Genomic DNA, 57,671 nt, shown 5'->3' with positions numbered 1-57,671 from the left:
GGATAGAACTCCATTTCCATGTCGCTGCGTGTTTCTAGCCACCCAATAGATAGCTTCTCGCCAGATACCACACGGTTTTTGTAGGCTTTCGGTAACGCCGACAAAAACAGGGCTTTTTCAGTAGAGGTCATGCCGTCGGCGAGGGCAAAAGCGTCTGAAGTATTGATGGCAATCTTGCTAGGGTTTCGCTGCTTGATAATGTTGGCGAGTGCTTTGAATTGATTGGGTTGCTCTTCTTTATCCCACGCTTTTTCAAAACTATTAGCAACCGCATAGCGTGCTACGGCTAATCGCTCTAAGGGTTTCCCCTCACCCTGGTCATAGATGACTAACATGGTGTGTCTTCTGGCCGACAGCCAAGTGGACGGGAGCATTGTTTTTAACACCGGATCTTCGTTGTATTCTCGAGACATAATAACCCACATGTCAATATTTTCTCGTCGCATGATGTGAGGTAAAACAGTATCAAAACGTTGAGCGATGATGTTATCAATGACAACGCTTCGCTGCTTCATGGACAATACGTCTTGAGACCACGCGAGGGGCGCTGAAAATAGTAACGATAGAAACACAAACAATAATGGTGAATGTGACAAAAAACTCCTTAATAACGCTCTCATAAATTTCCTTTCATGTGCTAACATTGCTAACGTTTGCAAAAACAAATGTGTATACCAAATTAGCATATTAGTCTTAACAAAGGATTGTAAATGAAACAAATTTGTTGGTTTTTTCTTTTGCTGGTAATTATATCCAGTGACAGCAGAGCAACAACGGACGGTTCAGCTTCTGAGTTATCGCTGCAAGAAGTCAAATGGGGCACAGACGTATGGCCAAATTTTACCGACTCAGATGGGTCTGGTTTTTATCACGAGTTAATAGCTAAGATATTTGCTAAGCCACAATTCTCGTTAAGTGTAGAGTATTTTCCGTGGAAACGAACACTTAAGAACTTAGCAACAGGTGAAATTGATTTTACGGGAGCGCTGCCAAAGACAAGGTCTTTCTATCAGTCTGAATTGCCAGTACTCAGTGAAGATATTAACGCTATTTCACTTCAGATTAATCAGGTTGATTTTCGAGATTTGGCCTCGCAAATAGGCGCTTACAGAGCAGGGTACGAGAGTGATATTTTTTACGCAGCGTTACCCAAAGAGGCGAAAGGAGTATCGGTAGCCAGCGCCGAACAGGCACTTATACTTTTACAGCAAGGCAAGATAGATTATTTTGTCGATTTGCACAGCATTATCGCTCCTATGTTGCTCAAGGAAAACGCTGACGAAAAATTGCCAGTGAAAGTGGAAACAATTGGGCGTTATAAGCTCTATTGGTCCTTTGTCTTTAACGAACGTGGAAAGCAGTTGAAAAGTCACTTCGATGAGCACATTGATAGGCTACGAGCTAATGGTCATCTTCTGGCATTGTATAAGAAGTACAATCTAGACATGCCCGATACAAAGTAGAGAACGCTTAACGTTAAACGTAAGGTATAAAAGCAATACAATGCATCCTCGCAGTTACCACATCGATGGATACCCTATGGCCGCACTTTGCGCCTCATTTTCTCCATTAAAACCCTACATTATCCTCGCTAAAAGTGGCCAGAAGAGTATTGATTTTGCCAATCCTGAGGCTGTTGTTGCATTAAACGCAGCATTGCTGGCGCACTATTACACTGTTAGTCAGTGGCACTTGCCAAAAGGTTACCTTTGTCCACCTATACCCGGGCGCGCAGACTATATTCATGGCATAGCCGATCTTCTCGTTGATTGTTTCGCGGGGCCAGAACCATTGAAAAAACATGCGGGCCACAATCAACCGAATGCAAGTGCATCAAAAAGCGTGAATAACGTAAAAGCGCTGCTTGGCAATAAGGTACGAGGGCTTGATGTAGGGGTAGGTGCTAACGCTATCTATCCCATTATTGGATCGCAAGTTTATGATTGGTCGTTTGTAGGAAGCGATATTGATGAAGTCGCTTTTGATAATGCATCGGCAATAGTGAGAAATAATAGCCCGCTGCAGTCGCGTATTGAGATAAAAAGACAGCTGCACTCTGATAACATATTCGCGGGAATAATTGATGACGATGACCACTTTACGTTTACCATGTGCAACCCTCCGTTTCATAAATCTGCACAGGATGCGCTTACCGGTAGTGCGCGTAAAAATAAAAATTTAGCCGCGAACAGAACAAAGCGCTCGGGCAAAAATACCCGTGCCGAGGCTGGAAAAAAATCACATGCAAAGACGAGTTTGAACTTTGCAGGTCAGGCTAACGAGCTGTGGTGCGAGGGCGGAGAATTAGCGTTCATTCAACGAATGATAAAAGAGAGTGTTGAATTTAAGCGAAACGTCACCTGGTTTACGTGTTTAGTGTCTAAGTCTGAGCATATAAAGCCTATCGAAAAAAGCCTAGGGTATTACCGTGCCACCCAAGTAAGAGTAGTGAACATGGGGCAGGGTAATAAACAAAGTCGGTTTGTTGCCTGGCGCTTTGCATAGCCGCTATTTAATAGCTACTGGTTTGAAACATTGCCGTTTGAAACATTGCCGTTTGAAGCATTGCCGTTTGAAACATTGCCGTTTGAAGCATTGTCATTTGAAAATTAAGATGTCAGTGCAAGTGGACAATTAATTATACCACTTACTGCGTTTACAATTGACATCCTGAAGCTGGTGAACAATTATTCGCCCGTTAACACGCAGTTTATACGGCATACAATATTGAGTTAGAAAATGTTGCATAACTCTTTTTTATTGATTTAGCGTTTACGATAGTTAGCCTACAGTGGGGCCAGATGTTCTCTCGTTTAAATGGGTCTTTACGCTCAAGACACCTACATAGTGTTACTTGTTTATTGCTGATAGTGATTCTGCTTTGTATAAAGTCGATTAATGCGATAGCGTCGGAAGGTTATCGCAGTGAGCGCTGGCAAGTATCAAATGCACAAGCATTGGATAAAGGGCAGCGCATTGTCACTAAAGGTCTCCCCCAAATATCAGTTCATGCTATTGCCCAAGATACCGATGGTTTTTTTTGGTTAGGCACTGAAAATGGATTGGCTCGGTTTGATGGCAGAAAATTTGAAATTTTAAATACCATTAATGAGCCCTCGCTTCCCTCAAATTGGGTTGAGTATCTCTTCGTAGATAATGTAGGAAAGGTATGGATAGCGACCGCCAGCGGCGTAGTGAGTTATTTTAAGGGCACGTTTGATGCAGTTGAATTTGAGCAGTTTCAAGACCGGATAACCTACATTGATCAGTCTGCCGATGGGCAATTATGGTTTTTCGGGACGTCACTGTGGTCACTAGAGAATAATCAGCTAGTCACATCAAGTGCTTTAGAACACGGGAAGCACCCAGAGCAAAACGAGCTGCACTCAAAACAACAGCATCCAAAACAACAGCATCCAGAACAGCTAAACGGGGGGCCACAAGAACAAGCCAAATTCAGCGCTGCAAGCATAGACGGTAACGGCATATGGCTTTTAAACGCAGATAAGACACTCGTTTATTTTGATGCTGCGACGAACGCTACCTGTGAATATCCTCTAACACGTGAGCGAGAATACGCTCAGCTTAAGTCAGCAAATCAACGTGTTTATATCCTTGAAAACAAACGGCTTCGCTCGTTTATACACTCAGCAGACAATTGCTCTCTCACCGAGACTCCCCAGGTTACGTCGTATGAAATACGAAAGCTAATGTTAAACAACAGCGGTCATCCACTTCTTCTTACAATGGACGGCAAGGCATATAACGTAAGCCCAGTAAAAGGCACGCTTGAGGAGTCTTGGGATCAGGTAGTGACGCCGTCTTTGGTGAACGACGTGCTTACGCTGCATCAAAGTGATGAACTCACATTGCTTGGTACGAAGGCTAACGGCCTCGTGCTGCTTTGGCCCTCGGCTATCACTCGACAAGCGGCGGGGCAGTCATTTGCAAAGGCAAGGGTATGGTCATTTTTTGTTGACGATAGTGTGTACGCGGCTTCAAATATGGGAGTGTATAAGCGCATTGATGATGAGCAGTGGCAGGTGGTTATTCCCTCAAGCGCGTTAAACGGAAATGATGCATACAGTTTACTGATTGATAATGGGACAATGTGGGTAGGCACACGCAACGGCTTGTACCGTGTAAATACTGAAAAATCAGCGGTTATGGCGGTAAACGGTTTTGAAGGTTATCAAATAAATACCCTATACAAAGACGCGAATACCCTTTGGTTAGGTACGAATAACGGGCTGTTTAAACAGCAGGGGGAAAACGTTATTGAGGTTACTTATTTTGACTCTCAGTCTGTTCGCAGTATCCATCGCGCTAAAACCGGTTCACTGTGGGTAGGCACAGAGTCAGGACTATACAGCACCGATGTTGATAGTAGTACCGATACTGATAGTAGTACCAATGTTAATAGTAATAGCAGCCCTCAATGGCAACGAGTTAGTATGGCTGGCGTGAGCAGTGCCTTTGTATCGAATATCGCTGAGTCGTCTAATGGACACCTCTTCTTTGCTACTTATGGTGATGGCCTGTTCCAGAAGGATAAGAAAGGCAAATGGACCCAATACACCATTAAAAATGGGCTGCCATTTCAAAATCTGTTCAATATCAATATTGCTGCAAATCAACTTTGGGTTTCAGGCGCAAGCGGTATATTTTCTGTCGACTTATCGGGTCTTTATAAACAGCAAGTACAACGGCATATCGTACTAAGAGACGACGGTACTTTTACATCGAGAAAAGACATTCGGTGTTGTAATGGCGCTGGAAATAATCGAGGCGTCGTTTTTAACAACGAACTCTATTATCCAACATTAGCAGGTGTGCTGTCGGTTGATACTACCAAACGCCAACCAATGCTCTCGCCAGTCGTTATCTCCGGCGTGTATCAAAATGGCGAACGCTTCACCTTTGCCTCTTCAACTATCAAAATCACCAACGAACGTAATTTAGAAGTGGCGTACACCAAGCCAATATTTGCTGGGGAAGAGGTACCGCAATATCGATATAGGCTTACCAAGGGCGACAGTAGCTGGGTGTATGCAGGACAACGAGAGCTGGCTTATTTTACCAACCTACCGTCGGGTGAATTCGTTTTTGAGGTATCTGCGAAAATAGGCAGTGATGAGTGGCTGCCGCCTGCCACGCTTTCGATAAACGTTGCGCCTTACTGGTGGGAAACCTGGTGGGCGCGAGGCGTCGCGGTAATTGTCATTCTCTTTGTTGGATGGCTGTTGTTTTCGGTGCGTACGCGCGCACTAATGAAAAGAAACAATATGCTAGAAAAAATGGTTGAAGAACGCACCCTAGCTTACGAGAGAGTGAATAAAGAGCTAGAGCAAAAAAATGATGCGCTTAGACAGGCGGCCAACACCGACCCACTAACCGGGCTTAGCAACAGAAGAGCGATAAAAGAGTATCTTCCCAAGCTCTTCGACGCTATTAATGTGCGACAAATTGATTATGAAAACGCTGATGGCAAGCATGCAGGTAAAGAAGTATCTGAAGATATTTGCGCATTATTTCTTATAGATTTAGATAACTTTAAACGCATCAATGATGAGTTTGGCCACGACAAAGGCGACAGCGTGCTGACTTACGTCGCAGATGCGATAGAAAGTGTCAGTCGACCGGAGGATTGTCTGTTGCGATGGGGCGGAGAAGAATTCTTACTCATTGTTCCTACCATTAAAAAGCAAAGCTTTAAGGCGCTTAACGACAGGCTTCATGCTGCGCTCACCAACTTGCATTATAAGCTCGGCTTGCATTCGCCGTTAACCATGTCCATGGGCGCCATTTGGCTTCCGTGGGAAAAATCTCAAACCGACTTACATCAGTGGGAGCACTCCATGCTGTTAACCGATTTGGCGCTGTATAGAGTAAAAGAAACCGGTCGTAATGGCACCGCTTTTGTTCACACAACAACAGGGCTAGGTGATTGGCTTAATTGGTCAAAAGAAGGCATTGAAAAAGCAGAGAAACAGGCAGTGATAACGATAGAACGCATTTAGCGTTACCACTGCTTAACGTTTGAGTTAGCCTTGCATTTTGGCAATGGTGTCTTTTCTAAGCTGTATTTTTGATTCGGCAAAAGCAGCGCGAGGAAGCATTTTGAGCTTTTCAGCATAACCAAGTGCAGTGCGAAGCACTTGATCTTGAGGTACAGCCGCGTCTAAAAAGCCCGCCTTTACCGCGTCTTTACCCTCAAATATACGAGAAAATAGTAACGCTTCGGTTTGTGATGTGAGTGCCAACCTTGCTTTGGCGAGCTCCATACCAAATGCGGGCAGCACCATGCCAATGGCCGTTTCGTTTAGCCCATATTTTGTGCCGCCATCTTTGCCTATACGCAAATCTGCTGCCATTAGCATGATAGCGCCTAATGCAATACTATGGCCCTCTGCTGCAACAATCACCGGCAGTGGAAAACCGTACAAGCGTACTATAAGGTCTGCACCAGCTTGAACAAGCCTATGCTGCTCCGCTTTATCATCGCCTTTCATCACAGAAAGGTCGAAACCGCCACAGAATTTTCCCTCGCCGCCATGAAATACAACAGCGTTTGCATTGTTTTCTGCTTCATCAAGTGCAGTATTAAATTTCTCTATTAAATCAAAGCCCACCGCATTTACTTTGCCGTCGTCAAAGGTGATTACTGCAATGTCGTTCTCAATGTTAAAATCGAAAGCCATAAGTGTTATGCCCTTTACATATTACGTAAACTGGTATTACCAGAACCTGCATTGAGCATACGTTGCATCGAGTTGCTAATCAAATGCTTCATTTTCATAAATGTCTTGTACCAAAGACGTAATCACTTTTTTTTTTGTATCGACGCTGTCTTCGTCGTGCCTTTGCACCATTGGCTCTCCACTGAGCACGCTTATCGACTACCACGTCTTCCAAATCTTCTGCTCGATGAATTCTTGATGCATCTTTTGGTGATGTTCTTTGCGGCATAGTTTCCCTTAGTCAAATACAAATTCAGAGCTTAAAAATCGAACTTAGCTTGCTTGTTTCTCCAAGCCTTCGATTGATTATTTAAGGTGGTTAGGCACACTTGGTTATTTGCTATCTTTTCGCACAGTGCTTTTGCTGCTAGCGCTTGTTCTAAAGACAGGTTTTTATAAGCAGGAGATGGAATAACGTCATACCATGGTGCTTGGCAAATAGTGTCTAGCACCACCCTTTGAAAGCAATGGTCGTTATGTATGGGCCATGTGACAAGTCGATTTGCCGACTTAATTGATAGGCGATTTAATGACTTGGCCATCGTTGGCAATATAGTTTTGGTGTATTGCAAATACGATTCTATTGCCACAGAGCGCTCAGAATTTTCTGTGTTTTCGCTATTTGTGGTCGCTGGCGAGTCATTGTTGCGGTTTATAGCAGTCATAGTAGGTATTAGCTTTCCGGCTTTTTACAGGTTACTTGGAACAAATAGTCACAATCCGTTTCAACGATATTTTCACGATTTCTTATGACACCTCTTTCGCGCTATAACTAAAAATTTGTGCTTGGTTTGGTAAGAATACAAAAAAACAGCCTCTTACAGTGTTACATCTGTTTAAGACAGAGGTGGAATGAGTTAGTCACATAGCAAAGACATTTCAAGGGGGTAAGAAATCGGCAAATTTAAAAGTGCCCCCATTCTCACCTTGAGTTTTTACCCATATAACTTAAACTTGCGCCCACAAGCGGCGCACCTATTCTAGATGGTGTGACAATTTTAGACTCTGGAGCATACGTTAATGAAGCTAAGCGATGTGAAAAAGCTACACCAAAAAAAGTATCGAACTCAGTTCGGTTATTATTTGGTGGAAGGTGAACATCTGTTCTTAGAGTTATTGAAGTCGGCGCCTAAAAGCGCGGTGGCGGTATACGTTACTCCAGAATATGAAGCCTGGATTGACTCTGCAAAGGCAGAATATGCGCCATTGCTTAGCGATGATGTCATCCAGGTTCAAACAGTCACCTCAGTGCAAATGCAGCAAATAAGCGATACAAAATCACCTCAGGGGATTATCGCGAGGGTGCCGCTTCCTTCGATGCTTAATGAAGAGGAGCAGCGGCACACGGCATCAGCTGAAGAGCAGATGCAAAAGTCGGCAAGTAGCGCCACTTCAAAGCGCTGTATTTATCTTTATGAGGTACAAGACCCCGGCAACCTTGGTACAATACTGAGGACGCTTGCATGGTTTGGTGAGTTTAAGTTGTTGCTAAGCCCTAACAGTGTCGACCCGTTTAATTCTAAAGTGGTGAGGTCGAGCATGGGAGCAATCTTTCACGCTGATATGGAGCTTAATGTTCCACTTGAAAGCTTAACATCACGATTTTCTCAGTTCGCTTATTTGGACATGCACGGGCAAGAGGTAAAATCAGACAGCTTTGCTCACTTCGAATGTTACCTTTTTGGCAATGAAGCACGTGGCGTACCTACTGAGGATGTAAAGCGTCTAAACGCTACTGCATTTACAATACCGGGCAGTGGTAAAATAGACTCGTTGAACCTTGCTAGTGCGGTGAATATTTGTGCTTACGAGCTATCATGTTAACTAAACGTCATAGCACGACCACGATTTTCGATTAATTTTGTTTGCATTCATTGTTACTTATATTTTTTCAGCCCTCAATAAACACATAGGAATAACGCATGGCTCTTCAGTGGTTTCCCGGTCATATGCACAAAGCGCTCAAAGAAATAAAAGAGTCGCTCAGCCAGGTAGACATACTTATCGAAGTGCTTGATGCACGCATTCCTTTTTCCAGTGAAAACCCTGAAATTGCAAAAATACGCGGCGATAAACCCTGTATTAAAATCTTGAATAAGTATGACTTAGCCGACCCAGAAATTACGGCCCGTTGGCAAGAAAGCTTAGAAAAAGAGCGCGGCGTTAAAACCATTACTACATCAAGCGATAATCCGGGTAACAGCAAACAGCTTATGCAGCTTATCCGCAGCATATGCTCGCATAAAGATGGCCAGGCTAAAGTGATTAAAGCGATGATCACTGGTATTCCAAACGTTGGAAAATCTACGCTTATTAACATTCTTGCCGATCGAATTATCGCAAAAACAGGTAACGAGCCTGCCGTCACAAAAAGTCAGCAGCGTATAAATTTAGGAAGCGGTATTATTTTGTTCGATACCCCGGGGGTGCTGTGGCCGAAACTTGAAAACCCACACTCCATCTATCGTTTAGCCTCCTCTGGTGCGGTAAAAAACACGGCCATGGAATACGATGACGTTGGTTTTTTTGCCGCCGACTACTTAATAAAGGCTTACCCTGACGTTTTAAAAGAGCGATATAAGCTTGATGAACTGCCAGATACAGAGATTGAGTTTCTAGAAGCGGCGGCAAAAAGTCGTGGTGCCATCATGGCCGGTGGGCGCGTAAATCTGCATAAAATTTGTGAAATACTGTTAAAAGAACTTCAATCTGGCAAGTTAGGTCGCATAACTCTTGAAACGCCTGAAATGCTTGTGGCAGAACAAATGGAGATAGAAGAAGCGGCTAAGAAAAAAGCCGAGGCAAAGGCCAAGCGTAAACAGAAATTCAAAACGGGCTCTTTAACGCCTGACAAAAAAGACCGAAAAGAAAAGCGTGAAGAGAAGCGTGAGGAGCAAAGTCGCCGCATGAAAAAGTCTAAATAAACAAACCTGTTTTTACGCGTTTTTAAAAACTTTCATTTTTTTGCATCCAATCTGAAACGCAAGTCGTTTGGTTTACATGTTGTTAACAAGTCGGGTGGGTTTCGCCGTTGTTCGACAGCATGTAAACTTAAACAACAGGATGCCAAAAATGAAAACACGCCCATCACTTGTACCCGCATTAACACTGCTCTCTTTAAGTATTACCTCCCACTTTGCACTAGCCGATCGCAATAAAGGAAAGGTGCCCATTGTCACCCCCGAATGTGTGAACGAACAAATATGTAAACAAAAAGGACTATTTACCAATCCATTTGAAGAGCCGCTAGTGACTGGTGAGTTTGCCGATCAAAACAATACCAATATTAAAAACCCCCTTAATAACTACCCTGACAATGGAAAGTGCGAAGAGAATGATGAAGGGGTATTAAAGTGTAAACCTGCAGCGGGAAGTTTGGCACTTCTCAATGATGGCCGTATTTTGTATTTCAATGCCCTTGAGGGTACAGAAAACATTGAATACAACGCGCTTCTAGAAATTGGTTCAGCAATTGTAAACGATCAAACACGCGTGCTGACTATGAAAAACGGCAGCGCGAGTTGGATTGCCCCGTCGCCTGTTGATGCGGGGGCCAATCCTGATGGCAACGACTCAGAAACCCTTATCGGTGACATTTCAGGTTTTCTCGGCAATCCTATTGATATCGATTTAGGCACGGATGACGATAGAACTAACAACGATGGCGCGCTCTTTTGTGCAGATTTAGTAGGGTTGCCAAACGGCGAACTGATGGCGGTTGGCGGCACCGATTATTACCATGAACCTGGAGTGAACACCGAGCTTTTAGGTCAGCCGATTAACTTTGGCTTGTCTGAGTTAGAAGGCCTTAAAAATAGCCGAATTTTTAATCCTGACGATAATAGCTGGCGTAAAACCGGTGATATGAATTTTGGTCGCTGGTACCCAAGCACGGTGTCACTGGCAAACGGTAACGTATTTGTAGCCAGTGGCGTTACTAAGCTCGTAAAGCCAGTGTATTTAACGCGCCCTGAGACATCAGGTAGAAACGTAACGGTAACCGAAACCTACGATACCTCATGCGGAGAGTGGACAGACAATGGGGCTTTAGCTGAGCGCTCGTTGCCTCTATACCCACGCCTACACCTTTTGCCCAATGGGCATGTTTTCTACAACGGTGGCGGACAAGCATTTAACCCCTTCGGGCAAGGCTACGACCAAGCGTTGTGGAATATTGTTGCAGCTTACGATCCTAAGTCGCAAACTTGGGCCGATTTAGGGTTTGCTGGCTTACCGTTGCATTTAAGCGAAGCGGGCTTGGGCGACTTAACCAGCTTACTCAATATTACCAACACTGAAGCTGATAAATCACTCAGCGGGCTGCTTAGCGGCTTAACTGAAGAGTTTATTGCCAATCCTTTTGACGCTCTAGCACCTATTATTGACGACCCATCCAAGCTAGCAGACGTGCAGTCTGTATTAGGCGCAGGTTTCAGAGGCTCCACATTTTCTATGATGATGCCACTTAAGCCCGATGAAAATGGCAAGTACAGCAAGGCAGAGTTTTTAACTGCTGGTGGCGTACTATCTGGCGTTGCAGCCACTAGCCCTGGGCTTTACTTGGGCACAAACCTAGCGCGAATCGACTCTGTAACCATCGAGGGAGAAACCATGCTGTATGACTCTCGCTCGACAGGGAGTTTGTCACAAGGTCGCTGGTATGGCACAGGTGTGTTACTGCCGACTGGTGAAGTGCTAGTGGTATCAGGTGCTGACAGAGACGAGGTGGTACTTCCTGGTACTGGAGTGCCGATTTTACAGGCTGAAATATTCGACCCTGAAACCGAAACCTTTAGAAAGGTTGCAAAACAAAACCGCCCACGAACTTATCATAACTCAGCAGCGTTACTGCCTGATGGAAGTGTATTAATTGGTGGTCATGCCCCCATTAATACTGCTTATGCGTACAGCGTAACGTTGCCGGGCTTCTCACCTAATGACGGACGTGACCCTTCCTTTGAAATCTACAAGCCGCCCTACATGTTTGGCGATCGCCCTTCAATTGGAAAAAGAAGGAAGTCTGTGCACGTAGGTGAGCGATTAAAAATTAGACTTAAAAACAGTGACAAAGCAACGAAAGCGATGAACAAGCGAATTGAATCGGTTGTGCTAGTGCGACTCACTAATATTACACACCTTATCGACGGTGACCAACGAAGCGTAGAGTTACCTATTGTGCGTCATAGAAGCGGCAGAATTGTAGTGCAAATGCCTAAAGAGCAGGCCGTCGTGCCGCCTGGCGATTATATGCTGTTTGTCAACGCACGAGATGATGAAGGTAACTTGGTTCCTTCTGAATCAAAGCCCATTAGCGTTACCGGTGCACTATCTAACGTATGTCGATAGGGGGGATTATGAAACTACGTCTAATAAGCTTATTGCTCATTGTGTTTTCTCAGGCTATCTATGCGCACGGCAGCAGCAAGGTGGATGGAGAATGGCAACCAGTGCTAAACGCTAGCAAAAATAGTCATGTTGTAACGCAAATACAAAGCTCACCATTGGGCAACGAAATTCTTATTGCTTACTCGGGTGAAGGAAGGTTGGAGGTTCTTGCACAGGACAATACTCCGTTTATTCGTATCACTAAGCAAGGAGTGTTTGCAAATTGGGATCACCCGATGTGGTTTAAGGTTCAAACTGCGGGCCCAAGACCTCTACCTGAGTGGGTGAAAGATGGGAATATAGAGGCAAAATGGACTCAAGTTAGTAAAAATAACTATTATGGTTGGTACGATCAACGGCTGGTTAAAAGTGATGAACATGCCGATGAGTGGCAAATAGGCATTGCAGTAGATGGCGAGCGTGAGATGATTGATGGCTATTTCAAATCGCTAAACCCACCAGAAACACGCACGTTGGTAACACTAGATAACAGTGCTACGCCTATTGCCAACCTCAGCGCCATGATCATACCTGGCGTCGATAGTGCGATTAGAGTGAGTTATACCGGGGACCACCATATGGTGGTTCTCGATGAGCAAGATGAGCCAATGCTTCGATTTGGCCCAAAAGGTGTTGAAGCTAATACCTCAAGTACAGGTTGGAAAGCGTTGGGAAGGAAGCCTTATGGTGCAGCGGTTACTGATATTGAGTCTAAAAATACAGAGGCTTCTGATACTAAAAATAGCTGGGTTTTACTGTCATCCCACGCGGCGTACACGTGGCCAGACAGCCGAATTCAGTCTGACGAAACGGGCGATAGCTGGGCAATTCCCGTTTTTTGTCATTCAGATAAAGTCGTAAAAAATATTGAAGGTGGCTGGTTAGAAGTGGCACAACGGTAGCATTAATAAATGCACTCGATGGCCTAAAAAAAGTCATGAGATTACGTATAGAAAGTTAAACGTAAATCATACGTAAAGCTAATAGTGTGTTTACGCGTTTTGTTTTACCCTATCGGCAATATCAATTATTAGGGAAAAATTATGAAACGTGTATACGCGCTTGCTTTAGCTTCCATGCTAGTTGTTGCACCACAGGTACAGGCAGAAGGTTGGCTAGATTCAGTCAAAGATTTTTTAGGACTGGCCGCAGAAGGCGAAGAAGTGACGGGCCCAACAATTGAAGGAATGATGACGTCAGTTGAAGATGCAACGGGTATGACTTCTGAGCAAGTTAAGGGAAGTTTAGCTGCGCTATTTAGCTATGCTGAAAAAAATATCTCGGCAGAGCAAATCAACACGCTTAAATCAAAGCTGCCTAATTTAGACAGCCTACTTGCTGCGGCACCTGATGTGAGTGAGGTGAGCAGTAAAGGCTCTCTTGGTGGCTTGCTTGATAAGGCGGCTGGATACAGCGAATCTTTTTCAAATATGAATGAATTGAAAAAGCAATTTGACGCCTTAGGTCTCGATACTCAGCAAATTGCGCAAATCGTTGAGAGCGTTAAGGCTTACCTTGATACGGAAGAGGGGCAAGAGCTCAAGACCGTGCTAATGGATGGGTTATCATCGTTTAAAGCACCGTAAGCCAGCGCTTGCAAGGGTAAGCACGTCCTAGCGCGTGCAAAGATAGGCATGTTAGGGTATGTTTAAAAAGAACGAGCGTAATGCTCGTTTTTTTATTCTTGTTAGACAGGTTATAACAATGACAATCTGTATCACTGAGCAACGAATACAGTAGCTAATTCAGAAGTTTACTTAATAGCTAATTCAATAGCTAATTCAATAGCTAATTCAATAGCTAGGTTCAGTTCACCTATCAACGACGAGGGAATGCAATGAATAATGTGCAACTATTCGACCGCGCCGCTTTCGCCGCATTGAAAAATGAGGCTGCAAAAAGCCCGCGTAAACGGGCAAACTTAAATGTACATCAGTCTTTTGATGATATCGTGCAGCGCTTATTCATTGCTATGCTTCCCGACTCTTATGTCAGGCCTCACCAGCATATTCAGCGCCATAAGTGGGAGTTTTTTATGGTAGTTGAAGGAGCATTGGACTTATTATTTTTCGACGAGCACGGTGTGATGACCAACCGTATTACCTTGAAAGCAGGTGGGGAATGTACAGGGTTGGAGATTCCGCCAAACACCTGGCATGCCACGGTATGTTTTGAGCCTGTGGTCTTTATGGAAGTAAAGCAAGGCCCTTACGATGTCACCGAAGATAAGGGCTTTGCACCTTGGTCACCCGAAGAGGGCAGTGCAGAGGTGCCTGCATTTTTAACTAAGCTAAAAAGCGCGAATATTGGCACTGCATTTTAAGAGATAGAGAGAGCGCTGCAGCAGCTCAAAGACGATCTTATCCACTTTCCTTTTAGGAAAGCGGTTGTTATTGCCAGTAGCGATGGTATGTTTAACTATAAGTGTTATCCAAGCCACTATATCGCATCCACAACGATGCAGATGAGCTTGTTGTTGATTACACATAGAAATATCTAGTGAGCACAAACTCACTCAGTGGCAATAGTGTGCTTACTAGGTTAGAAGCCAGAAAATAGTTTTTTAAAGCCAAAGACATAAGAGAGTTATCATGCAAAACGTTTCACTATCTTATTTTTATAATTTTATCTACTGACCGCACCTGACGCGTGTTGTTCAGGGGCAAGTATTCGCTTCTGGGCATAGGTAAGAACGTTTTGCAAAAGCCCAGAAGGTGTGAACTAACTGGGCTTTTTTAATGCCCTCAATTTTTCGGTAATAACAAATGAAAGAACTTACATTAGGCGACATCAGAAAACAGCATCGAGTTAAACAAGAAGTGGTGGCCATGGCATTATCGGTGACAGCATCGGGGGTCAGTAAACTTGAATCTAAACGCATTCAAGATGTGTCTTTGCAACGAGCGGCTGCGTATTTAGCTGCCGTTGGCGGAAGTTTAACCATAGAGGTGACTTTACCCGATGGCGGAACACTGGATGTTGCGTAAACCGCGACAGAGCATGCGATAACATTTACTATAGTATGACGTTGATTATCTATTTAGGAATTCATTATGGCTGTTCATGAAATTACGCACCCTCTTATTGCTCATAAATTAGGATTAATGCGAAATGCTACTATCAGCAGTAAAGACTTTCGCGAATTGGCGTCAGAAGTAGGTAACCTATTAACTTATGAGGCAACGCGAACGCTACCTACCGAACGCGCGACTATTGAAAGCTGGTCTGGTGACAATGTTGAAGTAAAGCAGATCAAAGGCAAAAAGATTACTGTGGTGCCAATTTTGCGCGCCGGCTTAGGTATGCTAGAAGGGGTGTTAGAGCTTATCCCTAATGCCAAAATTAGTGTAGTAGGACTGTATCGAGACGAAGAGACTCTTCAACCAGTTGCTTACTTCGATAAGGTGGTAAAAAATATTGATGAGCGGACGGCACTTATTGTCGACCCCATGCTGGCCACTGGCGGCACCTTAATTTCTACTATCGATTTGCTCAAAGAAAAAGGGTGCAAAAATATCATGGGATTGTTCTTAGTGGCTGCACCAGAGGGTATTCGCAGCGTGGTAGATAAGCACCCTGATGTTGATATTTTTACCGCGGCTATTGATGAGCGTCTTGATGAGAGTGGTTACATCTTGCCGGGTTTAGGCGATGCCGGAGATAAAATATTTGGTACTCGGTAGGGCTCATCTGACGTTTCAACTTTTGTTTAAGTTTATGGAAAATATTTAAGTTTTGGTTATGAATCCGTTAATTTGGTTGGGTTAAACGTTTAAGTTAATGTTAGTATTGTGCGAAGCCCTGCTCGATAAGGTGCCATAGCAGTTATCGATTAAGATTCGCACAGTGAGTTACTTACAATGAATAAGACTAAGTTAACGCTTAAAGATGTCGCACAACAACTTGGCGTATCAACCGCTACTATTTCAAATGCTTTTAATCGCCCCGATCAATTATCAAAAGGGAAACGAGAAGAAATACTCGCCCAGTGCGAACGCATAGGCTATTCAGGGCCAAACAAGGCTGCGCAAATTTTACGTAAGGGCACGTCAAACATTGTTGCTCTTGTGCTTGCAGACAGCATTGCCTATATGGTGAGCGACCCGGTAGCCAGTACGTTTATCAAAGGGGTGTCCACAACACTTCAGCAACAGGGCAAGCACCTGCTTCTCTACGCCGGTGATTCAAACAGTATTTTAGATGTAGTAGACTTTGTGGATGGATTTATCTGCTATGGCGCACCGCGTAATTATAAACTAGCGCAAGAAATTGCAGCCCAGTCTAAGCCCGCCATTACTGTGGATTTTGATATCGATGATGTGCCTTCAATTAACATTGATAACGAAAACGCGGCGTATGAAGTAGCCAAAGCTGCAATCGATGAAAATGACATTGTTGCTATACTTGGTTTGCGGTTAATTGACTCACCGACTACCTGCAGAATTTATGATAGTCCGTTGATTGATGTGAACAGTTCAATCTCACATCGTCGTTTAGATGGCTACGTGCGCGCTGCAAAAGAGCTGGGCATTGAGATAAACAATGAATGGATTTGGCACCTTCCCGAGAGTGACAGAAGCTACGCCCGACAAGCAGCGAAAGAAGTGCTTATGAGCTCGCCGCGACCTAATACGGTGCTATGCATGAGTGATATCATTGCTTTAGAGCTGCTTCACAGCGCATTAGCTATGGGCATTGATGTGCCAAACGAACTCAAAATTACAGGTTTTGATGGCATTGAGGAGGCGGATAGAGCTAGGCCACATTTAACAACTGTGTGTCAGTCTAGTGTTGCCAAGGGTGAGGCCGCCGCCAAAGCGTTGCTCGCCGGTGAGGAACGCAAGCAAATACTGCCCTTTGATTTAAAGCTGGGCGAAACCATTCTCAGCTAATTATGCTAAAACCTTTGCTAATTTCATTTATTTATAATTAGTTCACGGTATCGGTATGTCCAAGCATTTCGAGCACGCTCAAGCGTTCCAAACCAGTTCCTTGAAGTGCTTGCGGCACATAGACTCATAGGTGTCGTTTCCGCCTATTTGAACTTGGTCTCCACCTGTAACAGCGTTGCCTTGTTCGTCCAGTCTTACCACAAAATTCGCTTTTCGACCGCAATGGCAGACGGTTTTTAGTTCGAACAGTTTATCGGCCCACGCAAGAAGATAATGACTGCCCTCAAAGGTTTCACCTAAGAAGTCTGTGCGCAACCCATAAGCCAGCACTGGCACATCAAGTTCATCAACGACTTCGACCAATTGGCGAACCTGCTTTTTAGTAAGAAACTGTGCTTCATCAATAAAAATACAGTCGAGAGGACGTTCTTGTTCATCTTGTTTAATTGAGGCGAATAAATCATCGCCTTTGCTGTAAAGTTTTGCATCAGCCTGCAAACCAATTCGAGAGGTCACTTTTCCAATGCCATAACGATCATCAAGCCCAGCAGTATAAATAATTGAGTGCATACCGCGCTCGCGGTAGTTATAGGCAGATTGAAGAAGAGAAGTGGATTTTCCTGCATTCATCGCAGAATAATAAAAATAAAGTTGTGCCATGGTGATTAATTTTTTTCGTTATACCAGTGTTTTAAATCTTCAAGCTTCATGGGTTTAGCGAAATAGAAACCTTGTAGATAATCTGTGCCCAGCATTGCTAAATGCTTAAATTGCTGCTCTGTTTCGATGCCTTCAGCTATGGTTTCACAGCCGAACTCTCTCGCTATTAATAGCGTCGCCCGTATTATGGTATCACTCTCTTCAGATGTATTCTTTACAAAAGACCTGTCTATTTTTATAAAATTAAATGGCATGGTTTGAAGTCGAGAGAGTGACGAGAAACCTGTTCCGAAATCGTCGATAGATACCTTTATGCCTTGACTTACCAATGCTTGCAGTCTTTTTGTTACTAATTCCTCATCGTTTGCGAAAACGCTCTCGGTAATTTCCAACGATAACCGCGACGGTGTTACTTGCGTGGTTTGAAGTACATTATCTAAAATCTTTATAAATTCATCATCTAACAATTGTGCTATTGACACATTGACAGACAAGCATAGTGTCTCAAACCCATGCCAGTGTGATAAATCGATTAACGCGCGATTAAGTACCCAAGCGCCTATTTCTGGCATCATCCCTGAGCGCTCCGCAAGGGGGATAAAGACATCTGGTGTAATATTTTCTCCGTCACAGTGCCATCGTAGCAGCGCTTCGACAGACGATAACCTTGCTGTTTTTACACTTATAATAGGTTGATAGTGCACACATAACTCGTCATTATCTATAGCGCTTCGCAGACGTTCGCATAAATACTGCTCGCGTTTTACCACATTGTGCAGTGCTTCATTGAATACGCCAACAGAACCCCTTTGCTTGCGTTTTTGGTCATACATAGTGAGGTCGGCGTGCTGAATTAAATCCATATCGTTTTCACCATGTTCTGGAAACATGGCAATGCCAATAGTAGCGTCTAAGGTAATTTGATTTTTATTCGCTGTGACTGGAATGGTAATACCACTTCGCATCGCATGAGCAACAGTTTTTGCAGTGTCTACAGTTACATAGGGAAGAAGTGCAACAAACTCATCACCACCCCATCGTGCAAGGTGGTTGGTTTCACAATATTTGCTGAGCCGTTGCGCTATTTCAGTCAGTACGATGTCACCTATTTTATGACCTAAGCTATCGTTCACTTGCTTAAACCCATCTAAGTCTACAAACAAAACGGCAAATGTTCCGTCCACTGCCTTTGTTTTTTCAAGCAATGGATTCATATGTTTCAGCAAACCGTTTCTATTCAGGAGGCTTGTAAGTGGGTCGTGATTAGATAAACGAAAAAGATCTTCGGTACGCTTTTGTACCTTCATTTCTAAACTGCCGTTAACGTCATCAAGTCGCTGATTTGTGTTACGCAAAAGCTGATTCACTCTATCAGTTTGCTGGCGTTCTCGCTTCATTTGCTCTACCAGCATCAAATTCTTAGCTTTGAGTTGAACCGTGTTTATGAAGAAATTGTTGTACCTAAACGCACTAGTAAAAAGGCCAACCCAAAAAACGATGCCGAAAACACCAAGAACAAAAAATTCATCATCATTAAACAGCGCGCATATAGATATAGGAAGTATTAATACTGTTCCGTAAAAGACCACTAATATTTTGCTGGGCGCGAGAAACGTACTTCCTCCAGCTGCCATATTGGCAATGACCACCATGGTAACGGCAAGCTCAATCATTCCCATCGAACTGTAGAGAAGGGTAGTATAAAGAGCCCAAATAGTGCCTGTTGTAATTAAGCCTACAGAAAAACGCAGTAGAGCGGGTGTTGGGGTAAACTCGGTGCCTCGAAGTCTTTTGCGCCAGTAGAAGGAATCTACCCATCGAGCAAAAAGTGTGACGGCCATTGCAAACAACAGCGAAATTTTTATTTTTGACACTGATGGGTCGGTGGGCTGAAAAAAGAATATAAGCCCGGAAAACAAAAATGCTGTCATGACTAGGCTGACAGCGGAGTTTTCCATGAGCATGTTCACTGTATCCCTGTCTACGCTCTCTTTAGGTATATCATCATCGTAAAGATGCAAAGTAGGCGCCTCTTTTCATTGCTAATGTATAGATTATTAATAACGTATAGATAACTAATAACGTATAGATAACTACACTATAAATTTTTTTACTGTATAAATAGGTACAGCATCAATTGTTACTGCTTATGGCTGCGTGGAAAGTATCAATGCTTATTGATAAATATAACCCATTCTCTCCGGTTTTCCGCTTCCTCTTTACAATGACTTATACATGACAATTAGAATCCCGAATTCGGATAGCACGTTCATCACTTGTTAACACTATCAACCAATTATTTTTAACTATTAGTTAATAGCATAGATAAAAACGTAAACCGCAGGGCTAGTTTTAACTCATTTAGACGCTATGTACTATGCTTTCATCTATTGTAAGAGTAAAGCACGTGGCGCAAGCCTTCACTGAACAAGGGTTTTGTATTCTTTCTTAAACGTTTAAATTTTCTGTTTGTGCTAGACGTTTGTTGGTTAAGTTATCATAAATTCTGTAAATTAAATGTTCGTTATACTGTTTGTTATGCCGAATTTTGAAAATTTTCTTCACAGAATCTTTACAAGATAAAAGTCTTGGTATACATTCTTAATCGATTAAGCAGCGGGTGCAATCGCTGTGTCTCATAAAGTAAGCATTTTGGATATCAAGGCTCTAACACACCGCCGGAGATGACATGAAAAACACACACACACTAAACGCATTGACACTCGCTGTTTGCGCAGCACTTTCTGGAACTGCTTTTGCCCAAGAAGCAGCACCATCAGATGCTGAAACAAAGAGTAAAGAAAAGTATGAACAAATCGTAGTTACTGCCGCGCCTGGTGGAGCGACTATGCAGGAAGCGAGTGTTTCAGTAAGCTCATTTAACGAAAACGATATTATCAAGCTTGCGCCTCGATCTACGGCTGAAGTGTTTCGCGCACTTCCTGGTATCCGTGCTGAATCTTCTGGCGGTGGCGGTAATGCAAATATCACTATTCGTGGTATTCCTCTGGCAACCGGTGGTTCAAAGTTCTTACAAATTCATGAAGATGGTCTTCCGGTTCTAGAATACGGCGATATCAACTTTGGTAACGCTGATAACTTCATCCGCTATGACTGGTCTGTTGCTAACGTAGAAGCTATTCGTGGGGGTTCTGCATCAACATTCGCAAGTAACTCACCAGGCGGTGTAATCAATATGATAAGCAACACTGGTGAAGTTGGCGGCGGCGCAATTGGTACCTCATTTGGTGTTGATTATGATGAGTTTCGTCTAGACTTTCGCTACGGTGGCGAAATCAGTGACGACATGTATTACCACATAGCCGGTTTTGCCCGTGGTGGCGAAGGCCCACGTGAAACCGGGTATAACGGTGAGCAAGGTGGTCAAATTAAGTTCAACATCACTAAGATGCTAGACAACGGCCACATTCGTTTTTACTACAAAAACCTTAATGATAGGGTTTCAACATATTTGCCTTCTCCCGTGCTTGTAAAAGGCGATGGTGAATTTGGTCCGGTGCCAAACTACGATGCAAGCTCACAGGCGTTAAATTCTGCATTCAATACAAATGTGTCTACATTTGATAGTTTTGGCAATCCAGAAAACCGTGATGTGCGTGATGGCATCGAGTCAAAAGTAAGCTCTTTCGGCATCGAAGTTGATTTAGAAGTTGCTGATAACTTGTTCCTTCTTAACAAATTCCGTACTTCAGATATCTCTGGTGGATTCATTGCCCCGTTCACAGACGGCTTCCCAGCTGGCCCTGGTGACGTGTCTAATTTTGCTTCAGCGTTATGTGCAGGCGCCACTGACGGCGACGGAAATGCGCTTAACTGCGACACTACTACAGTCACATTGGCGAATGGCCCAGGTGCGGGGAACGCTTACTCAGGTCAAGCGTTTACCAACCTACAGTTTGATACGCGAATCAACGATCTTGGTAACATGATTAACGATTTCAGCCTTCGCAAAGAATTTGATAACGGCGTTGACCTAACAGTTGGTTACTACTACTCAAATCAAGAAATCGCGACTAGCTGGTCGAGCTGGCAAACGTTTATCCAGACTTTGGATGGTTCTAACTCACAAATGCTAAACATCACTAATGGTGATGGCGTTGAGTTGGTATCTGACGGTTTGTTGTCTCCAAGCTTCCTTTCCTGGGAATGGGATTTAAACTATCAAACAACTGCACCTTATATGAACGTTGGCTTCGAGCTGTCTGACAACATCCTTATCGATGCGTCAGTTCGTCACGACACGGTTGAAGCATCTGGTGAGCTAATCAACTCATGCTGCGGTGGTAACACAGATTTTGATATCAACGGCAACGGCGTTATTGAGCAAATCGAAGATGCATCGGCCGTTAACGCTGGCTTCATCAGCGGTGGTGTTATTAATCTGAACCGCGCAGGTGCAGCCTCGCAAATCGTTGATTACGATGCAACTAACACGTCTTACTCGGTGGGTGGTTCATACCTTCTTAGCGATAGCCAAACGTTCTTCGCTCGCTACTCTAAGGGCGGCCGCGCAATAGCTGACCGCTTGCTACAAATTGGCGGTACACTTAACCAAGATGGTAGCCTAACTAGCACTACTTCTGGTTTCGATACCACTAAGCAACTTGAAGTAGGTTATAAGTACGGCACATCAGACCTAATGCTTAACGCTACGTTGTTCGACACAGTAACAGAAGATACGCAAGCAGAAGTCACAAGCGGCCTTACGTTCATGCGTGAATACGAAGCCATGGGCCTTGAATTTGAAGGTCGCTGGAATGCAACTGACAACTTCGTTATGTCAGGTAACGTAACGTGGACAGATGCGGAAATTAGCGATGATGTAAATAACGCTGCAATTGTAGGCAATACGCCACGCCGTCAAGCAGACTGGATTTGGACAATTACACCTGAGTATGTCACTGACACATGGTCTGTAGGTGCATCACTTCAGGGGTCAACTGAATACTATGTGCAAGACAACAATGACCTTAAGCAAGAAGGTTACACACTGGTTAACTTGTTTGCTACTTACTGGGTGAATGACCAGTTCTCAGTAGCCCTTAACGTTAACAACGCAACGGATGAGTTTATCATCACAGAGTCTGAAGAAGGTTCTGCTGAGGTAGGTAGCTACGTACGTGCCCGTCCACTGAATGGTCGTACAACCGTGTTATCTCTTAAGTACATGTTCGACTAACATTAGTTAGTTTAGCTAACGAAATGCCCGCTTGAAGCGGGCATTTTTGTTGATGAGTGGAAAGAGCTTGCAAGTTTCTTTCTTTACTTTTCGTTGGCATGCCTTAATTGATGTTTTTCCAACTGTGTTGCGATTGCTACTGATAGCTTCTCTTTAAGGTGAAGGTGCTTTTTATGGATAACATGCACTAGTTTATGTTCTATTAGCGGTATGTACGTTAAGTCATAGTCATCGAAAAGAGTTAATTCTGAAAAGTCGCTTGGAGCAATTGCGTAATCGAAGCGTTTTGTGTTTACGAGATGCAAGATGTGATAAAAGTCATCAAATTCATAAAAGTTAGCGCTGAAAGGTTCAGACTGGCGGTTAAAGTTTTGGTAAAAGCGAGACGTAACGGCAATGCCCGCCAACGGATCGTTTACAATATCTGCATGGCATTTAACGCTTTTTTTGCACAGTAAAAATGATGCGCCTCGTGATAGTTGCGGTTCTATCGCAATAATATTGGCGTGATCTGTCGTTACTACATCATAGCGAATAACGTCAGCGTCGGTTCTCCCTTCGTTTAATAGTCTCAGCCCTCTTTTTACACCTACTTTTTCAAAGGAAGCAGTAATACCTATTTGCTTATAAGCCTCTTTGATAAGTGGTTTGTAAAACTCATGTATGCGGGGATGGTCGATATACCCTATTACATAGGGGGCGCTTTTTTCATCAGCATTGGCCAAAGGTATTTTAGGCTGTACGAGTATAGCGACTAAGACAAAAAGTAAGACACTCAGGTTCTTCAAAAGCATATTCGCCACTGACTTTCGCGGGGGCATGATTTCTCACGATTACAGAATTAATGTTATTAATGATAGAAAAATATAAAGAAATATCCACCGAAACAAAAAAGCTCCAGCTAAATGCTGGAGCCTTATCTTACTATTCTTACATCAACGCCATGTATTGAGCGCACAGTACATAATAAACCGTACTTAATACGTCGTACTTAGTGCGTAATGCTTAACGCTTCGTACTTGACGTTATATGATTGTCGTTGAGACACAGTTTAAGCAGCGTTCTTTCCACCGTCTACCGCAGTTAATGTCTGCGATGCTGGAAGTAACTCCAAGTCGAACGTGTATTCATCAACACGCACTGCTAGCTTGCGCTTCTCATTGTAGTCATGCAGTTTTGCTGCTTCTTCAGCGTTAACAACGCCTTTTTCTTGAAGCTTATTAAGCGCATGCTCAAATGAGATAAACGGAACCACTGGCTCTTTGCGAAGCGCTTTTTGCACTTTGCTAAGCAAGTGAGCAACGGCGTGTTTCGCTTTAAACGCTTGCTCGTTGATGTCGTTACCATCACCTGGAATAACACGTACTAGGTGAGTTAACTGATCTTTCACGCTGTTGTCTTGCATAGAAGCTAGTGACAATTCACGTACTAGGTCGTCGCTAATACCCTTAACGCTGTTTGTGTAAGTGTTAGTTAACAAACGCATTAGGCCGCGAGTCGCCGTGTTCGGGAAATTGTTGATAAAGTTAACAATTGCCTGATCAGCCTGCTGTAAAGACCACTGCATCGCGTACTCAAAGTACGGAAGTGCCAGCTTTCTATCTTCAATACGTTGCTCGTAGAAGCGAATTGCCGCCATTGCTCCGTATAAGTAGCTCATTACGTCGCCTAAGCGAGCAGACAATAGCTCTGCTTTCTTAAGGTCGCCGCCAAGTACAGCAAGTGACAAATCAGCAAGTGGCGCTAGTTTCGCAGCAATGCTGTTTACACGCTTTTCATACTGACGTACTTCTGGTAACGCTGACTCAGATTCGCGTAAGAAAGGTAAGTAGCCTTTACCTAAACTGCGGAACGCATTTTTAACGCTAAATCCGATAGTTTTGCGAAGTACTTTGTTAAATTCTGCATCAGCCGAACTTTCGTTGCTGTGAATTAGGTCAACCATATCTTTAAGGTGTGGGTGACAACGCATTGCACCTTGACCGAAAATCATTAGGTTACGTGTAAGGATGTTTGCACCCTCAACCGTAATGGCAATAGGAAGCGCTGAATAGCCGCCTGCCAACGTGTTTTGAGGACCACGTTGAATGGCCTTACCTGCCTGCACGTCCATTGCTGAGTTTAATACATCACGACCTAGCTCGGTCATGTGGTATTTAGCAATAGCAGTCACTACAGAAGGTTTAACACCTAGGCCTAGGCCTTCAGTGGTGAGCACACGCATAGACTCTAGCAGGAATGTTTTACCTGCGATGTCTGCCATCTTCTCTTGAATACCTTCAAAACGACCGATAGGTAAACCAAACTGTTCACGTACAAAAGAATACTCAACGGTGCCTTTAAACGCTGATTGAGCAGTCGCAACGCCCATCGCTGGTAATGAAATACCGCGACCTGCACCTAAACAGCTCACCAACATCTGCCAACCGCGACCGATGTTCTTCTGACCACCAATAACGAAATCCATTGGAATAAACACATCTTGACCACGAGTCGTACCGTTATAAAAACGAACGCCCATCGGGTCGTGACGGTTTCCAAGTTCTACACCAGGGTGCGACTTTGGAAGTAGGGCACATGTAATACCGTGCTCAAACTTATCGCCAAGTAGTTGGTCTGGGTCGAATACTTTAAAAGCAAGACCAAGAACCGTTGCGATTGGTGCAAGTGTAATATAACGCTTGTCCCAACTTACGCGAAGACCAAGCACTTCTTCACCGTTGTATTCGCCTTTTGTCACGATTGCCGCGTCTGGTATCGCACCCGCGTCCGAACCTGCTTCTGGGCTGGTAAGGGCGAAACATGGAATGTCGCGACCGTCAGACAATCTAGGTAACCAATAGTCTTGTTGTGCTGTAGTGCCATAGTGCATCAACAACTCACCCGGGCCTAACGAGTTAGGTACCATTACTGTTACCGCAATCGCGCCGCTTTTCGCAGCAATGGTGGCAACAATCGTAGAGTTGGCGTATGGACTAAACTCCAAACCGCCAAATTTCTTAGGGATAATCATTGAGAAGAAACGGTTTTTGCCCAAGAAATCGATAATTTCTTGTGGGATATGCTTTTCGTTTCCAAGCTCGAAGTCATCAATCATGTCCAATAGCTCTGCTACTGGACCATCTAAAAATGTTTGCTCATCCGCACTCAGTTTTGCCTGAGGGATATCGCGAAGTGCCTGCATATCAGGTTTACCCTGATAAATTGAAGATTCAATCCACACGTCACCCGCATCTAGGGCTTCTTGTTCTGTAATTGAAATTGGGGGTAGCACTTTCTTTAAGCTAGTTCTAATACTCATATTTACTCATCCGCTCATCTGACCAGTTGTTGATATAGATACTACAACAAATTTACAAAAGATCAAAAAAAATCGTCGATGAAGAAGTTAAAATACTGTAATGTGCAAAGAAAACAGTTAGTTAAGTTTTACAGGTTTTTTTGCGGTCGGGCGAAATATGTGAAAAAAGTCGTGCTGAAGTACAAAAATCTGCTTACGGGTTATGTTAATTCACGTTTAAGCGATACACTTATTGCAGAATTAGAACTCAGGATGTTGTGATGTCTCACAAGTCAAAAAAGCCCTTCTATTTAGCTTTTCCCAAGGCGTCTTTAGTTTTCACGTTATTGGTGATGGCTTTAGCGTTAATTGGAGCTCAAAATCTCTATTTTCGTGGCGATTATAAGGTGTTCTTTGAGGAAAGCGATCCACAGAGAATGGCGTTTGAGGAGATGCAAAATGTTTTCAATAAAACTGAAAACGTTGCGTTTATGATTGTGCCAAAGAGTAATGATGTCTTCAATCAAGATACGCTTAACCTCGCTTACGATATAACCGAAGCTGCATGGCAACTCCCTCTATCGACAAGAGTCGAGTCGATAACAAATTATCAGCATACATACGACCTTGATGGAGACTTAATAGTCGAAGACCTACTATTTGAGAAGCTGCAAAATAGTGAAGAGGTAGCTCAAATTGAAAAAGTGGTGGACTCAACCCCTGAGATTCTCGGTAGGCTGGTTTCAAAAAATAAAGAAGCATTGGTCGTAGACACGACAATACAGCTTCCTGAGGGAGATCAAACAAAGGCCGTTATTGAAATTGCAACAGCCGCTAAAGCAATTAAGGCAGAAATGCTCGAGCGGTATCCTGGCCATGAAATTTATCTTACGGGAATGGTCATAATGAACGACGCATTTGCCGTAGCAGCGCAGAGTGACGCTGAAACATTGATCCCCGCTATGTTTCTACTTATTTTTGTCTCTATAGCTATTATCGTGCGCTCTGTTTGGTCCGCTGTTTTCACTATGGCAGTTGTTATTGCATCAATAGCCATTACCGTTGGCTTAACTGGCTGGGTTGGCATTTACTTAAGCACCGCCACGGTTAATGCACCCACAATGATTACGACACTTGCTGTTGCTGACTGTATCCATATCATCGTTGGTGTTAAATATTTTTTGAGTAAGGGGTTTTCGGCACATAACGCTATCGAACAAAGCGTGAAGGTAAATAAAAAGCCTATTTTTATTACAAGCGTAACAACGGCAATTGGATTTCTAATGCTCAACTTCTCTGCCGTACCTGTTTTAGCGCATTTAGGAAATATGACTGCGTTGGGCGTGATGCTCGCCTGCGTATTTTCGTTAACCGTGCTTCCTTCAATGCTTGTTTTAAAACCACTAAGTAGCGGCAGCGCTATTAACAATACATTATTTGTTCGCTGGGGAGCGTTTGTTGTGAAGAATCACAAAGTACTCCTCGTCTTTTCATTGAGTACCATTGTTATTATCAGTGCATTTGCCATGAACAACAGGCTCAATGATGTAGCAGTCAAATATTTTGACGAAAGAAGCACGTTTCGACAGGCAGTGGATGTGAATGAGAAAATATTTGGCGGCATGTCTAACATTGATTTCGTGCTATATACCGATACTCCGTATGGCATTACCAAGAATGACTTCTTAAGTGATGTGGCGTTGTTCTCTGAATGGTTGACTAAACGTGAAGAAGTAAACCACGTTCTTACTTTCACAGATACGTTAAAACGTTTGAATAAGAATATGAATGGGGATGACGAAGCATTCCACGTTATTCCTGGCGACTCTGAATTGGCATCACAGTATTTACTACTTTATGAAATGTCCCTGCCTTTTGGCTTAGACCTAGGTAATCAATTAGATATTGATAAATCGGCCTTGAGAGTCATTGCGGTGATCGAAAATTTGGGCAGTAACGAAATTACTCAACTAGAAAAAGACGCAAAAGACTTTTTCAATTCTTTGGATAATAAGTACAGAATTGAGGCTGCAAGTCCACCATTGATGTTTGCTCATATAGGTGAGCGGAATATGAAGAACATGGTATGGGGGAGTGTCTTAGCGCTTGCGTTAATTTCTGGGCTCATATTATTTGCCCTTAAGTCGATAAAATTAGGAGCAGCGAGTCTGGTAACTAATTTACTTCCTGCTGCCATTGGGTTTGGTGTTTGGGGCATGGTGTCGGGTGAAATTAATATGGCGCTGTCCGTAGTCATCAGTATGACTATGGGTATTATTGTTGATGATACCGTTCACTTTTTATCAAAGTATCAAACCGCTCGAAAAGAGAATAAAAGTGCCCACGAAAGTGTTATTTTTGCATTTAGCTCAGTGGGAATGGCATTGACGACGACTACCATTGTTCTAACCTTAGGGTTTGCGGTGTTGGCCTCGTCTAGTTTCATGCTAAATGCACACATGGGAATTTTAACGATTATTATCATTGTGGCCGCATTAATCGTGGACTTTATTTTCCTCCCTGCTTTATTAGCTTGGATTGGGGACGACAGACAGCCAAAAAGAGAGAGTTATACATGATATCAATACGTAAAACCGTTTCGCTGTTTACTATACTTTTAATTGGGGCAACACATGTTGTTGCGTCTGAAACCGATAACGCGACAGCACTGACTATTGCTAAAGAAAGGAAACAAAGGGATATTGGCTGGGGTACCACAGAAGCAAACGTGACTATGGTTTTACGCAATAGTCAGGGGCAGGAAGCGCAGCGTGAACTCAACGTTAAATCGTTGGAGGTTTCTGATGATGGTGATAAAGCACTCACTGTTTTTAATTCTCCACGTGACGTTAAAGGAACTGCATTTCTTAGCTTCTCTCATGCGCTAGAGCCTGACGAACAGTGGATTTACTTACCTGCATTGAAGAGAGTTAAACGAATATCTTCGAGAAATAAAAGTGGCCCATTTGTTGGCAGTGAGTTTGCTTTTGAAGATATGACATCTTATGAAGTAGAAAAATTTTCTTATGAATATATTGGCGAGGAAGAGGTCAATGGCGAGGTCTGTTTTGTACTGAGACAAACGCCCAATTATGACTACTCAGGCTATACCTCACAGAAGGTGTGGATAGATAAATCCCACTATCGAGTCCAGAAAATTGAGTTCTATGATAAAAAGAATGCCTTGTTAAAGGTACTGACACCTCAAGAATATAAACTATATAAAGACAAGTTTTGGCGGCCTATGCGGAGTGAGATGCGAAACGTACAAACGCGTAAATCGACATATTTAATAACTGAAGATATCAACTTTGACACCGAACTGTCAGAAAGTGATTTTGATAAAAATAGGTTGAAAAGAGCGCGATGATCAGAGCTTTCACCTTATGTGGAGTGCTAGCACTTGCCAATAATAGTTATGCAGAGATAGAGGTCACTGGCTCCGCTGGATTTGAGAAACGGTACTTCCTTCAAGATGCACTTTATGAGAATCAGGAGCGCACGTACAGTTCAGTATTTTTGATGCCTGAGGTTTACACGCAGTGGAACGACGGAGCCGATACGTTGGTGTTTAAGCCGTTCTATCGCATTGACGAGCATGATGATGAAAGAACCCATGGAGATATAAGAGAATTTCAATGGGCGCATTATGCGGATTCTTGGGAGACACGAGTTGGCATTGGTAAGGTGTTTTGGGGCCAAACAGAGTCTCTTCATCTCGTAGATATTATCAATCAAACTGATTCAGTAGAGAGCGTAGATGGTGAGGTCAAACTTGGCCAGCCTATGGTAAATTTTAACTATTTCTCTGATTACGGTATGTTTTCGATTTATGCATTACCATACTTTAGAGAGCGGACATTTCAGGGAGACAGTGGTCGCCTAAGGCCCCCCGTTGCGATAGGTGACGCATTGTATGAGTCTGATGATGAAGAACGAAATCTCGACATAGCAATACGGTGGCAATCGTCTATCGCTGACTGGGAAGTTGGCCTGTCCGCATTTTCAGGAACGTCTAGAGAACCCGAACTTTTTACTACGCTAAATCAAGATGGCGAACCCGCTATTTTTCCTCTTTATGCGCAAATAGATCAATTCGGGATTGATGTGTTAAAAGTATCGGGCGCGTGGCTTTTAAAGTTAGAGTCTATTTACCGAAGCGGGCAGTCAGAAGATTTTGCGGCGGTTGTCACGGGTTTTGAATATACTAAACAAGGTATTTGGGGCTCGCGCTACGGTTTAGGCGTTTTAGCCGAATATCAATATGATGAACGAGACGATAATTTTTTCGCTATAGGACAAAACGACTTAATGACAGGTTTGAGAGTTATCGTAAATGATATCGCTGGAACTGAGGTATTGTTTGGTTTTGTGCAAGATTTAGATGAATCGTCAACATATTCCGGCTTTGTTGAGGCATCTAGCCGCTTAACCGCGAATTGGAGTTGGAAATTAAATGGATATTTCTTCTCCTCTGACGACACGGAAGATCCGTTTTATTTCTTGCGAAGAGACGATCATGTTCAATTTTCACTAGAATATTATTTTTGAGGTTTAGATGAAGCAGTATTTATGGATAGCAGGTGCACTAGTAGCGGGAGCATTAGTGTGTTTTAAAGCAGAAGCAGCACCTGAAAACTACGGGTTAGTATCTGTAGGGTATACGGACTTTGAATTCGACGGTGGCAGCGATCGTGAAGTCGCTTACAGTGTTGCATATGGTCATAAAATTCACAGACAGTGGTATGCAGAAGCCGGCTACTTGAACCTTTTTGATTATTCCGACGATGGTGCAGAGGCTGAGGGTGAAGCACTTTATTTAGCTGTGCTAGGTAAGGCAAGTAGCACCACGGGCGAATTGTTTTATAAGTTGGGCGTTGCCCGAGTGGACGTGGCAGCTACTATTCCATGTGGCACCGAAACAGCATCTGCGTCTTGCAGTTTTGATAATGGTATCGCTGCTGGTCTAATTGGGCTTGGCTTTGATTATTATGTTTCACAGAATTCGATGGTGCGCTTTGAATATACTTACATCGGCGGGGAAGATAGCTTTTCAACCAATATGCTCAGCTTAGGATTCCGCTACAACTTCAATTGATTGATTTTGTGACCAATCCAAAGATCCCGTGAAAGAGTACTAATTTTATTAAGTTAAGGAAGGTACTTACAATGAAAAACGAATTAGACAGCAAGTTTTTACTTCAAGTGTTCGATAAAATTCGCCAGCATGGCTCGAAAGAGGGCGATGAATACAAGTTGATGGGCATTACAGCGTTTACCGATCACGATGGGTATACGCTGTATATCGAAGACGTTAATGTGAAGCTGCGATTCGGTTTTCATAACCAATACCATTTTGATTACGACTCCAGTGATCACTATGATTCCTTCGAGAAAAAACTTAAGCAGATCGATAAAACCTATTAATTGCAGCTTACTATTTTTAAAGCGCGTTGTTTTGCTAGCTTTTGTTGGACTACTTAGAGTTTAAGTATTGTCAGTATGCATACACGCGCTTTAGTACGCTTTGCGAATCTTGTATCCCGTAGCCCATAATAATTCGTTCTGATACACTATATATCTTTTTATATATTGGAAACACACCTTGGCTGCGGCAATAAAAGCTCCTAAATTCACCCTCTCTTTTCTTGGTCCACGCTATTGGTTGGTATGGCTCGCTGTAGGTTTGCTCTATATCATCACTTGGTTACCGCTGCCTATTATAAGAGGTATTGGAGCGGGTGCTGGTAAGCTAATTGCGATTATCGTACCTAAGCGTGCAAAAGTAGCCAAGCGAAACATCGAGCTTTGGAACCCCGCTTTATCGAGCGATGAAGTAGACCGTTTATACAATGAAAATATTCGCCGTACGGGCATGGCGCTTTTTGAAACAGCCATGGGCTGGTGGTGGCCTACTTGGAGGGTGCAGCGAGCATTCGAAATAGAAGGCGCCGAACATATAGAAGCGGCTAAAGCCCAAGGTAAGGGCGTATTTGGTATGGCTCTGCATAATATGAATGTAGAGTTTGCGTGCCGTGGTATTGGCTATTCATATCCTAGCGTGGCATTTTACCGTAAACACAACAATCCTCTTATAGACTATCTTCAATATCATGGTCGCAATCAGTCGAACAAATACATGATTGATAAACGAAATGCGAAAGCGTTGCTAGCTGCAATGGACGACAAAGAGCTTTGCCTTTATTTACCGGACCAAGACTATGGGGCGAAGCAAAGTATTTTTGTTCCATTTGGTGGAGTTGAATATACGGCCACAACAACCGCGACCTTGATGTTTATTCGTCGCTCCGAGAGTGTTCCCATGTTAATTACTTCGCAATATACAAAGCGTGGTTATAAAATTAAAGTCTTTCCACCGTTACTCGGCCTCGGTGAAATGGAAGATCATGCCGCGTTGACGTTGCTCAATGAGCATATTGATAAAGCGATAAAAGAGCAGCCCGAGAGCTACTTATGGATGCACAAAAGATTTAAAACGAGGCCGTCTAAAACGTCTCCATCGCTCTATTAATAAGAATGAACTATGGCAATAGCAGGGAAAAGAGTTCAAGGTAAGAGCATTACGTTGAGCCGTTTCTACACAGCGGCTTTCACTTAAAGAACAACAGTTAGGTATTAAGTTTCATGGGGCAACAAAGCTACTCAAGTACATCTTTTTGGGCGAAACAAATCATACTGGCAGTAGTGCTAGTTGTCGCCGCTGGCATACTCATCTATTTTCTTGAGGTTAAGGAGTCGGCTCCTGTGCCCGAAAGTCAAAAGGAAGAAAAGTCGGTATCAAAAGGTCTCAGCGAGTTTTACCGTGAGTTTAGAATGTCGGCAACCGATCCTTTAAAAGAAGAGCAGGGGGATTTTGTGTTAGACATTGCTGGCGTGGATCCTAACCTTGATAGCAAGCTAGAAAAAATGGCGAGTAAAACACGCCCAGTAGAGTCGAATTGGACTGGTGAGCATAAATTCCGCACGTTTCAAGAGGGAAATACACTGCGTGAGGCTATTTCTCAGTACGCTCAAGACGAGGGAATGCAGCTAATATGGAATTTAGAGCAAGACTTCGTGATAAAGTATCAGTTTCAGTTAGACAATACTGTATCGGGGTCGTTAGCGAGCATTGCAAATGCAATAGACAGCAGTTTTGAGGGCGAAGTAAAAGCGTATTTGTGCGCAGAACAGCGCTCTTTAGTGGTAACGGCAGAAGAAACTAAGCTACTTAAAAACCAATGTAAGCACGTGAATTAATAGCGCGTGAGTTGAATTAGCGTGAGTGAATTAACAGTGCAGTAATATCTAAGCAGATTTTTTTTACGTATTAGCTATTAGTGTCTACTTACTCGTGCTTTCTCCAAACAGTTTTTCCCAATGTTTTTTCACCTTTTGACGTATTGCATCCAGCTCTTCGGTTTGATCCGCAAATTTTGAATCGGCCAGCGTTAAATGGTGATACTGCTCTCTGAGTTTCAAGTAGGCTTTTTGCAAGCTTTTGGCGGTGTTTGCTTCGATAATGTCATTTTCAACGGCATTTTCTAAAATGCGTAGGTTATCGGTAAACTGCGTCATCGATTCAATCTTATGAGAATTCGAGAGTACCCAGTATTGGGTCATAAATTCAATATCAGTAATACCGCCTACGCACTGTTTTAAATCTACTTTTTGCTCGGTTTTAGACAATAAATGCTCACGCATTTTTATTCGCATTTTACACACATCTTCAGCAAGGCTTGATGGCTCTCGTTGTTTCGTCAGTACTCGCTTGCGCACGGCATTGAATGCTTCAATGACACTGCTATCTCCGCATATGGCTCTGGCTCTTACCAATGCCTGATGTTCCCAGGTCCACGCTTCCTCATTTTGGTATTTTTCAAAACCATTTACATGGCAGCACAGCAGGCCAGCATTACCCGAGGGGCGCAAGCGTAAATCAGTCTCGTACAGCTGTCCGAATAACGTTTTTGTGTTCAATAAATGCATAATACGCTGGGCCAGTTTAATATAAAACTGCTGAGCTTCTATCTGCTTTTTACCGTTTGTAGTTATACCGCTTGGCGCATTGTGTAAAAATACTAAGTCTAAATCAGAGCCATAGCCTAATTCATAGCCTCCAAGCTTTCCGTAACCTACAACGCCGAACCCCTTATCAGTGCCTTCTAAGTGGGATGGCGTGCCGTAGCGTTCACTCATTTGCATCCACGCGGCGCTGACAATATTTTCCAATATCACTTCAGCTAATACAGTCAATTTGTCGCTTACATTGGCAATGGGAAGTGAGTCACTGATATCGCTAGCGGCAATTCGAAGCTGTTGACACAACTTAAACTGACGCCAGGCATCCATAAGTAGCTCCACGTCATCTTGCTCAATGCGAAGCATAGACTGCCTGAGATCTTGCTCGTATTCTCTTTTACTGGTGGCAACATCGGTGTTTTGCTGGCCCAAATACAACGGGGTAAGGAGCTCGTCCAATAGCAGTGGAAAGCGTTTGATTTCTTGCGCAACCCAGCCACTTCTCTCACATAGCTTTACCAATTGCTTCAGCACGTCAGGGTTTTCGAGCAACAAATCAAGGTAGGTTGTGCGACCCGTTATAGCCTCAATCACGCCTAGCAATCGTGATAAAACCTGAACAGAGTTCGTCGGATGCTGAACAACCAGTACATAGAGAATTTCAGGCAGTAGTTTTGTGAGGGTATCTTCTCCACGCTGTCCAATTCGGTAATTGCGCTGAGTATCTTTAAACTCTATCAGCATGTTGAAAATACCCATGGCCTCACGGTTTGAAAGATGATCGTTAAAAGCATCTATAAATTCATCGCTTTCTAACGTTAGTTGCCATGCGTCTTGGCATGCACCGAACAGCTTATCTTCATCAGAATGAGTTTCATGAGATTCTTCCACAAGCTCATTAAAATGCCCATGGATGGTTTTCATTGTGGCACTTAGCGCGTCTAGAAAATGCTCGTATGTTTCAAAGCCCATAACCGCTATGAGAGCCTCTTGCTCCCAATCGGAATCTGGCAGTGTTTGGGTTTGTTTGTCGCGACACTGTTGCAACGTATGCTCTACTTTGCGAAGAAACAGATAGCTGTCTCTTAATTCTTGCGTGACATCTTGCTCAACAATGTCCATATCTGAAAGCGCGGTAAGCGTAGTAAGTAGTGACTTACTTTGAAGGCTTGGCTCTCTGCCACCATGGATGAGTTGAAAACTTTGAGCGAAAAACTCTACTTCGCGAATGCCGCCGGCCCCCAGCTTAATATTATTGCTCAGCTTTCTACGCCTGATCTCTGTGGCTATTAACTTTTTCATGTTGCGCAAGGCATCAAGAGTAGTGAAGTCGAGGTAACGGCGAAAGGTAAAGGGTTTGAGGATGTCTTTAAGTGCCTGTGCATCGTCAGAATTATCATCATTGATAATACGGGCTTTTACCATTGCAAATCTTTCCCAATGGCGGCCTTGGTCTTGATAATAATCTTCCATGGCAGCAAAGTGCATAACCAACGGCCCAGAGTCGCCAAAGGGACGCAATCGCATATCTACGCGGTACACCTGCCCATCGGTTGTTATTTTATTCAGTGATTGAATTAGCTTTTGCGCTAGCTTGGTGAAAAATTGCTGGTTTTCAATACTTTTTCGACCCCCTTGAGTTTCGCCTTTTTCAGGATAGGCAAAAATAAGGTCAATGTCGGAAGAAAAGTTAAGCTCTCTACCACCTAGTTTGCCCATACCTAAAATATACATATGTGCTGGGTAGGGTGCTGTGCTTTGGCCAGAGCCGTCTTTTGGATAAAGCCCTGTGCTATGAGTTGATACGGGTATGCCGTATCGCGCTGCTGCATCTTTATATAGCCAGTTATAGGCGGCAACTATTAGTGTATCGGCAAGGGCGGAGACTTGAGCGAGAGAGGTTAAAATAGCTTGTTTATTTAACACATCAGCATAGGTTATGCGAGCCATCTCAGTATTTCTGCACTCCCGTAACGCTGACAACAGCTCATCTTCAGTTTTGACGCCTTCTAAGCGTTTTGAAACCTCGGCGCGATAATGATGTGAAACGTTCTCTGAAGGGGCTCTGCCAACAGTATCATTTTGGCTGCTAGAAAGATTGCAAGAGTGATTATCAGAAGGAGGCAGAGTAAGCACTCTCTCTAACGTGTGGGGATACTGAATAAGGTGCTCTGCTAAAAACGCTGAACGAGAAAATGCGGTAAGAATTTCCGCTTTATTGTGCGCAAAATCGTGCGTCAAATTATCCGCCAAATTATGTGTCAATAAGTCTTGGCTATGTCTTTCTATTCCTTCATGATGTTCTTCGTTCGGGTACTTTGCTGTGCTGTTTTTTATGCTCCCGTCTTCGTAAACTGACACTAATTTTTGCCAATACTGTTCAGCTAGTTCAACGTTAGCCATGCTATTTTCCTTTTCTATTGGCATAATACTCGCATTAACCTCAAGTCTTGTAAAATTAATCACTTTACGATGCGTAGTAGCAATGTATGCCAGCGAATGAAAACTAAACCGGGTAAAAAATGACGGTTTCGCTGGCCGATGAATAGATTGTTTATTCAGTTGGTAAAGTGCAAGGAGCAAAGATAGCGTGGAAGCTTTAGTAAAACTAGTACCCCTTACCGAAGAATTGTTGATTTACCTCGCCATGGACGTGGGCATAGCACTCGCGCTTTTAATGGTAATGAAGTGGTTAACGGGGGCGTTTAGGAAAACATCAGTAACCGATGAGCTTGGTGTAAAAGATAATTTCGCTTTTGGTATAAGCATTGCCGGAGGCATGTTGTCGCTGTGTATTGTGCTGAGTTCAGTTGTAGGGCGGCATGTGGGTATGGGCTATAAAGATGCTGCAGTTGCCATGCTAACCTTCGGTCTTGTAGGCATAATACTGGTAAAGTTTGGACGTTATGCTCACGACAAACTCGTGCTTAACAAAGTCGATACCCCTGAAATGATTGCAGAGCGCAGTGTAAGTGTTGCCCTTGTGGACGCAGCTAGCTTAGTTGCAAGCGCCATTGTGCTTCGTAATATTATGCTGTGGGTGAACGGTAGCGACATGAATGCGGTTATCGCCATTGTGACGGGGTTTGCGGTGGTGTTGACCATGCTGCTAGTGATGACCCGCATACTTGAATTTAGGTATGCTAAGGACAATCAGAATGACTCTTTTCAAGGTGCGCTGGAAGGAGGCCAAATAGCGTTGGCCATAGAACATGCAGGGAACCTGTTGGGTACTGCAATGATAGTGTCTGCAGCGAAGAACTTACTTATTTACGAGCCTACGGGTTATGTCAGTAACGTGACCGGATGGTTATTGGTGAGCGTGGGCTTAACTATCGCCTTGCATTTGTTAGTGCTGGCGAATAAGAAGATTATTCTTTTTGGTATGAACTTCCGTCAAGAAGTTGATCAGCAGCACAACATCGGTGTGGCCGCGTTAGGTTTCACGTTGAGCATTGGTAATGCCATGATTATCAATGCGGTTTTGGGTGGGTAGCTAGTCTACTAGTTCGGCCCTTATGCAAGTGAGTTTGAGCATATTGCCCTTATTCATCAGTTCAAGTTTGCCAGACTGAATAATGTAGTTTTTCTGAGTTCGCGTTAACTTTTTAACCTTACACTCAAGCACGGCAGCTTCCGACTTATTTGATAGTTGAAAAATAGCACGAAAGGTAAGAGGACTTTTACCTTTCAGTGCTTTTGCTCCGCCCACCTTTTCTCCCCTATGCTGAGCTATTCGCCTTTTGGGATCGGTAGTAATACCTGTGTAAAGTTGCCCTAGTCTGTTTTCTATCAAATACAAGTACCAGGCAGTATCGGCCTTTGCTTCAGAGAGATTATCTCGCTTGTGGGTATTGCTCGACATGGCTGTTATACTGGTTCCAATAGAATTAAAGATCGGAAAGGGTTGTTGTGCCATGATATTACCAGATTTTACCAAAGCGAACGTGCTTATTGTCGGCGACCTCATGTTAGACCGGTATTGGAGTGGCGGTACTGGGCGCATATCTCCAGAAGCCCCCGTACCTGTTGTTAACGTAAATAGTGTAGAAGACCGCCCAGGCGGCGCCGCCAATGTAGCGGTAAATGTAGCTACGTTAGGTGCAAAAGTGACATTACTGGGTATGTGCGGCAATGATGAAAACGCCAACATTCTAAAAGAACGTCTGCACACTCACGACATTAACTGTGAGTTCTTCCCCGTCGATGGTTTCGATACGATCACAAAGCTTAGAGTAATGAGCCGCAATCAGCAGTTACTGCGTTTAGATTTTGAAAAAAGTTTCGCTAATACTGACAAATCGGCGTTAGAGCAGGCCTTTGATAATGCGCTAGACATAGCCGATATTGTTATTTTAAGCGACTATGCAAAAGGATGTTTAAGTAATCCTGAGGCATTAATTGAAAAAGCGCTAGCGAAAGGTAAGCGGGTGGTTGTAGACCCCAAAGGAAGCGATTTCAAAAAATACGCAGGTGCATCGCTTATTACGCCTAATAGGGATGAGCTTCAGGGCGTGGTTGGTGAAGTAGGTTCTGAACAAGAGCTAGTAGAAAAAGCAAGTAAATTAAAAGAAAATCTTAATATAGGCGCGCTGCTAGTTACCCGTTCTGAAGACGGTATGACATTGTTTGAGGGTGACAATACAGAATTTCATTTGCCCGCTAAAGCAAAAGAAGTGTACGACGTCACCGGCGCTGGGGATACGGTAGTGTCTACCATTGCAGTGGGAATGGCGAGTAAGCTTCCCCTTCAAGCGTCCTGCGTGCTGGCTAATTTGGCCGCAAGCGTGGTGGTAGGTAAATTGGGTACCTCTACAGTGTCGAACACAGAGCTAGCGCTAGCTTTGGGTGAAGAGTCTGTTCATTTAGATGGCGGTGTAATGAATGAAGATCAGCTCGCTATTGCGGTAAAAGCAGCAAAAGAGCGAGGTGAGCGCATTGTAATGACCAACGGTTGCTTTGATATCCTTCACGCGGGCCATGTTTCCTATTTGGAAGAGGCGTCTCAGTTAGGAGATAGGTTAATTGTTGCGGTGAATACTGACAGTTCGGTAACCAAGCTTAAAGGGCCTGGCCGACCAGTAAATAACGAAAGCCGAAGAATGGCTGTGCTAGCAGGATTAAGTGCAGTAGATTGGGTTGTGCCCTTTAGCGAAGACACGCCCCAGCGTATTATTGCTAGGTTACTGCCTGATGTGTTGGTTAAAGGTGGCGATTACAGCGTTAGCCAAATAGCGGGTGGTACGGACGTTATAAAAAACGGTGGAGAAGTGAAAGTACTTAGTTTTGCCGATGGCGTTTCGACCACAGGTATTATTGAACGAATAACAAAAAATAAGCTGGGCTAGGGTTGGTAAAAGGTGTTGTAATATACACCGTCTAGCATTTTTGCTGGGAATTTGTAGCTTACATAAATAGCTGACATAAACGTTTAACATAAACGGCTAAAATAAACAGAGATGCGCGTTATTTTCTACGCGTTAATAACAGCCACATCACACGGTATTTTTCATGTACGAAAGTTATTACGGACTTAACTCGAAACCGTTTCAGCTAACGCCTGACCCTGCTTTTTTCTTTGCCAGTAAGTGGCACAAAAGAGCAATGTCATACCTACAATATGGATTGTCGCAAGCCGAAGGGTTTATCGTGATAACGGGCGGCATAGGCACAGGGAAGACCACAGTTGCCAATAGCCTGCTTGAAGAGCTTGAAGACGATATCGCCGCTGCGCAAATTGTAACACCAAAGCTGTCGCCAGATGAGCTCGTGAAAATGGTGGCGTCGAAATTTGATATTGCTACTGAAGGCAGAAGCAAAGCAGACATCTTAAAAGCCTTAGAAATTTTCCTGTTTGAGCTAAACCGAGCAGGACGTCGAGCACTCCTTTTAGTAGATGAGGCACAAAATTTGCCATTAGAGTCTATTGAAGAGCTTCGTATGCTGAGCAATTTTCAATTCAATGGTAAGCCGCTTATTCAAAGTTTTTTATTAGGGCAAGAAGAACTGCAGCCTATATTGCGCGCCCCTAATATGGAGCAGTTTAGGCAGCGCATCGTTGCATCGTGTCATTTGGCTCCTTTAACCTTGGAAGAGTGCAGAGCCTATATTGAGTACCGATTGCATCATGCTGGATGGAACGGTGCACAGCTTTTCTCTGATGAAGCGTTTGAGCGAATCCATCTATTCACTCGCGGTATTCCGCGCAAAGTGAATACCCTGATGGATAGAATCATGCTTTACGGCTTTTTAGAAGAACTAGATACCTTCAACGCTGAGTCTATCGATGAAGTGATTGAAGAAGTGAAGGCTGAAATGTTCGAGCCTGATAAGTCAGGCGCAGAGGTGACTGAGCACATGGGCTTTGCCGACAGCCCAGAAAGTAAAACGATAATGACGCCAGAGGGCAACGTTATTCGCGATACAAAGTATTACCTTGATATGTTGGCTGAGCTGGTGGACGCGCTAGATGATGCCATATCGCAAAAAGTCAAAATGACTCAGTATGTTGATAAGCTGATGAAGAAGAAATTTAAGACTTATGTGAGGCTGAAGAGTGATGATAGTAAAGCGGAGTGATGCACAGTTAATGTATTATGCTACAGTTTTTTAAAGCTGACCTATTTTAAATTAAAGCAGTTTAAACGATACAGGTTTGTGTTTGTGGATTAAAGAAAAGGGCAATGTAATTTTGCCCTCACCAAAGCAAAACAATGTTTTCGTGTGGCTTCGTACTATCGTATTTGTATAAATAAAACAAATCAATCGAAAGTATAGGTTACGCCAAGTGTTAAGCGTCTATCAGTGAAGTTTGCACCGAAGAAGCCGTTGCCAACGCCACCTCCGCCGTTCAAAAGGTCGCCGCTTCTATCAACATAATTCAAATCTGCGTTCACGGTAAGCGACCTACCGAAGGTTCTCTCTAACCCAAGTGAAGCATTCCAGTTTTCACTGTCTCCACCTTCAAAAGTGTCTGACCGCTGAGTTATCTCTGCGTAGTTAACGCTGGCATTAATATTGGTGTAACTACCTAACTGGTACGCAAGAGTAGAGCCTACAGAATAAGTCCGAGTTAGCCTGTCTTGGTCAATAGCATCGTCTTCAGAGTAACGAAAAGACATACCAACAGTGATTCGTGAAAAGTCATATCCCATCTGAAAGTTACTTGCTTTACGAATAATAATATCGTCATTAAATTCTAAGTTTTGTGTGGTTATCTGAACAAACTGTTCATCTGCGTTTGGCACATAGCTTAAGCTATTGGGCTGGAAACAACTGGCAATAGAGCCGGAATTAGCGGGGCACACAAATACCCCCAAATTTTCTGGGTTTGCAAGCAATCGTGATACGTTAGTAACGTCTTCAGAGTAACCGAAAGCAGTTCGAAAGTACTTTGAGTTATAGTTGATGTTTGCAGAAGCGGTTTCGCCAAAGAAACGTCTACCGTAAGTCGCTGAAATTTGTGTTCGAGCACTTAAAGCCCACTGGGCGTCTAATCCCACAAAGGTTTCGTTGTCATCATCCTCTAAGTCTGAACTTGTGGTGTTAGCTGTTAATGATATGAAGCGGTTTGTGCTTTGACGATAGGTAATACCCGCACCATAAGAGTCAAATTCACGTACTAGGCTGGACGTGTCAGTACGAGCTGATATCTGATTGCCCTCGTGTGTCCCGGTAACCCTCACAGCCCAATTTGGTAGAAAGTGAATATCTGCAAACCCAGAAGCATTGCGTGAAACAAATTCTCCCTGATTAGCTTGTGCCCTATCGGTATTTTGAAAACTGCCGGTAATATTCCATATAAAGTACTTAGCCTGGTCGCCGTTAGTTAGGGTGCCGGAAAGCTGATAAGTGTCGTTGTTCAGCGCAAACCCGTTGTTTAAAGCATTTCGCTCAGAGGCGACGTCAGAATAAGAGGCTTGCCCGGTACCGCGAACCCAATCCCCTTGGGAAATTGTACTAGTAACGCCTATTCTGTTTGAGCGGGTTTTTGCCAGTGCATCGGCATTGGTAAAAAAATCAGAAACCAAAAAATTACCCGCTTGAGCATTTTGATAATTTAGCGCTCCAGAGGCCTGAAAAACGAGCAGCTCATCAAGCGGTGCCCAATTTGCTGAATAGCTGTACTCACCGTAGGTGTCTTCTCGACTTGCATCGTTTTGGTCGCGTTCAAGGTGCGTAAGTTTACCCTGCCACAAACCGTTAAACGTTCGCGATTGATAAGACGCATTTACTGCGGGATTAATTGAAAGCGTTGTAAACGAAAATGTGCCGTTTTCTTGTGAATCAACATCTTGAAATACACTTTCTGCAGACGCTGTTGCCGTTACTTCTAAGTTAGCGCTTGCATGCCCACTGAAAGTCAAGGCTGCCGCAGATGACAAAGCAGCTACAAGTCTATTGGTATGTGTGTTAATTCGTGCGCTCGGCATAATAATATCCATAATATCCGCTTCCATCAGTATCGTTATGTACCGACTTATTAACCACAAACCCTATCGCCATTTCCGGATTAAGCCGCTCGACAGACAATTTAATGTCTGACATTTTAGCTTTTCCTTCTTCAACAACCACTACGGCTTGGCCGGCAAAGTTTGCCAAAATAGCACTCTCGTTTATTCCGATTAGTGGTGGAGTATCAAAAATAACAATTCGGTCTGGATAGCGGTTTGCAAACTCATCTACAGTATCGTGCATTTTTTGACTAGCAAGTAATTCAGTAGACAGGTGGTGTGAGCGACCAGCAGGAATTATCTTAAGCTTATCAATATTGGTGGGATAGAGTACGTCAGCAATGTCTTCTACGTCACCTTTTAAATACTCCATAAGCCCTTGTCTGTTCTCCAGGCCTAATGTTCTAAGCACATTTGGCTTAAGTACATCAGCATCCACTAATAAAACAGTTTTATCTTGCTCAGAAGCAATACTCATAGCCAGGTTTGTAGCAGTAAACGTTTTGCCCTCTGACGGACGGCTACTGGTTACCATAATAATGTTAGGGTTGTGCAGTGTTTTTGATAAGGCTCCAAAAGAGTTCGCTAATAGCTTGCGCTTTATTTCACGGTATTCTTCGTTTATCTGCTTTCGTTCGCCATTTAGCGATATATGACCATTTTTATCCAAACGCTCTAAATCAATGGAGAACCCGTATTGCTCATGCGTTTTTCTCTCTGTTGTTACGATTGTTTCAGAACTTGCCGCTTTCTCTTCAACAGTAATTTCTGCGTTGCCAGTAAGTACACTCTTGGCTTCTGCAGGAAGCTCTTTCGCCACGTTAACTTCTTCAGCGCTCTTCGCACTCTCAAGTTCCGCTGCTTTGGCCTGTTTTTGTTTCTGGAGTGCTTTTTCTATGGTGTTTTTCATTAAACTAGCCCTCCAAATAAGTCAATGTTCATAATTTCTGCCGCCACTAAAATACTGTACATGGCTAAAATTGCACCGCTAGACATTAAGAAAACAATTAACCGCGTTCGGTTACGTTTCTTTATATGTTCTATGTTCAAGTGAGTAACAGTGCCCCAAATAGGGAAGTCTGACACTGTTAGCAATTGTTTAGGCCTTATCAGTATGGGGTTTAGCTGACTTACTAAGAACGCAACTGCAATACCGGCGCCAAAGCCAATTACAAGCACCGCTGTATAGAATATTAAGCGATTTGGGCCTGAGGGGCGCTTAGGTAGCAATGGTGGTTCAATAATTCGAAACTGAAGGTCTTCTGATGAAACATCAGCACGCCTTGAAAGGTCTGCAGATTCTTTACGCGATAGTAACTCTTGATATTTCTGCTGAGTGACGCTGTAGTCTCGGTTAAGCGCTGTAGACTCAGCCTCTATTTGCGGTATTAAGTCTACCTTGCTCTCTAACTCTACAATCTTGCTTTGTAAATCAGACTCTTTAACACGAAGTGAAGCTATTTGGCTTTGAAGTCTGCTAGCTTCAAGCTTAATCTCTCTGTTGAGTTCGGTGAGTGGTTGGCTACCATTTTCATCAGACTGATTTAAAAAGGCATCTATCTCTTGAGCACGAGCTTTTTCTAAGCTTTCTAACAATGCTTTGGTTTCTACAACATCAGGGTGTAAATCGGTAAAACGCAAAGTAAGTCTGTCTAATTCTTCTTCTAAACCTCTAATTCGCTCGTCATAGCGAGTGCGTAGGGCAGGCTCTTCTTGGTTGGTAACCCCAAAGTTATCGGTGCGTTTTGCGCCGCTTATTTGTTCATTTAGCGATGCTGCTTGCTGTTGAGTCTGCTTAATTTGTAATTGAGTCGCTTCAAGTTCGCCATTTAACCCTTGAAGTCTGGAGTAGTAGGTACCAGATAACGGTAAAATGTCGTTGTATTGGCGCTTAAAGTTGGCCAAGCGCTGCTCGGCTTCTGCTAGCCGTGATTCGTATTCTGCAATTTGTTCGTCTAAAAATCTGCCAGCGGTGTCAGTATCTCTTCTACTATTGCCTAAAGAGCCTTCAACAAATAAGTCTAATGTTTCCTGCACAACACGCTGAGCAATGAGAGGCTTTTCATTAGAGAATGAAATGTTATAAATGTTACTTCTGCCGGTAGAAGATAGGTTTATATCTTTAGATAGCGATGTAACAAGGTTTTCGAACTCGGCCTCTGTTGCAGTTGTTATGTCTAAATCACTTTCACGAGCAATTTTTTCAACATTACTTCTACTTAGTAATGTTTTTGCCATCATCTGAATTTCTTGATCGGGGTTGGTTTGTATCGCCAAACCTCGAAGAAGAGGCTGCAATACCGAGCGAGTATCAACAAAAACCTGCGCTTTAGACTGGTATGTGTCGGGTAAAGAGGCGACATAAAAAAAGCCGATAGGACATATCAGCCATGAAAATATAATTACGTAACGCTTTTTTATCCAAACTCCTTTCACATAATCGAGAATTTGGGTAAGCGTTTGTTGTAAATCCTGCATATTGTGTTTTGTTCCGTTAACTACTTATACATTGGCTTTTGATTAAAGTTTAAAACCAAGCTTCTGGTATTATAACGATATCGCCAGGTAACATATCTACGTTTTCAGAAATATCTCCATCTCTGATCAAGTCATCGATATTAATTTCGTAGGTGCGTTGATTGCCATTAATTACACGCACTAATTTAGCATTGTTACCGTTTGCAAACTCGGTTAAACCGCCCACGGCAATCATTAAATCAAGCAGTGTCATGTGTTCGGTGTAGCTGACCGCACTGGGGTTTGTCGCTTCGCCAATAACACGAACTTGTTCGCTCAATGGCCCAGTAAAGTTGTTAACACTTACCGTCACTCTGGGGTTATTAATATATTTGCTAAGTTGCTCTTCAATTTGTCGAGCTAGCATTGTTGGCGTTTTACCCGCTACATCAATATCTTCGACAAGAGAAGTGGTTACTTTACCATCAGGCCTAACAATAAACTGCCCAGATACCTCTGGGTTCCGCCAAACAAAAATGGTTAAAGAGTCGCCGGGGCCAATTAAATACTGGTATGCATTGACGTCTGTGGTTAGTGATGCTCTTGTAGTAGCTTCAGGTAGAACCCCTGTATTGCTACAGCCATATAAGCCAAGTAAAACAAGAGAGATACAACATTTAGATAGCTTTTTAGAACGGAACATAAGAGATCTTCCTACACTCATTATGGTTATTTTGTGCTTTTCACGTTTACCCTACGGGAAACGTCACTATAATGCCAATAACAATTCTAGTCTATTGCAATAAATCCCTTTATGATAGACGAAGTGATGTAGTTTTTTTGGAGGCCAGGGGTGGCAAGTAATAAACGTAATCAAAGTAAACGTTCAAACATTTTAGTGCTATCTGAAGCGTTGCTTATCTCTTACATGGGGTATATTTCTCATTTTATTCTTACGCAAATGGAAATGTCATCGCCCGTCTCCATTGAGAAGCTTATAGTTAATGTTGGCATGTTAACTGTTGCTATACTGCTTTGCTCACTTTCAGTTGGATTGTACGAAGCTAAGTTGCGAGAAACTTTCCGCGGTATTATACGCAGAATATTCGTAAGTGTAGGGTTGAGTTACTTCTTAGTTGAAGTACTAAGCCGTGCATTTTTCGATAACCTTCTTATGGATCCTTATTTTTTACCCGCAGCCGTTAGTGCGATAATAATTACGCTAGTGATATTTCGCTATTTTACAAACCGTTTAGGACTTCTAGGGCTTGGAAAGGCCAGAATTTTAGTTTTAGGTGCAGGCGAGCGAGCGTCAATCATCGAAAAGCGAATGCGCAGAGACGTGGACAGAATAGGCTTCGAACTCGTCGGGTTTGTTCCAATTCCCGGAGATAACCGCGAAGAAGGAATACGAAAAGAAAAGCTCATTCATCTTAAAATAGATGAAAGCTTTCAGCAGTTTATATCAGACAATGAAATTGAAGAGATAGTGATAGCCTGCGATCAGCGTCGTGGCACTTTACCCGTTGAGGTGTTATTCGAGTGCAGGTTGCGAGGTATAGAGGTGACCGAACTGCTAGATTTTATGGAGCGTGAGACTGGCCAAATCGTGGTTAATCTTATGTACCCAAGCTGGGTTATCTATTCGAACGGCTTTCAAACCCAAAACTACCTGCGAGATTCACTCGATTACACATTCAACGCTTTAATAGCTTTCGTAATATTTTTCTTTGTGTGGCCCATTATGTTGTTTACTGCATTGGTAATTTACCTGGACGATGGGCGCAGAACAGGCGTATCAGTATTTTACAAGCAAGAGCGCGTTGGCCTAAACGGTAAGCTTTTCAATATTATAAAATTTCGCAGTATGCGCCCAGACGCGGAAAAAGATGGTGCAAAATGGGCCAGCAAAAATGACACTCGGGTTACGCGCATAGGCAATTTTATTCGTAAATATCGCGTAGACGAGCTGCCTCAGCTTCTCAATGTGTTTAAGGGCGAAATGTCTTTTATTGGCCCCCGTCCAGAGCGCCCACAGTTTGTAGAACAGTTAGTGCGTGAAGTTCCTTATTACAATCAACGCCATAACGTGAAGCCTGGCTTGGCGGGTTGGGCACAGCTCAACTACCCATATGGCGCAAGCGTTGAAGACTCTATGGAGAAACTCAAGTTTGATCTTTACTACGTTAAGCATCAAAGTTTACTTCTTGATATTCTGATCCTGATTAGAACCGTTGAAATTGTCTTGTTTGGGAAGGGTCGTTAAAAAATGAAATTAGATAATCGTTTAAATGCGATGACAGTGGATGTTGAAGACTATTTTCAGGTTTCTGCATTTGAAGGCGTTATACAAAAGAAAGATTGGGACAGCATAAGCTTACGGGTAGGAGACAACACCAATCGACTTCTTGATTTGTTTGCGAAAAATAACGTTAAAAGTACTTTTTTTACCCTTGGTTGGGTCGCGCAGCGTTGTCCAGAGGTAATTAAGCGTATTGTTAATGAGGGACATGAGTTAGCCAGTCATGGTTTGGCGCATCAGCGAGCCACTACAATGTCTGAAGATCAATTTCGTGAAGATGTAAGGCAGAGTAAAGATATTTTAGAAAATATTGGCGGAGTGAAACTGAAAGGTTATAGGGCCCCCAGTTTTTCAATTAACGACTCCAATACATGGGCTTACGATATTTTAAAAGAGTTGGGTTTCACCTACTCATCAAGCACCTACCCAATTAACCACGATTTGTATGGCGTGCCCGAATGGCCGCGATTTAAGTATAAACGGGATAACGGGCTAATTGAAATTCCTATACCCACCATACGGAAAAAAGAGACCAATATCGGAATTGGCGGTGGTGGCTATTTCAGACTTTATCCTTATTGGTTATCGAAACGCCGTATAAATGAGTTCATGAAAACCGAGGAAGCTCCTTATAGCTTTTACTTTCATCCGTGGGAAATAGATGCTCAGCAGCCAAAATTTGAAAATGCACCATGGAAATCAAAAGCCCGCCATTACATCAACTTATCCAAAATGGAAGGCAAGGTAGAAAAGTTGCTCAACGACTTTAATTGGGTAACGATGCGCGAAGCATACGACATTAAATAAGCCTAAATAATAAGAAAACAGGGCAAGGAAATATTCATGAGTAAAAGTGAAGCGCTGAAAGAAAAGAAAAGGGGCTCATTGACCTCGTCGCTTGCTGAAAACAAAGTATTCTTTATATCTGGCTTTACGGTATTCTGCTTATGGTTGGTATTTTGCTGGCAGGGACTTAGCACCGTAGTTGAAATATGGTACGGCAATGAAATATTTAATCATGGCTTCTTTATTGTACCTGGCGCTCTTTACCTTATTTACTTAAAGCGCAAAACTCTATTGGCACAGCCTTTTCAAAGTTCTCCGATTGCCTTTATTGTTATCATTCCCGCACTACTTCTCTACATTATAGGCATAGCTGGGGACATACAGCTGTTTCTTCACACAGCTACTTTTACATTACTACCTGCACTTATTTGGTTATTGATAGGTACAAAAGCCGCGAAAACCATTCTTTTTCCACTGATATTTATGCTGTTCAGTATTCCCGTTGGCGAGCAGCTTATTCCTTATCTTCAAGAAATTGCCGCAGACGGCTCTGTTATTTTGTTACAGTTAACAGGCGTGCCCTTATTCAGAAGTGGTTTGTATATAGAAATACCTCAAGGGCGCTTTTTAGTCGCAGAGGCCTGTTCTGGCGTCAGCTTTTTTATTGCTAGTTTTGTGATAGGGAGTTTGTACGCTTATTTAAACTTGGTATCGGCCAAGCGCAGAGCCACTTTTGTTGCGATATCCTTAATTTTCCCTGTATTGGCGAACATTGTACGCGTATATGGCATTATCTTAATTGCCTATTGGACAGATATGGAGTATGCCGCCGGCGCTGACCATCTTATTTATGGCTGGTTTTTCTTTGCCTTTGTTATAGTGTGTTTACTGGGTATTGGCGAGTTGATGCGTGAGTCTGCTCAACCAGAGATGCAAGACTATTCAGCGCATACAAAACCTTCAATCAATTTTACTATTTTTACAGTTTTATTTGCTTTGTTTATTGTAAGTACGGCTTGGACGATGAATATAGCAAGCGCTAATGAAACAGCAAGTGCACCATCAAAGCCATTACTCTCTGAATTAAAAGGTGAAAGCTGCAGCACTACGTCTTGGCAACCAATTATTGTAAATGCAGATGCAGTAAAAAGTATTTATTTAAGCGGTACACATTGTAGCGTTAAAGTTTATTCTGCATGGTTCAGTGAGCAAGATAATGAGTTAGTGAGCGACTTACATCGCATTTTCGACCCTGAACGCTACTCATTGGCAGAGACACAACAGCTAGTAATAAATGATACTACGTTTACTGTTTATAACGTGGTGTCGGTAAGTGGTGAAAAGCTGAGTGTTGTGAGGTGGTATGAAGTAGATGATTTGTTGTTTACCAGTGCCATAAAAACCAAAGTACATCAATTGAAAAATGTGCTTTTGGGAAATGCCAGTGGCGGAAGAATGTTCGTGCTTGCCGCAGAGGGGCACTATACCGGAGAGTTAGAGAGAGCAATAACAGTTGTTGTTAATGGGTTTTGAATGATGCTATCAAACATAATAATGCTAGCTCAGTTTAGGAGTTAAACTCGTCATGACTAACGCCATATCATATGGGCGCAATATGATAAGCCTAATATTTGCGTTGTTATTATCAGCATTCTTGGTTTATGGAATAGCTACTTTTCCTGCATATCAAATAGCATTGATAGTTTCAGTTGTGATGTACTTGTTTGCGTTAAGGCTATTTCCGTTTCTTTGGTTATATGTTCTCTTATTCATAACGATAGCAGTTAACTTAGCCCCTTGGACTGGCCGATACATCGCAGACGAACTTGATTTTTTTGTTGCCGCTACGGGCATTTACTTTTTACTAATTAATAAAAAGCGCCAAAAAAATACTCGCCACTTTTACATTGCTAGTGGTGTGGTATTCCTCTGCTTATTTACATCTTTTGATTTGAGTTGGTTAAGTGCGTTTAGCCCGATGCACTCAAACTTTTATGTTACCCCGTTAAATGGGTTGGTTATTTTTAAAGGCTTGCTTTGGGCATTACTGCTGTCGTGGGTTTTTTATCAACAAAAAGCAGATGAGCCCGAAAGAGCATTAAAGCATTTGTTACTGGCCGCTATGCTGGGTGGTTTTGTAATGTTTGTGGTTATTATGTGGGAAAAACAAGTGCTTGGAACGCTTTTTTCTGGCGCAGACATTTACACCAAGGTTAATACCTTCTTCAACCTAAGCTCAGCTTATCGTACTACAGGCATTATAAGTGGTATGCATACTGGTGGTGAGAGTATCGACGGCATGTATCTGATTTTGCTGCCACTAACACTCGGCGCTTGTTTTTACTTTAAAAATAATGTCGCTCGATTTACCGCAATCGGCGCCGTGGTGGGTGTAATGTATGGTGTGTTAATGGGTTTTACCCGTGCAACTTACGCTGCTAGTTTTATTGCTATTGCCGTGCTTTGCGTTATGTACTTTTTGCAAAAATGGCGCAGTGCTGCTGTATCGGAAACAGGCGGCAACGCTTCTAGGCCATCTGCTAATAATTTATCTTTAGCGATGGTGTTTGGCAACGTAACTAGCTACGCGTTGCTTTTCTACGCTGTATATCAGTTGCATAAATTCAGCGGTTACTATGCCGAGCTCTCTGCCGGATTTCTATACGCACTCACTCTCCTCTTAAGTACACAGCGCCGTATAAACACTCTTATTACGTTGCCTATTTTAATATTAGCCTATCTAGGTTTTACTTATCTTAATCTCGATAGTTTTCAAAACAGTCAGTGGGTAGATAAAGGTACTGTGTCAGACCCATCACTGTATTTTGGTATTGCTTTACCATTGTTAGCTTTTGTTGGTGTGTTTATGTTTAACCGCAAACGGGAAGCAGACTTAGCGCGAATTGGAATGGAAACTACTGTTTTATTACTTGTTAGTGTATTACTCGCAGCGGCTTTCTCAGGTGCTCGAATTAACATACGTGCTGAAACCAGCACAAGCGATTTAAATACTCGTCTTGAGCACTGGCAAGGCATAATCGACAGTGGCAGGTGGAATACCTCTGATATTCTATTCGGGCATGGCTTAGGTACCATGCCGACAAATTACGCGTTATCAGGTGCCGGCGAGCTAGACAAAATAGGTACATTCGAGTTTAACAAACAGCAAGAAACGTTAACAATAATTCCCGGTTCAGATCTGCTGTTCTCACAACGGCTGAGTTTAGATAATCAAGGCGCCTATCTGTTTGAAATAGCATACAAGGCAACTGAAGAAGTAAGAGTGGCAGTAGCGCTGTGTAGGCGTAACATGATTATTTTTGAGTTTTGGGCCGGTGGATGTGGAAATACTGTCAGACAGAGCTTACCTGTGACAATCGAAGGGCAGAGTAAAACCTACTTGATGGGACTTACTGCAACGCCAGATAGCCTGTTTGCTCTCCCCGCCGCGCTCACCATTAAAGCGACCGTAGGTAAGATGCCACTGATTGTGGAGTCGATAACGCTTACCGACGCCTATGGACAGCAGTTACTCCACAATCCATCATTCGACAATGGCAGCGACTTCTGGTTTTTTTACTACGACTTTGAGCATTTGGTTTGGCATGTTAAAAACATTTATCTTAGTTTTGCTTATCAGTTTGGTGTACTTGGCGTGTTGCTAATCGCTGCATTAATTGTGTCTGCCTACTTTACCTTCTATCGCAACAACCAGTTGTTCAGTTTACCTTCGGCCGTGTTTAGCGCTTTTTTAGCCAGTCAGTTTGCCTTTGGCTTGTTTGGCGATCCAACCGATTCGGCGCGAACGGGAATGTGGTTCTTCTTTATGCTGTTTTGTGCAATGGCACCCGTAGTGCCATTGAACGGACGGGAAAGCCAGGCCAATGTCTGATGCCAATCGCGTAGTCAACAGCGCATTTTTTTCAGTTGCTGCTAAGTTACTGGGCAAAACGCTTGGCTTAATCAGTATATTCATCGTTGCGCGCATACTTACACCTGAAGACTTCGGTTTCATAGCCATTGTAAGCATGATCTTGTACTTGTTTGATATTCTTTCGCATGCAGCGAGTGAGCAGTACATCATCCAAAAAAACACCGTTACGTATTTGGATGTACACACGGCATGGTCGCTAAACTTGTTGCTAAAAGTCATTATTGCGCTCGGTATTGTTGTTAGCGCGCCCTTTATTGCGGGCTTTTTTGATGCGGTTCATTTAACTGATGCCATTAGGGTGAGTGCAGTGATTCTGCCACTACAGGCCTTAAAAACCCATAAACTCATGCTGCTAAAACGGCAGTTGCGCTTTAAACCACTTTTTTGGCTCTCGTTATTGGAAAGATTGTTTGCGTTGCCGGTATTAATTTTACTTGCGATTGTTTTAGGTAATTACTGGGCATTTTTAGCCACCGATTTGCTGGTTGCATTATTCGGCTTGGTATTGTCGTTTATTATATTAAAAGGCAAACCGCACTTTACGCTTAAACATATAAAACTGCAGTGGGCGTTTTCCCAGTGGATGTTGGGAAAGCATTTGTTAGGTTATGCGCGCTCACAAATCGACACCTTTATTGTAGCTAAAACGTTTAATGCCAGTTTGCTGGGTAATTACCATATGGCTCGCGATCTGGCCATGATGCCAGCCCATTATTTGCTAAACCCGGCTATTGAGCCGTTACTCGCCGTTTTTAAAAATGACAGAGATAACCAAGCAGAGTTGCTTAATAATGTCGCGTTTTCGTTATTGGTAGTGTTTGCTATCAGCATTCCTTTACTTACTGCCCTAGCGTTTTACGCAAAGCCAATTGTGTATGTGTTACTTGGCGAGAACTGGCGTATTGCCGCTGAGCTTTTGCCCGTGCTGTCTATCCTGTTTTTTTACTGGTGCATTGTTCAGGTACTGGATGCCGCCCTAATTGCGATGGGTAAGGTACAGTTTTTGTTTACGTTCGATTTGTTGTCTCTCGTCACTGTCGGGCTAGCGCTTGCGTGGGCGGTTTCTCATGAATATAGCCTACTTCAATTGGCTTGGGCGCGATCTGTTACAGGGCTGGCAACGGCGTTGATATTGCTTGTTTGGCTATTTGCAGGGCATTGGCGCTTGTTAATGCCTATAGTGTTACTTTGCGCTCTGATAGCAGGGTTTAGCGGTGCCGCTATGGCGCCTGCCTGGATACTGGCAAGTGAGCCGTTTCCAAACGCACATGTGACGCTTAGTCATTATATTCAATCGGCCACCGAGTTGATTATGTTCGGTTTGGTGTACGCTCTATTGTTTGCCTTACTCCTTATTGTTAGCAAGCAGTATCATTTGGTTAGGCTAAAACAATTGGTTTTACAGCATTTGCCCACAAGCTGGCATAGGACAAGTACAATACAATGATACAAAGATTACTCATACTTCCAATACTATGTCTACTTAGCATGGCACTCGTTGGCTGTGGTGATGCAAACAAGAAAACAGGGCTAATTCTTAGCTCTGAGTTGGCCAAATCTCAGATGTTAGAGTTAATCGACCCCAGGCTTAACTGGGCAGAGAAAAACAGCAACTTTATGGTTCAAACCTTTGATGCCAATTGGCAGGTCGTCCCTACCGAGTCGGTTGAGTCTTACAGTCAGGCAAGGCAGGTATACCTGTTTGCTAAGGGATACGATGTAACACAAGAGAATCGTTACCTAAATGCAATGGTTGAGAGTGCTGATGTAATGCTTATAACCATGTTTGATGACACAAAAGTGCTGTGGCATTCAAGTATTAATCGATACAATACTGACAAACGCTACGGACCAAAAGAGTATAGTACATCTTTTGCTATTTTCGCGATGGCGCATGCCTATCGGGTTTCGAAGGATAAGCGCTATTTAGAAGCTGCACTTAAAACCTGGATGCTTGGTGACGTATCTGTCGGGTTAACGCTTGCTAGAGAGGCACAGCAAGCCAACTTAACCCCTACTTTTACCAATACGTGGTCAATCAACCCACTTATGCATTTATTCGAGGCATTGCTTGTGTTGTATGATGTAACGCAAAGTCCAAGTGTATGGCAGGATATTGAATTTATAGCTCAGTTTATAGAAGACGAGTTAATTCAGAAGCAAGGTTTTTTAGCGGAAAACTACGTTAATGTTAACGTGCCATTAACTATTAGCGAAGGCGGCTATGTTGAGTTGGGCCACCAGGTTGAATGGGCTTATTTACTGCATTCAGCGATAGATAAAGGTCTGGATAGCCATTTTAGAAACGTAGCAGAACGTCTGTATGATTATGCAATGAAAACAGGTTGGGACGACCAATCAGGCAGCTTGGCTGCGAGAAGTGATTATGACGGTAACCTTATTGTTACTGCGCCGGTGTGGTGGGCGCAGGCCGAGCTGATGCGCTTAACCGCTTACTCAGTCAACAAAAATGAGGATTTAGACTACAGCGTTCGCATCTTCTCAAAAAGTATGGCTTTTGTGGTAAATGAGTATGTGGACCAGTTTAATGGAGGCTGGCTAAGTGAGCGTCAAAGCAAACGCTCGCGGATACAGTTAAACAAGGTTATCGGATATCATACTGTTGGTATGTATGACAACAAAGTTAAAATACAGAGCTTATAAAAAGTTCCTTTCCAAGGATGTACTAGTGAAAAAAATTGTTTCGTGGATTTATCATAACTTATTACCACTATCGTTAAAAAAGGTAATGGTAGGAACCATACTAAGATTGCATGACCATCCCAGTCTGCAATTCAAGGAAAGGCTTATTAAAGCAGCAAGAAACGGGGACTATAAGAAAGTAGATAAAATCATTCATTCAGATTACTTTTTTTGCAAAAATACTTTAGAAAAGAGTAAAAGCATAGAGTTAGCAGAATCATTTCTCTGCTATATCGATACAGGTAAGGAAGACGTAAATAAGATTATCAAGCTTGCATGGTGGACGGAACCCGAGCCAGGCAATATGGGAGATTGGTTATCTCCATATGTACTTAGCAAAATTGGAAAAATGAGAATTTCTTTTGTAGATATGCAGTCTCAACTAGATGCTCCTCATTTTTTTTGTATAGGGTCAATTGGGAAGTTTACCCAGTGCAAATCTATAGTGCTCGGAACAGGGATCTCGTCGATGGATGCTACTCTCGCTCAAGATGCAAAATATGTCTTTGTTCGAGGACCTAAAACTAGAGAGAGGGTAATTGCTTCTGGTGGCAACTGCCCAAAACGATACGGTGATCCTGCTTGCGTTATGCCTTTACTTTATCAACCAGTTAAAAAAGTAATAAATAACAAAAAATTATTACTTGTTAGGCACTTTACCCATCGAAATTTAACGTTACAACTACCTGATAGTTGTGATGAGACTTCTATTTTAATGAGCTCACCTGTGAAAATTGAGGCCTTTATTGATAAGCTTCATGAATATGAATGCGTAATTACGTCTGCTATGCATTGTTTTATTCTATGTCAAGCTTATGGAATACCATGTTCTATGGTTACCTTTACAGGGGCTGGAGAAACAGTGCATGGAGATGGAGTTAAATACAGCGATTATATGCTCGGCATGGATCTACCTATTGTTGAAGTGCATATGCTTCCAACTGATTTAAAGGACTATGACTTTAGCAATATAGTAACTAACCATAGGATTTCGAAAGAAAAAATGACCGAAGTTTATTCGATGATTGAAAATGAGTTATCAATCAGTGAGTAAAACTGAAAAAACAATTGTTAACCTAGTGAGAAAAGAATTTGATTAGCGTTAAAAAGGCACTGGTTCATTCAATCTTGGGGGGCTATGTTACAGCAGTATTGAGTTTAGTTGTTGTAATTGCAACTGCAAGATTGCTTAGTCCAGAAGAGGTTGGGGTTTTCGCTATAGCAGGTTCACTTATGATAATTGCCGAGAACCTTAAGAACTTTGGTGTTGGGCCTTATGTTATTCGAAAAAAAGAACTTAGCCCTGAAGACATAAGAAGCGCCTTGGGTATAAGTATAATCATATCATGGGGTCTTGGTTTTTTAATGTGCCTATTGTCGGAACCTGCTTCTGCATGGTTTGAAAATGCTGATCTAAGACAATTAGTATTGTTGTTATCTATAGGGTTCTTTTTTAGCCCATATATATCCGTTTCTAGTGCATTCCTCCAAAGAAACTTAGGGTATAAAACAATAGCTATAATTGAGTTTGTCGCAGGATTATCACAGATTCTCTCTCTGTTTATTTTTATACAGTTTGATTTTAGCTATTTCGCGATAGCGTTAGCAATGATTACAAATAGCTTAACGCAATTTGCTGGTCACTTGCTTGTCAATTATAAAAATGTCTCGCTGATTCCTAGATTTTCAAACCTTAGATTGATGGGGCGATTTGGTTTTTTCATTACATTCATTAACTTGTTTACTAGGCTCAACCTTATTGTTCCCGACTTGATTATAGGAAAGCTTGGGACGCCAACAATGGTTGCACTTTTTTCAAGAGCAATTGGTATTTTAGATTTTGCGCAAGTAACCCTTGTTAAAGGTATAGCGGGCTTGTCGTTGCCATATCTTTCGAGGGTGAATAGAGAGAATGGAGATATTGTGGGGGCCTATACTAAAGCCTCTGAATTAACATCCTCTATTCTTCTACCCTTTATGGCTTTGGTTTTTGTTCTAAGTGATGAAGTGATTTTGTTTTTCTTCGGCAATCAATGGGTTGAAAGCGCTCCAATAATTGAAGTTCTCGCTGTTTGGGCTACTGTAAAAAGCTTCCACTCGCTTTCAAACAGCATATTTATTTCTAAAGGAAAAGAAACCATAGCATTTTACATTGCAATGGGTGTTACGGTCGTTCTTTCTTTACTTGTGTTTTTTCTATTTGAACACGGCCTTGAGGCGATTGCTTTGGCATTCGTATTTGCAAATATTCTAAGAATTATATTAGTTAGTTACTACGCAAAAAAACTTTTCGGGATAATACCTCTACAATTTGCGAAATACCACGCTAAATGTGTCAGCTGTGGGGCTATTTGCATGCTTAGTGCACTTTTTGCAAAGGAAGGTGTTTACATGCTGACTAACAACAATTTCATAATCCTTATATTTACTAGTGCTGTTAGTCTAGCTGCATGGCTAATAGCTGCATACCTCCTAAAGCTGCAATTATTAAAGGAAATAGGTGTTGAAAAGATAGCAGAAAGGTTCAAAAAGAAAAAGATTGTATGAAATATGTTGATAATCTTGTTATAGGCAGTTCATGAGCCTTATAATCTGTAGTCTAAAATTTTCATTGTATTGCGCCGGTTACCAAAACCACGATAATGGCGTAGTTTGCTCAGCGGTGGGGTATGGTTCGTTGGTTTTTTCCCCCGAATTCAGATAATAAGTGCACCACTCTTGGTTAAATGGTGAGAAGAGATAAACTGCCTGTTGGTGGTACTCTTTAACAGCTTTATTGCCAACGCATCCCATTTTTTAACCATTGTAGCCAGTTTGAGTTGCTTGAGCATGAGTGATAATGAGGCCGTTGCGTTAT

45 protein-coding genes (1 of these 45 running past the window's edge) are annotated in these 57,671 nt (G+C 42.8%); 31 read left to right on the top strand and 14 right to left on the bottom strand.

What is annotated here, in order from left to right:
• A protein-coding gene (locus tag V7R39_RS08115; RefSeq protein WP_438823529.1) for a M24 family metallopeptidase crosses the window boundary here: on the bottom strand, positions 1-596 show its beginning. 745 nt of this gene lie to the left of the window's left edge; only the first 596 of its 1,341 coding nucleotides appear in the window; its start codon is at positions 594-596; its stop codon lies off the left edge, out of view.
• A 114-nt stretch (positions 597-710) separates the two neighbouring features.
• Between V7R39_RS08115 and V7R39_RS08110 the strand changes: the two genes are divergently transcribed.
• The 3 genes from V7R39_RS08110 to V7R39_RS08100 all read left to right on the top strand — a co-directional run bounded on the left by V7R39_RS08110 (position 711) and on the right by V7R39_RS08100 (position 6,020).
• Positions 711-1,463, top strand: a complete 753-nt coding sequence (locus tag V7R39_RS08110) for a substrate-binding periplasmic protein (RefSeq protein ID WP_334029923.1) — start codon at positions 711-713, stop codon at positions 1,461-1,463.
• 40 nt (positions 1,464-1,503) lie between these two features.
• Entirely contained in the window at positions 1,504-2,505 is a 1,002-nt protein-coding gene (gene rlmF / locus V7R39_RS08105) for a 23S rRNA (adenine(1618)-N(6))-methyltransferase RlmF (RefSeq protein WP_334029922.1), read from the top strand.
• 365 nt (positions 2,506-2,870) lie between these two features.
• Positions 2,871-6,020, top strand: a complete 3,150-nt coding sequence (locus tag V7R39_RS08100; protein ID WP_334030217.1) for a ligand-binding sensor domain-containing diguanylate cyclase — start codon at positions 2,871-2,873, stop codon at positions 6,018-6,020.
• 24 nt (positions 6,021-6,044) lie between these two features.
• Here the strand turns inward: V7R39_RS08100 and V7R39_RS08095 are convergent, their stop codons facing one another.
• The 3 genes from V7R39_RS08095 to V7R39_RS08085 all read right to left on the bottom strand — a co-directional run bounded on the left by V7R39_RS08095 (position 6,045) and on the right by V7R39_RS08085 (position 7,405).
• Positions 6,045-6,701: a crotonase/enoyl-CoA hydratase family protein gene (locus V7R39_RS08095; RefSeq protein WP_334029920.1), complete on the bottom strand. Its 657-nt coding sequence runs from the start codon at positions 6,699-6,701 to the stop codon at positions 6,045-6,047.
• Positions 6,702-6,795: 94 nt separating this feature from the next.
• Entirely contained in the window at positions 6,796-6,969 is a 174-nt protein-coding gene (locus tag V7R39_RS08090; protein ID WP_334029919.1) for a hypothetical protein, read from the bottom strand.
• 31 nt (positions 6,970-7,000) lie between these two features.
• A complete protein-coding gene (locus V7R39_RS08085; protein ID WP_334029918.1) occupies positions 7,001-7,405 on the bottom strand; it encodes a hypothetical protein in 405 nt (134 codons plus the stop codon).
• A 355-nt stretch (positions 7,406-7,760) separates the two neighbouring features.
• Here V7R39_RS08085 and V7R39_RS08080 point away from each other — a divergent pair, with 355 nt between their 5' ends.
• The 9 genes from V7R39_RS08080 to V7R39_RS08040 all read left to right on the top strand — a co-directional run bounded on the left by V7R39_RS08080 (position 7,761) and on the right by V7R39_RS08040 (position 17,017).
• Positions 7,761-8,564, top strand: a complete 804-nt coding sequence (locus tag V7R39_RS08080; RefSeq protein WP_334029917.1) for a TrmH family RNA methyltransferase — start codon at positions 7,761-7,763, stop codon at positions 8,562-8,564.
• 98 nt (positions 8,565-8,662) lie between these two features.
• Entirely contained in the window at positions 8,663-9,664 is a 1,002-nt protein-coding gene (gene ylqF, locus V7R39_RS08075) for a ribosome biogenesis GTPase YlqF (RefSeq protein WP_334029916.1), read from the top strand.
• Positions 9,665-9,812: 148 nt separating this feature from the next.
• Positions 9,813-12,086: a galactose oxidase early set domain-containing protein gene (locus V7R39_RS08070; RefSeq protein ID WP_334029915.1), complete on the top strand. Its 2,274-nt coding sequence runs from the start codon at positions 9,813-9,815 to the stop codon at positions 12,084-12,086.
• An 8-nt stretch (positions 12,087-12,094) separates the two neighbouring features.
• Positions 12,095-13,027 (top strand): hypothetical protein, encoded by a 933-nt coding sequence (locus V7R39_RS08065; RefSeq protein WP_334029914.1) that lies wholly within the window; start codon positions 12,095-12,097, stop codon positions 13,025-13,027.
• Between the two features lie 141 nt (positions 13,028-13,168).
• Complete coding sequence (locus V7R39_RS08060; RefSeq protein WP_334029913.1) at positions 13,169-13,711, top strand: DUF2780 domain-containing protein; 543 nt, start codon at positions 13,169-13,171, stop codon at positions 13,709-13,711.
• Positions 13,712-13,962: 251 nt separating this feature from the next.
• Positions 13,963-14,448, top strand: coding sequence for a WbuC family cupin fold metalloprotein (locus V7R39_RS08055; protein ID WP_334029912.1), 486 nt, complete (start codon positions 13,963-13,965; stop codon positions 14,446-14,448).
• A gap of 442 nt (positions 14,449-14,890) precedes the next feature.
• Positions 14,891-15,112 carry an XRE family transcriptional regulator gene (locus V7R39_RS08050; RefSeq protein ID WP_032097192.1) on the top strand — a complete coding sequence of 74 codons (222 nt, stop codon included), beginning with the start codon at positions 14,891-14,893 and terminating at the stop codon, positions 15,110-15,112.
• Positions 15,113-15,178: 66 nt separating this feature from the next.
• Positions 15,179-15,808 carry a uracil phosphoribosyltransferase gene (gene upp / locus V7R39_RS08045; protein ID WP_334029911.1) on the top strand — a complete coding sequence of 210 codons (630 nt, stop codon included), beginning with the start codon at positions 15,179-15,181 and terminating at the stop codon, positions 15,806-15,808.
• 177 nt (positions 15,809-15,985) lie between these two features.
• Complete coding sequence (locus V7R39_RS08040) at positions 15,986-17,017, top strand: LacI family DNA-binding transcriptional regulator (RefSeq protein WP_334029909.1); 1,032 nt, start codon at positions 15,986-15,988, stop codon at positions 17,015-17,017.
• Positions 17,018-17,095: 78 nt separating this feature from the next.
• Here the strand turns inward: V7R39_RS08040 and V7R39_RS08035 are convergent, their stop codons facing one another.
• Positions 17,096-17,677, bottom strand: coding sequence for a thymidine kinase (locus V7R39_RS08035; RefSeq protein ID WP_334029908.1), 582 nt, complete (start codon positions 17,675-17,677; stop codon positions 17,096-17,098).
• A gap of 5 nt (positions 17,678-17,682) precedes the next feature.
• Entirely contained in the window at positions 17,683-19,698 is a 2,016-nt protein-coding gene (locus V7R39_RS08030) for a putative bifunctional diguanylate cyclase/phosphodiesterase (RefSeq protein WP_334029907.1), read from the bottom strand.
• A gap of 668 nt (positions 19,699-20,366) precedes the next feature.
• On the opposite strand from V7R39_RS08030, the gene V7R39_RS08025 reads away from it, so the two are divergent.
• Positions 20,367-22,877: a TonB-dependent receptor domain-containing protein gene (locus V7R39_RS08025; protein WP_334029906.1), complete on the top strand. Its 2,511-nt coding sequence runs from the start codon at positions 20,367-20,369 to the stop codon at positions 22,875-22,877.
• Between the two features lie 83 nt (positions 22,878-22,960).
• Here the strand turns inward: V7R39_RS08025 and V7R39_RS08020 are convergent, their stop codons facing one another.
• Entirely contained in the window at positions 22,961-23,671 is a 711-nt protein-coding gene (locus V7R39_RS08020; RefSeq protein ID WP_438823530.1) for a hypothetical protein, read from the bottom strand.
• A gap of 257 nt (positions 23,672-23,928) precedes the next feature.
• On the bottom strand, positions 23,929-26,178 hold the full coding sequence (locus V7R39_RS08015) for an acyl-CoA dehydrogenase (RefSeq protein ID WP_334029904.1): 2,250 nt from the start codon (positions 26,176-26,178) through the stop codon (positions 23,929-23,931).
• Between the two features lie 260 nt (positions 26,179-26,438).
• Here V7R39_RS08015 and V7R39_RS08010 point away from each other — a divergent pair, with 260 nt between their 5' ends.
• The 7 genes from V7R39_RS08010 (at position 26,439) to V7R39_RS07980 (ending at position 33,417) form a co-directional block, all read left to right on the top strand.
• Positions 26,439-28,736, top strand: coding sequence for an efflux RND transporter permease subunit (locus tag V7R39_RS08010; protein WP_334029903.1), 2,298 nt, complete (start codon positions 26,439-26,441; stop codon positions 28,734-28,736).
• On the top strand, positions 28,733-29,527 hold the full coding sequence (locus V7R39_RS08005) for an outer membrane lipoprotein-sorting protein (RefSeq protein WP_334029902.1): 795 nt from the start codon (positions 28,733-28,735) through the stop codon (positions 29,525-29,527). Before V7R39_RS08010 ends, V7R39_RS08005 begins: the two co-directional genes overlap by 4 nt.
• On the top strand, positions 29,524-30,708 hold the full coding sequence (locus V7R39_RS08000) for a hypothetical protein (protein WP_334029901.1): 1,185 nt from the start codon (positions 29,524-29,526) through the stop codon (positions 30,706-30,708). Before V7R39_RS08005 ends, V7R39_RS08000 begins: the two co-directional genes overlap by 4 nt.
• A 7-nt stretch (positions 30,709-30,715) precedes the next feature.
• The gene (locus V7R39_RS07995) at positions 30,716-31,255 is read left to right on the top strand and encodes an outer membrane beta-barrel protein (protein ID WP_163104840.1); all 540 of its coding nucleotides are present in this window, start codon (positions 30,716-30,718) and stop codon (positions 31,253-31,255) included.
• Between the two features lie 71 nt (positions 31,256-31,326).
• A complete protein-coding gene (locus tag V7R39_RS07990; protein ID WP_032097183.1) occupies positions 31,327-31,584 on the top strand; it encodes a DUF3081 domain-containing protein in 258 nt (85 codons plus the stop codon).
• Between the two features lie 178 nt (positions 31,585-31,762).
• Positions 31,763-32,689, top strand: coding sequence for an LpxL/LpxP family Kdo(2)-lipid IV(A) lauroyl/palmitoleoyl acyltransferase (lpxL, locus tag V7R39_RS07985; protein WP_334029898.1), 927 nt, complete (start codon positions 31,763-31,765; stop codon positions 32,687-32,689).
• 113 nt (positions 32,690-32,802) lie between these two features.
• Positions 32,803-33,417, top strand: a complete 615-nt coding sequence (locus V7R39_RS07980; protein ID WP_334029897.1) for a TcpQ domain-containing protein — start codon at positions 32,803-32,805, stop codon at positions 33,415-33,417.
• A gap of 84 nt (positions 33,418-33,501) precedes the next feature.
• Here V7R39_RS07980 and glnE read toward each other — a convergent pair whose 3' ends face one another.
• A complete protein-coding gene (glnE, locus tag V7R39_RS07975; RefSeq protein WP_334029896.1) occupies positions 33,502-36,606 on the bottom strand; it encodes a bifunctional [glutamate--ammonia ligase]-adenylyl-L-tyrosine phosphorylase/[glutamate--ammonia-ligase] adenylyltransferase in 3,105 nt (1,034 codons plus the stop codon).
• 163 nt (positions 36,607-36,769) lie between these two features.
• Here glnE and V7R39_RS07970 point away from each other — a divergent pair, with 163 nt between their 5' ends.
• Positions 36,770-37,675, top strand: a complete 906-nt coding sequence (locus V7R39_RS07970) for a DUF350 domain-containing protein (protein ID WP_163104851.1) — start codon at positions 36,770-36,772, stop codon at positions 37,673-37,675.
• On the opposite strand, the gene V7R39_RS07965 is transcribed toward V7R39_RS07970, so the two are convergent.
• The gene (locus V7R39_RS07965) at positions 37,676-38,098 is read right to left on the bottom strand and encodes a GIY-YIG nuclease family protein (RefSeq protein ID WP_334029894.1); all 423 of its coding nucleotides are present in this window, start codon (positions 38,096-38,098) and stop codon (positions 37,676-37,678) included.
• On the opposite strand from V7R39_RS07965, the gene hldE reads away from it, so the two are divergent.
• Positions 38,097-39,527 (top strand): bifunctional D-glycero-beta-D-manno-heptose-7-phosphate kinase/D-glycero-beta-D-manno-heptose 1-phosphate adenylyltransferase HldE, encoded by a 1,431-nt coding sequence (hldE, locus tag V7R39_RS07960; RefSeq protein WP_334029893.1) that lies wholly within the window; start codon positions 38,097-38,099, stop codon positions 39,525-39,527. The genes V7R39_RS07965 and hldE overlap by 2 nt on opposite strands.
• 163 nt (positions 39,528-39,690) lie before the next feature.
• Positions 39,691-40,758 carry an XrtA/PEP-CTERM system-associated ATPase gene (locus tag V7R39_RS07955; protein ID WP_334029892.1) on the top strand — a complete coding sequence of 356 codons (1,068 nt, stop codon included), beginning with the start codon at positions 39,691-39,693 and terminating at the stop codon, positions 40,756-40,758.
• A gap of 182 nt (positions 40,759-40,940) precedes the next feature.
• On the opposite strand, the gene V7R39_RS07950 is transcribed toward V7R39_RS07955, so the two are convergent.
• Genes V7R39_RS07950 through V7R39_RS07935 form a run of 4 tightly spaced genes read right to left on the bottom strand, consistent with a single transcriptional unit; the run spans position 40,941 to position 45,792 of the window.
• A complete protein-coding gene (locus V7R39_RS07950; protein ID WP_334029890.1) occupies positions 40,941-42,638 on the bottom strand; it encodes a TIGR03016 family PEP-CTERM system-associated outer membrane protein in 1,698 nt (565 codons plus the stop codon).
• Positions 42,592-43,542 (bottom strand): XrtA-associated tyrosine autokinase, encoded by a 951-nt coding sequence (locus tag V7R39_RS07945; protein ID WP_334029889.1) that lies wholly within the window; start codon positions 43,540-43,542, stop codon positions 42,592-42,594. The genes V7R39_RS07950 and V7R39_RS07945 overlap by 47 nt, the downstream gene beginning before the upstream one ends.
• The gene (locus V7R39_RS07940; protein ID WP_334029887.1) at positions 43,542-45,110 is read right to left on the bottom strand and encodes an XrtA system polysaccharide chain length determinant; all 1,569 of its coding nucleotides are present in this window, start codon (positions 45,108-45,110) and stop codon (positions 43,542-43,544) included. Before V7R39_RS07940 ends, V7R39_RS07945 begins: the two co-directional genes overlap by 1 nt.
• Positions 45,111-45,159: 49 nt before the next feature.
• A complete protein-coding gene (locus V7R39_RS07935) occupies positions 45,160-45,792 on the bottom strand; it encodes an XrtA/PEP-CTERM system exopolysaccharide export protein (RefSeq protein ID WP_334029885.1) in 633 nt (210 codons plus the stop codon).
• Between the two features lie 150 nt (positions 45,793-45,942).
• Here V7R39_RS07935 and V7R39_RS07930 point away from each other — a divergent pair, with 150 nt between their 5' ends.
• The 8 genes from V7R39_RS07930 (at position 45,943) to V7R39_RS07895 (ending at position 57,361) form a co-directional block, all read left to right on the top strand.
• Positions 45,943-47,355 carry a TIGR03013 family XrtA/PEP-CTERM system glycosyltransferase gene (locus V7R39_RS07930; protein WP_287009276.1) on the top strand — a complete coding sequence of 471 codons (1,413 nt, stop codon included), beginning with the start codon at positions 45,943-45,945 and terminating at the stop codon, positions 47,353-47,355.
• A 3-nt stretch (positions 47,356-47,358) separates the two neighbouring features.
• Positions 47,359-48,198, top strand: coding sequence for an XrtA system polysaccharide deacetylase (locus V7R39_RS07925; RefSeq protein WP_334029881.1), 840 nt, complete (start codon positions 47,359-47,361; stop codon positions 48,196-48,198).
• 36 nt (positions 48,199-48,234) lie between these two features.
• The gene (gene xrtA, locus V7R39_RS07920; RefSeq protein ID WP_334029879.1) at positions 48,235-49,710 is read left to right on the top strand and encodes an exosortase A; all 1,476 of its coding nucleotides are present in this window, start codon (positions 48,235-48,237) and stop codon (positions 49,708-49,710) included.
• Between the two features lie 445 nt (positions 49,711-50,155).
• Positions 50,156-52,069 carry a hypothetical protein gene (locus tag V7R39_RS07915; protein WP_334029877.1) on the top strand — a complete coding sequence of 638 codons (1,914 nt, stop codon included), beginning with the start codon at positions 50,156-50,158 and terminating at the stop codon, positions 52,067-52,069.
• Positions 52,062-53,558 carry an oligosaccharide flippase family protein gene (locus tag V7R39_RS07910; protein ID WP_334029875.1) on the top strand — a complete coding sequence of 499 codons (1,497 nt, stop codon included), beginning with the start codon at positions 52,062-52,064 and terminating at the stop codon, positions 53,556-53,558. The genes V7R39_RS07915 and V7R39_RS07910 overlap by 8 nt, the downstream gene beginning before the upstream one ends.
• Positions 53,555-54,775, top strand: coding sequence for an AGE family epimerase/isomerase (locus V7R39_RS07905; protein WP_334029874.1), 1,221 nt, complete (start codon positions 53,555-53,557; stop codon positions 54,773-54,775). The genes V7R39_RS07910 and V7R39_RS07905 overlap by 4 nt, the downstream gene beginning before the upstream one ends.
• 25 nt (positions 54,776-54,800) lie before the next feature.
• Positions 54,801-55,868, top strand: a complete 1,068-nt coding sequence (locus V7R39_RS07900; protein WP_334029873.1) for a polysaccharide pyruvyl transferase family protein — start codon at positions 54,801-54,803, stop codon at positions 55,866-55,868.
• Between the two features lie 38 nt (positions 55,869-55,906).
• Complete coding sequence (locus V7R39_RS07895; protein WP_334029872.1) at positions 55,907-57,361, top strand: oligosaccharide flippase family protein; 1,455 nt, start codon at positions 55,907-55,909, stop codon at positions 57,359-57,361.
• Positions 57,362-57,671: the final 310 nt, after the last annotated feature.

Source organism: Alteromonas sp. P256, assembly GCF_036864455.1.
In the GTDB taxonomy this organism is placed as follows: Bacteria; Pseudomonadota; Gammaproteobacteria; order Enterobacterales; family Alteromonadaceae; genus Alteromonas.
The sequence above is the reverse complement of the archived record's forward strand: the minus strand, read 5'-3'. Positions and strand labels throughout refer to the sequence as shown.

What these genes read in the sequence shown, in the direction of transcription:
- V7R39_RS08035 (WP_334029908.1), bottom strand. Translation starts at nt 17,677, where the DNA reads ATGGCACAACTTTATTTTTATTATTCTGCGATGAATGCAGGAAAATCC.
- V7R39_RS08065 (WP_334029914.1), top strand. Translation starts at nt 12,095, where the DNA reads ATGAAACTACGTCTAATAAGCTTATTGCTCATTGTGTTTTCTCAGGCT.
- V7R39_RS07935 (WP_334029885.1), bottom strand. Translation starts at nt 45,792, where the DNA reads ATGTTCCGTTCTAAAAAGCTATCTAAATGTTGTATCTCTCTTGTTTTA.
- V7R39_RS07945 (WP_334029889.1), bottom strand. Translation starts at nt 43,542, where the DNA reads ATGAAAAACACCATAGAAAAAGCACTCCAGAAACAAAAACAGGCCAAA.
- V7R39_RS08055 (WP_334029912.1), top strand. Translation starts at nt 13,963, where the DNA reads ATGAATAATGTGCAACTATTCGACCGCGCCGCTTTCGCCGCATTGAAA.
- hldE (WP_334029893.1), top strand. Translation starts at nt 38,097, where the DNA reads ATGATATTACCAGATTTTACCAAAGCGAACGTGCTTATTGTCGGCGAC.
- xrtA (WP_334029879.1), top strand. Translation starts at nt 48,235, where the DNA reads ATGAGTAAAAGTGAAGCGCTGAAAGAAAAGAAAAGGGGCTCATTGACC.
- V7R39_RS08025 (WP_334029906.1), top strand. Translation starts at nt 20,367, where the DNA reads ATGAAAAACACACACACACTAAACGCATTGACACTCGCTGTTTGCGCA.
- V7R39_RS08010 (WP_334029903.1), top strand. Translation starts at nt 26,439, where the DNA reads ATGTCTCACAAGTCAAAAAAGCCCTTCTATTTAGCTTTTCCCAAGGCG.
- V7R39_RS07910 (WP_334029875.1), top strand. Translation starts at nt 52,062, where the DNA reads ATGTCTGATGCCAATCGCGTAGTCAACAGCGCATTTTTTTCAGTTGCT.
- V7R39_RS07980 (WP_334029897.1), top strand. Translation starts at nt 32,803, where the DNA reads ATGGGGCAACAAAGCTACTCAAGTACATCTTTTTGGGCGAAACAAATC.
- rlmF (WP_334029922.1), top strand. Translation starts at nt 1,504, where the DNA reads ATGCATCCTCGCAGTTACCACATCGATGGATACCCTATGGCCGCACTT.
- V7R39_RS08095 (WP_334029920.1), bottom strand. Translation starts at nt 6,701, where the DNA reads ATGGCTTTCGATTTTAACATTGAGAACGACATTGCAGTAATCACCTTT.
- V7R39_RS08060 (WP_334029913.1), top strand. Translation starts at nt 13,169, where the DNA reads ATGAAACGTGTATACGCGCTTGCTTTAGCTTCCATGCTAGTTGTTGCA.
- V7R39_RS08090 (WP_334029919.1), bottom strand. Translation starts at nt 6,969, where the DNA reads ATGCCGCAAAGAACATCACCAAAAGATGCATCAAGAATTCATCGAGCA.
- V7R39_RS08040 (WP_334029909.1), top strand. Translation starts at nt 15,986, where the DNA reads ATGAATAAGACTAAGTTAACGCTTAAAGATGTCGCACAACAACTTGGC.
- V7R39_RS07915 (WP_334029877.1), top strand. Translation starts at nt 50,156, where the DNA reads ATGCACTCAAACTTTTATGTTACCCCGTTAAATGGGTTGGTTATTTTT.
- upp (WP_334029911.1), top strand. Translation starts at nt 15,179, where the DNA reads ATGGCTGTTCATGAAATTACGCACCCTCTTATTGCTCATAAATTAGGA.
- glnE (WP_334029896.1), bottom strand. Translation starts at nt 36,606, where the DNA reads ATGCCAATAGAAAAGGAAAATAGCATGGCTAACGTTGAACTAGCTGAA.
- V7R39_RS08015 (WP_334029904.1), bottom strand. Translation starts at nt 26,178, where the DNA reads ATGAGTATTAGAACTAGCTTAAAGAAAGTGCTACCCCCAATTTCAATT.
- V7R39_RS08085 (WP_334029918.1), bottom strand. Translation starts at nt 7,405, where the DNA reads ATGACTGCTATAAACCGCAACAATGACTCGCCAGCGACCACAAATAGC.
- V7R39_RS08070 (WP_334029915.1), top strand. Translation starts at nt 9,813, where the DNA reads ATGAAAACACGCCCATCACTTGTACCCGCATTAACACTGCTCTCTTTA.
- V7R39_RS07905 (WP_334029874.1), top strand. Translation starts at nt 53,555, where the DNA reads ATGATACAAAGATTACTCATACTTCCAATACTATGTCTACTTAGCATG.
- V7R39_RS07990 (WP_032097183.1), top strand. Translation starts at nt 31,327, where the DNA reads ATGAAAAACGAATTAGACAGCAAGTTTTTACTTCAAGTGTTCGATAAA.
- V7R39_RS07925 (WP_334029881.1), top strand. Translation starts at nt 47,359, where the DNA reads ATGAAATTAGATAATCGTTTAAATGCGATGACAGTGGATGTTGAAGAC.
- V7R39_RS08050 (WP_032097192.1), top strand. Translation starts at nt 14,891, where the DNA reads ATGAAAGAACTTACATTAGGCGACATCAGAAAACAGCATCGAGTTAAA.
- V7R39_RS07955 (WP_334029892.1), top strand. Translation starts at nt 39,691, where the DNA reads ATGTACGAAAGTTATTACGGACTTAACTCGAAACCGTTTCAGCTAACG.
- V7R39_RS08005 (WP_334029902.1), top strand. Translation starts at nt 28,733, where the DNA reads ATGATATCAATACGTAAAACCGTTTCGCTGTTTACTATACTTTTAATT.
- V7R39_RS07940 (WP_334029887.1), bottom strand. Translation starts at nt 45,110, where the DNA reads ATGCAGGATTTACAACAAACGCTTACCCAAATTCTCGATTATGTGAAA.
- V7R39_RS07995 (WP_163104840.1), top strand. Translation starts at nt 30,716, where the DNA reads ATGAAGCAGTATTTATGGATAGCAGGTGCACTAGTAGCGGGAGCATTA.
- V7R39_RS08080 (WP_334029917.1), top strand. Translation starts at nt 7,761, where the DNA reads ATGAAGCTAAGCGATGTGAAAAAGCTACACCAAAAAAAGTATCGAACT.
- V7R39_RS07950 (WP_334029890.1), bottom strand. Translation starts at nt 42,638, where the DNA reads ATGGAAGCGGATATTATGGATATTATTATGCCGAGCGCACGAATTAAC.
- V7R39_RS08020 (WP_438823530.1), bottom strand. Translation starts at nt 23,671, where the DNA reads ATGCTTTTGAAGAACCTGAGTGTCTTACTTTTTGTCTTAGTCGCTATA.
- V7R39_RS08000 (WP_334029901.1), top strand. Translation starts at nt 29,524, where the DNA reads ATGATCAGAGCTTTCACCTTATGTGGAGTGCTAGCACTTGCCAATAAT.
- V7R39_RS08110 (WP_334029923.1), top strand. Translation starts at nt 711, where the DNA reads ATGAAACAAATTTGTTGGTTTTTTCTTTTGCTGGTAATTATATCCAGT.
- V7R39_RS07965 (WP_334029894.1), bottom strand. Translation starts at nt 38,098, where the DNA reads ATGGCACAACAACCCTTTCCGATCTTTAATTCTATTGGAACCAGTATA.
- ylqF (WP_334029916.1), top strand. Translation starts at nt 8,663, where the DNA reads ATGGCTCTTCAGTGGTTTCCCGGTCATATGCACAAAGCGCTCAAAGAA.